At 56.3% G+C, this 52,271-nt stretch carries 50 protein-coding genes, 2 tRNA genes and 1 pseudogene; 24 read left to right on the forward strand and 29 right to left on the reverse strand.

The features are described from left to right. The coding region (locus EYQ49_09955) for a VOC family protein (GenBank protein ID HIG26188.1) at positions 1 to 375 on the reverse strand (375 nt) is incomplete at its 3' end. A gap of 273 nt (positions 376 to 648) precedes the next feature. On the opposite strand from EYQ49_09955, the gene EYQ49_09960 reads away from it, so the two are divergent. Continuing rightward, complete coding sequence (locus EYQ49_09960; GenBank protein HIG26189.1) at positions 649 to 1,026, forward strand: DUF2237 domain-containing protein; 378 nt, start codon at positions 649 to 651, stop codon at positions 1,024 to 1,026. A 7-nt stretch (positions 1,027 to 1,033) separates the two neighbouring features. Beyond that, positions 1,034 to 1,492: a hotdog fold thioesterase gene (locus tag EYQ49_09965; GenBank protein ID HIG26190.1), complete on the forward strand. Its 459-nt coding sequence runs from the start codon at positions 1,034 to 1,036 to the stop codon at positions 1,490 to 1,492. A gap of 13 nt (positions 1,493 to 1,505) precedes the next feature. On the opposite strand, the gene EYQ49_09970 is transcribed toward EYQ49_09965, so the two are convergent. Then, positions 1,506 to 3,566: an FAD-binding protein gene (locus EYQ49_09970; GenBank protein ID HIG26191.1), complete on the reverse strand. Its 2,061-nt coding sequence runs from the start codon at positions 3,564 to 3,566 to the stop codon at positions 1,506 to 1,508. A gap of 81 nt (positions 3,567 to 3,647) precedes the next feature. Here EYQ49_09970 and EYQ49_09975 point away from each other — a divergent pair, with 81 nt between their 5' ends. Together EYQ49_09975 and EYQ49_09980 are read left to right on the forward strand one after the other, a co-directional pair. Then, a complete protein-coding gene (locus tag EYQ49_09975; protein ID HIG26192.1) occupies positions 3,648 to 5,858 on the forward strand; it encodes a hypothetical protein in 2,211 nt (736 codons plus the stop codon). Positions 5,859 to 5,901: 43 nt separating this feature from the next. Continuing rightward, entirely contained in the window at positions 5,902 to 6,816 is a 915-nt protein-coding gene (locus EYQ49_09980) for a hypothetical protein (protein HIG26193.1), read from the forward strand. On the opposite strand, the gene EYQ49_09985 is transcribed toward EYQ49_09980, so the two are convergent. Further along, complete coding sequence (locus EYQ49_09985; GenBank protein ID HIG26194.1) at positions 6,805 to 7,266, reverse strand: Lrp/AsnC family transcriptional regulator; 462 nt, start codon at positions 7,264 to 7,266, stop codon at positions 6,805 to 6,807. The two genes, EYQ49_09980 and EYQ49_09985, sit on opposite strands and share 12 nt — an antisense overlap. A gap of 81 nt (positions 7,267 to 7,347) precedes the next feature. On the opposite strand from EYQ49_09985, the gene EYQ49_09990 reads away from it, so the two are divergent. Then, on the forward strand, positions 7,348 to 7,929 hold the full coding sequence (locus EYQ49_09990) for a hypothetical protein (protein ID HIG26195.1): 582 nt from the start codon (positions 7,348 to 7,350) through the stop codon (positions 7,927 to 7,929). Positions 7,930 to 7,966: 37 nt separating this feature from the next. On the opposite strand, the gene EYQ49_09995 is transcribed toward EYQ49_09990, so the two are convergent. From EYQ49_09995 to EYQ49_10030, 8 genes are all read right to left on the reverse strand, one after another. Further along, positions 7,967 to 8,039 (reverse strand) — tRNA-Glu (locus tag EYQ49_09995). A 61-nt stretch (positions 8,040 to 8,100) separates the two neighbouring features. Next, positions 8,101 to 8,175 (reverse strand) — tRNA-Gln (locus EYQ49_10000). A 63-nt stretch (positions 8,176 to 8,238) separates the two neighbouring features. Then, a complete protein-coding gene (locus tag EYQ49_10005; protein ID HIG26196.1) occupies positions 8,239 to 8,862 on the reverse strand; it encodes a YdcF family protein in 624 nt (207 codons plus the stop codon). 8 nt (positions 8,863 to 8,870) lie between these two features. Then, positions 8,871 to 10,244, reverse strand: a complete 1,374-nt coding sequence (locus tag EYQ49_10010; GenBank protein ID HIG26197.1) for a glutamate--tRNA ligase — start codon at positions 10,242 to 10,244, stop codon at positions 8,871 to 8,873. A 43-nt stretch (positions 10,245 to 10,287) separates the two neighbouring features. Beyond that, positions 10,288 to 10,827: a hypothetical protein gene (locus tag EYQ49_10015; protein ID HIG26198.1), complete on the reverse strand. Its 540-nt coding sequence runs from the start codon at positions 10,825 to 10,827 to the stop codon at positions 10,288 to 10,290. A 6-nt stretch (positions 10,828 to 10,833) separates the two neighbouring features. After that, entirely contained in the window at positions 10,834 to 11,760 is a 927-nt protein-coding gene (locus EYQ49_10020) for an alpha/beta hydrolase (protein HIG26199.1), read from the reverse strand. A gap of 13 nt (positions 11,761 to 11,773) precedes the next feature. Next, complete coding sequence (locus EYQ49_10025; GenBank protein ID HIG26200.1) at positions 11,774 to 12,154, reverse strand: hypothetical protein; 381 nt, start codon at positions 12,152 to 12,154, stop codon at positions 11,774 to 11,776. Positions 12,155 to 12,172: 18 nt separating this feature from the next. Further along, entirely contained in the window at positions 12,173 to 12,673 is a 501-nt protein-coding gene (locus EYQ49_10030) for a hypothetical protein (protein ID HIG26201.1), read from the reverse strand. A 93-nt stretch (positions 12,674 to 12,766) separates the two neighbouring features. Between EYQ49_10030 and EYQ49_10035 the strand changes: the two genes are divergently transcribed. From EYQ49_10035 to menC, 5 genes are read left to right on the forward strand one after another with little or no spacing between them, the layout of a single operon-like run. Continuing rightward, entirely contained in the window at positions 12,767 to 13,498 is a 732-nt protein-coding gene (locus EYQ49_10035) for a MerR family transcriptional regulator (GenBank protein HIG26202.1), read from the forward strand. Further along, positions 13,489 to 14,802, forward strand: coding sequence for an isochorismate synthase (locus EYQ49_10040; protein HIG26203.1), 1,314 nt, complete (start codon positions 13,489 to 13,491; stop codon positions 14,800 to 14,802). Before EYQ49_10035 ends, EYQ49_10040 begins: the two co-directional genes overlap by 10 nt. Beyond that, a complete protein-coding gene (gene menD, locus EYQ49_10045; GenBank protein ID HIG26204.1) occupies positions 14,799 to 16,490 on the forward strand; it encodes a 2-succinyl-5-enolpyruvyl-6-hydroxy-3-cyclohexene-1-carboxylic-acid synthase in 1,692 nt (563 codons plus the stop codon). Before EYQ49_10040 ends, menD begins: the two co-directional genes overlap by 4 nt. Beyond that, on the forward strand, positions 16,487 to 17,287 hold the full coding sequence (gene menH / locus EYQ49_10050; protein HIG26205.1) for a 2-succinyl-6-hydroxy-2,4-cyclohexadiene-1-carboxylate synthase: 801 nt from the start codon (positions 16,487 to 16,489) through the stop codon (positions 17,285 to 17,287). Before menD ends, menH begins: the two co-directional genes overlap by 4 nt. After that, entirely contained in the window at positions 17,280 to 18,272 is a 993-nt protein-coding gene (gene menC, locus EYQ49_10055) for an o-succinylbenzoate synthase (GenBank protein ID HIG26206.1), read from the forward strand. Before menH ends, menC begins: the two co-directional genes overlap by 8 nt. Here the strand turns inward: menC and EYQ49_10060 are convergent. Both EYQ49_10060 and EYQ49_10065 read right to left on the reverse strand, forming a co-directional pair. Continuing rightward, entirely contained in the window at positions 18,269 to 19,615 is a 1,347-nt protein-coding gene (locus tag EYQ49_10060; GenBank protein ID HIG26207.1) for an MBL fold metallo-hydrolase, read from the reverse strand. The two genes, menC and EYQ49_10060, sit on opposite strands and share 4 nt — an antisense overlap. A 9-nt stretch (positions 19,616 to 19,624) precedes the next feature. Continuing rightward, entirely contained in the window at positions 19,625 to 20,491 is an 867-nt protein-coding gene (locus EYQ49_10065) for an alpha/beta hydrolase (protein HIG26208.1), read from the reverse strand. Positions 20,492 to 20,509: 18 nt separating this feature from the next. Here EYQ49_10065 and EYQ49_10070 point away from each other — a divergent pair, with 18 nt between their 5' ends. Further along, positions 20,510 to 21,355, forward strand: coding sequence for a glutaminyl-peptide cyclotransferase (locus EYQ49_10070; GenBank protein ID HIG26209.1), 846 nt, complete (start codon positions 20,510 to 20,512; stop codon positions 21,353 to 21,355). On the opposite strand, the gene EYQ49_10075 is transcribed toward EYQ49_10070, so the two are convergent. Beyond that, on the reverse strand, positions 21,352 to 22,887 hold the full coding sequence (locus EYQ49_10075; protein HIG26210.1) for a hypothetical protein: 1,536 nt from the start codon (positions 22,885 to 22,887) through the stop codon (positions 21,352 to 21,354). The genes EYQ49_10070 and EYQ49_10075 overlap by 4 nt on opposite strands. 130 nt (positions 22,888 to 23,017) lie before the next feature. Between EYQ49_10075 and EYQ49_10080 the strand changes: the two genes are divergently transcribed. Then, complete coding sequence (locus EYQ49_10080) at positions 23,018 to 23,368, forward strand: hypothetical protein (protein ID HIG26211.1); 351 nt, start codon at positions 23,018 to 23,020, stop codon at positions 23,366 to 23,368. On the opposite strand, the gene EYQ49_10085 is transcribed toward EYQ49_10080, so the two are convergent. Then, entirely contained in the window at positions 23,357 to 24,388 is a 1,032-nt protein-coding gene (locus EYQ49_10085; protein ID HIG26212.1) for a hypothetical protein, read from the reverse strand. The genes EYQ49_10080 and EYQ49_10085 overlap by 12 nt on opposite strands. Before the next feature lie 81 nt (positions 24,389 to 24,469). Here EYQ49_10085 and EYQ49_10090 point away from each other — a divergent pair, with 81 nt between their 5' ends. The 3 genes from EYQ49_10090 (at position 24,470) to serC (ending at position 28,471) form a co-directional block, all read left to right on the forward strand. Then, positions 24,470 to 26,095, forward strand: a complete 1,626-nt coding sequence (locus EYQ49_10090) for an aminoacylase (protein ID HIG26213.1) — start codon at positions 24,470 to 24,472, stop codon at positions 26,093 to 26,095. Next, positions 26,092 to 27,294 (forward strand): CapA family protein, encoded by a 1,203-nt coding sequence (locus EYQ49_10095; GenBank protein ID HIG26214.1) that lies wholly within the window; start codon positions 26,092 to 26,094, stop codon positions 27,292 to 27,294. Before EYQ49_10090 ends, EYQ49_10095 begins: the two co-directional genes overlap by 4 nt. 85 nt (positions 27,295 to 27,379) lie before the next feature. Then, on the forward strand, positions 27,380 to 28,471 hold the full coding sequence (gene serC, locus EYQ49_10100) for a 3-phosphoserine/phosphohydroxythreonine transaminase (GenBank protein ID HIG26215.1): 1,092 nt from the start codon (positions 27,380 to 27,382) through the stop codon (positions 28,469 to 28,471). Here the strand turns inward: serC and EYQ49_10105 are convergent. Then, positions 28,468 to 28,887 carry a nuclear transport factor 2 family protein gene (locus EYQ49_10105; GenBank protein HIG26216.1) on the reverse strand — a complete coding sequence of 140 codons (420 nt, stop codon included), beginning with the start codon at positions 28,885 to 28,887 and terminating at the stop codon, positions 28,468 to 28,470. The two genes, serC and EYQ49_10105, sit on opposite strands and share 4 nt — an antisense overlap. A gap of 126 nt (positions 28,888 to 29,013) precedes the next feature. Here EYQ49_10105 and EYQ49_10110 point away from each other — a divergent pair, with 126 nt between their 5' ends. After that, the gene (locus EYQ49_10110) at positions 29,014 to 29,430 is read left to right on the forward strand and encodes a hypothetical protein (GenBank protein HIG26217.1); all 417 of its coding nucleotides are present in this window, start codon (positions 29,014 to 29,016) and stop codon (positions 29,428 to 29,430) included. Positions 29,431 to 29,475: 45 nt separating this feature from the next. Beyond that, a complete protein-coding gene (locus EYQ49_10115; protein HIG26218.1) occupies positions 29,476 to 30,054 on the forward strand; it encodes a thioredoxin family protein in 579 nt (192 codons plus the stop codon). Here the strand turns inward: EYQ49_10115 and EYQ49_10120 are convergent. Both EYQ49_10120 and EYQ49_10125 read right to left on the reverse strand, forming a co-directional pair. Continuing rightward, positions 30,051 to 30,385 (reverse strand): annotated as a pseudogene (locus tag EYQ49_10120) (hypothetical protein). The gene EYQ49_10115 and the pseudogene EYQ49_10120 overlap by 4 nt on opposite strands. Positions 30,386 to 30,693: 308 nt before the next feature. Then, entirely contained in the window at positions 30,694 to 31,572 is an 879-nt protein-coding gene (locus EYQ49_10125; protein ID HIG26219.1) for a LysM peptidoglycan-binding domain-containing protein, read from the reverse strand. A gap of 396 nt (positions 31,573 to 31,968) precedes the next feature. Between EYQ49_10125 and EYQ49_10130 the strand changes: the two genes are divergently transcribed. The 3 genes from EYQ49_10130 to EYQ49_10140 are packed head-to-tail and all read left to right on the forward strand — an operon-like array spanning position 31,969 to position 34,586. Continuing rightward, the gene (locus EYQ49_10130) at positions 31,969 to 32,844 is read left to right on the forward strand and encodes an aldo/keto reductase (GenBank protein HIG26220.1); all 876 of its coding nucleotides are present in this window, start codon (positions 31,969 to 31,971) and stop codon (positions 32,842 to 32,844) included. Between the two features lie 47 nt (positions 32,845 to 32,891). Next, positions 32,892 to 33,296 carry a cytidine deaminase gene (locus EYQ49_10135; GenBank protein ID HIG26221.1) on the forward strand — a complete coding sequence of 135 codons (405 nt, stop codon included), beginning with the start codon at positions 32,892 to 32,894 and terminating at the stop codon, positions 33,294 to 33,296. A 9-nt stretch (positions 33,297 to 33,305) separates the two neighbouring features. Continuing rightward, a complete protein-coding gene (locus tag EYQ49_10140) occupies positions 33,306 to 34,586 on the forward strand; it encodes a thymidine phosphorylase (protein HIG26222.1) in 1,281 nt (426 codons plus the stop codon). Here the strand turns inward: EYQ49_10140 and EYQ49_10145 are convergent, their stop codons facing one another. The 9 genes from EYQ49_10145 to EYQ49_10185 all read right to left on the reverse strand — a co-directional run bounded on the left by EYQ49_10145 (position 34,587) and on the right by EYQ49_10185 (position 44,878). Continuing rightward, positions 34,587 to 35,432 (reverse strand): aldehyde dehydrogenase family protein, encoded by an 846-nt coding sequence (locus EYQ49_10145; GenBank protein ID HIG26223.1) that lies wholly within the window; start codon positions 35,430 to 35,432, stop codon positions 34,587 to 34,589. It abuts the gene before it with no gap. Further along, positions 35,429 to 36,895 (reverse strand): aldehyde dehydrogenase family protein, encoded by a 1,467-nt coding sequence (locus EYQ49_10150; protein HIG26224.1) that lies wholly within the window; start codon positions 36,893 to 36,895, stop codon positions 35,429 to 35,431. The genes EYQ49_10145 and EYQ49_10150 overlap by 4 nt, the downstream gene beginning before the upstream one ends. Before the next feature lie 2 nt (positions 36,896 to 36,897). Next, positions 36,898 to 37,806 (reverse strand): deoxyribose-phosphate aldolase, encoded by a 909-nt coding sequence (gene deoC, locus EYQ49_10155; GenBank protein HIG26225.1) that lies wholly within the window; start codon positions 37,804 to 37,806, stop codon positions 36,898 to 36,900. Positions 37,807 to 37,808: 2 nt separating this feature from the next. Next, on the reverse strand, positions 37,809 to 39,491 hold the full coding sequence (locus EYQ49_10160; GenBank protein ID HIG26226.1) for a phospho-sugar mutase: 1,683 nt from the start codon (positions 39,489 to 39,491) through the stop codon (positions 37,809 to 37,811). Further along, entirely contained in the window at positions 39,488 to 40,318 is an 831-nt protein-coding gene (locus EYQ49_10165; protein HIG26227.1) for a purine-nucleoside phosphorylase, read from the reverse strand. The genes EYQ49_10160 and EYQ49_10165 overlap by 4 nt, the downstream gene beginning before the upstream one ends. 63 nt (positions 40,319 to 40,381) lie before the next feature. Beyond that, complete coding sequence (locus EYQ49_10170) at positions 40,382 to 42,022, reverse strand: acetolactate synthase (protein HIG26228.1); 1,641 nt, start codon at positions 42,020 to 42,022, stop codon at positions 40,382 to 40,384. A 65-nt stretch (positions 42,023 to 42,087) separates the two neighbouring features. Continuing rightward, complete coding sequence (locus EYQ49_10175; protein ID HIG26229.1) at positions 42,088 to 43,464, reverse strand: NAD(P)(+) transhydrogenase (Re/Si-specific) subunit beta; 1,377 nt, start codon at positions 43,462 to 43,464, stop codon at positions 42,088 to 42,090. Next, positions 43,461 to 43,751: an NAD(P) transhydrogenase subunit alpha gene (locus EYQ49_10180; protein ID HIG26230.1), complete on the reverse strand. Its 291-nt coding sequence runs from the start codon at positions 43,749 to 43,751 to the stop codon at positions 43,461 to 43,463. Before EYQ49_10180 ends, EYQ49_10175 begins: the two co-directional genes overlap by 4 nt. Continuing rightward, on the reverse strand, positions 43,748 to 44,878 hold the full coding sequence (locus tag EYQ49_10185) for an NAD(P) transhydrogenase subunit alpha (protein HIG26231.1): 1,131 nt from the start codon (positions 44,876 to 44,878) through the stop codon (positions 43,748 to 43,750). Before EYQ49_10185 ends, EYQ49_10180 begins: the two co-directional genes overlap by 4 nt. A 102-nt stretch (positions 44,879 to 44,980) precedes the next feature. On the opposite strand from EYQ49_10185, the gene EYQ49_10190 reads away from it, so the two are divergent. From EYQ49_10190 to EYQ49_10205, 4 genes are all read left to right on the forward strand, one after another. Continuing rightward, complete coding sequence (locus EYQ49_10190; GenBank protein HIG26232.1) at positions 44,981 to 46,975, forward strand: spermidine synthase; 1,995 nt, start codon at positions 44,981 to 44,983, stop codon at positions 46,973 to 46,975. Positions 46,976 to 47,071: 96 nt separating this feature from the next. Next, complete coding sequence (locus EYQ49_10195) at positions 47,072 to 48,775, forward strand: DEAD/DEAH box helicase (protein HIG26233.1); 1,704 nt, start codon at positions 47,072 to 47,074, stop codon at positions 48,773 to 48,775. A gap of 115 nt (positions 48,776 to 48,890) precedes the next feature. After that, complete coding sequence (locus tag EYQ49_10200) at positions 48,891 to 49,841, forward strand: hypothetical protein (GenBank protein ID HIG26234.1); 951 nt, start codon at positions 48,891 to 48,893, stop codon at positions 49,839 to 49,841. Continuing rightward, positions 49,754 to 50,473 carry a TetR/AcrR family transcriptional regulator gene (locus tag EYQ49_10205; protein ID HIG26235.1) on the forward strand — a complete coding sequence of 240 codons (720 nt, stop codon included), beginning with the start codon at positions 49,754 to 49,756 and terminating at the stop codon, positions 50,471 to 50,473. The genes EYQ49_10200 and EYQ49_10205 overlap by 88 nt, the downstream gene beginning before the upstream one ends. 123 nt (positions 50,474 to 50,596) lie before the next feature. On the opposite strand, the gene EYQ49_10210 is transcribed toward EYQ49_10205, so the two are convergent. Together EYQ49_10210 and EYQ49_10215 are read right to left on the reverse strand one after the other, a co-directional pair. Next, positions 50,597 to 51,481: an NAD(P)-dependent oxidoreductase gene (locus EYQ49_10210; protein ID HIG26236.1), complete on the reverse strand. Its 885-nt coding sequence runs from the start codon at positions 51,479 to 51,481 to the stop codon at positions 50,597 to 50,599. Continuing rightward, on the reverse strand, positions 51,478 to 52,065 hold the full coding sequence (locus tag EYQ49_10215; GenBank protein HIG26237.1) for an amino acid synthesis family protein: 588 nt from the start codon (positions 52,063 to 52,065) through the stop codon (positions 51,478 to 51,480). Before EYQ49_10215 ends, EYQ49_10210 begins: the two co-directional genes overlap by 4 nt. Positions 52,066 to 52,271: the final 206 nt, after the last annotated feature.

A 52,271-nucleotide genomic window follows, 5' to 3' on the forward strand; every position in this document is an offset into this window, starting at 1 on the left:
AGAATACGAAACTACTTCGATTTCAATACCGTCGTGGTCGTTGAAGTAAAACCGGCGGCCCGGCTCGTAATCGGCGTGTGAGTGGGTAATGAACCCTGCTTCTTTTACCCGGGCCTCCACCATGTCGAGATCATCAACCACCACTCCGAGGTGGTTGAGCCCCCCGGGGCTTGAATAACTGTTCCCAATGGTGTCATCGCCGCCTTGGGAGTAAACCGCCACATAATTATCTTTTTCCCCTATATGAAAAGATACCCCGCCGTCTATCGCCGGGCCCGACCAACGCACCGGCCAGTCGAATAACTGGCAAAGCAACTGGGCCGTCGCCTCGGGGTCGCTCACCGTCATATTTACATGTTCAAGTTTTGCTGCCATGACGCGATCTTAGAGGTTTGGTCGGTTCTTATCTATCTAAACATTTAAAAGAGCCAACCCATCTGGAGTACAGGTATCGGGTTCACCCTCGGCGACGGTGAACTCCACTACGAGAACCTTGGTTTCGCCATTCGTCTTACTCCCGACGAAACTCAATCACCCGTAACAACTGCCACCATTTACGAAGACGAGATCTGGCTTGATCGAAACCCTCCGGCCCCAATCGGATAGATAGTGGCCACTCTGGTAGCCAATTAAGAGTAGTTTGACTTTATGGCCAAAAACGTTTTAGGCACCGACCTTTTTGATTGCAGCCTTGACCCGCTCACCGGTTACTACCGCAACGGTTGTTGCGACACCGGGCCCGGCGACATGGGAGTACACACCGTTTGTGCCGTCATGACCAAAGAGTTCCTTACTTTTTCTAAAGAAGCCGGAAACGACCTCTCTACACCCCACCCAGAACACGGGTTTGCCGGATTGCAACCAGGAGACCAGTGGTGCCTTTGCGCCCCCCGCTGGCAAGAAGCATTCGAAGCCGGAAAAGCCCCCCACGTGCGTCTTGAAGCCACCCACATCTTGACCCTCGAATGGGCCAGCCTCAACGACCTCAAAGAACACGCAGCAACCGATAATCAAGAGAATCTCTGACCTAAAGATGGACACTCTTTCTTCCGAGTTGAAGCAGCAACTCCACGAGATTTTCGTAAACGATCCGGTAGCAAAAAAGCTTGAGGCAAACCTCCGAGAGTGGGGCTCAGGTCAAGCAACCGTCGAATTGATCATCAATAAGGACCACACCAACTTTCTTGGTAGCGGGCACGGTGGTGTCCTTTTTACCTTAGGCGACATAGCTTTTTCGTATGCCTGCAACAGTTACGGAAGAAAATCTCTCGCTATTCACGTCTCATTGGATTACCACCGTGGCGTCCACCAAGGGGACACCATCGTGGCCACAGTTACCGAAATCAACCGCAGTCGCCGGTTGGCTAATCACCGGATAGAGATCCACCACGGAACCCATCTTGTCGCTTCTGGCTCGGCCCTAGCTTTTCGCACCGATGACTGGCATTTAGAAAAAGAGTCTTGGCCACAAGCCTGGCAAGAAAACCACTAACCGTCCAAAAAAATTATAGGTTTTGACAAAGCCGGCGGGCCTCAAAAATTGCCGCCGCAATATCTCGGCTCGCTACAGCATCTCCAATACGGAACAAAGCAAACCCTTCCTTACCCAGAGGCTGCGCTTTCCCCTTGGCCAAAGCCGCTAAGTCGGTCACGCCATCGTTGTTTGACTCCCCCGTCAATGATCGCCACAAACCATCGTTAGGTAGCGAACCGTGTTCCACAATCACCGTGTCAACTTCTCGCTGCTCACTTTGGCCAGTGAACTCGTTACGCAAACTGGCCTTTAGCCCCTGGCCCTCCTTGCGCACTCCAACCAAACGCAAATCGGTGGCCATTTTTACCCCCCGACCATAAAGCATGGTCAAATACGCCGGGCCCAAAGTAGCCGACAAATCATGAGCCACCAAGCGGTCTGGAGTCACCAACTCAACGTCATCTACCCCCCGATCAACAAGAAACTCCGCAATTGACGGGCCCCGCTCCGAACCATGATCATCAAAAATCAGCACCCGGCCTATCGGTACAACCTGACCCGACAACACGTCAACTGAAGTACACAGCAAATCCTCACCATATTCAATGCTCCCCACGCCCGGCCAACCCCCAGTTGCCGCAATCACCACCTCCGGGTTTTCGGCTTGCACCTCGGCAATCTCTGCTGGGGTGTTCAAGCGCACCTCAACCCCCAATAAGTCAACCTCAGCAGCCAACCAACCAATGACCCCCATCAACTCCGCCTGACGCTCGCTAGCCCGAGCCGCCACCACCACCTGACCGCCCACCCGATCTTGGGCCTCAAACAAAACCACCTGGTGGCCACGCTCCGCACACACTCGTGCCGCTTCCAAACCACCCGGGCCTGCCCCCACCACCACTATTTTTTTTCTCGGCCCTGCACTAGGCGTCACCAACTGCGACACAAAAGTCTCTCGCCCAGTAGCCGGGTTCTGAATACACACCGCATCCATTCCTAAATGAAGTCGATTGATACACAGTGACGCCCCCACACAAGCCCGAACCCGGTCTTCTTGGCCGGCCGCCAACTTGTTCACCAGATGCGGGTCTGCCATATGCCCGCGGGTCATCCCCACCAAATCTACAAAACCTTCGGCGACCGCGTGGCGAGCCGTCGCAACATCGGTAATACGCGTGGCATGCAACACCGGTACGTCAACCGTATCTTTTATCGACGCCACCAAACCCAGGTAGGGCGCAGTCGGGGTACCCGACGGAGGGATGGCCTTTGCTAGCCCGGCCTCGGTAGCCAACGAAGAGCTCGCCAAATTAAGAAAATTCACTAAACCGCTGGCCGCTATCCGCTGGGCAATCTCTTTGCTCTCTTGGGGTAACAATCCGCCGGGAAGGCCTTCGTCGGCAATCATGCGAATACCCATAAGTAACCCGCCGCCCGTAGCCTCACGCATGGCCGTTAAAACCTCAAAAGTAAAACGTAAACGATTTTCTAAAGAACCTCCGTATTCGTCGGTGCGCTGGTTTACCAAAGGCGTCCAAAACTGGTCAACCAGGTGGCTGGTCGCGCAAAGTTCTACTCCGTCAAGCCCCGCCATCTGCGCTCGAAGAGCCGCCGCCGCAAAATCTTTGGCCACCCGGCGAAAATCAGCTTTCTCCATTTCTTTGGGCCAGCCACGATGCATCGGCTCGCGAACCGACGACGGCCCTATGGTCGGCAGCCAATCCCCGTCGTGAGAAACATTGCGGCGCCCCATGTGGGTGAGTTGACACATGATAGCTGCCCCATGGGCATGCACCCGTTCAACCATGCGGCCAAGAGGTTCCACGATGGCCGCGTTACTGAAATCCAGTTGCCCCCACAAGGAGGCCGAATCAATGGCCACATTTGATGACCCGCCAATCATGGTTAAGCCAATACCTCCTCGTGCTTTTTCTTCGTGGTAAGCCACGTAACGCTCGCTTGGCGTGCCATCAGTGTTATACCCCGGTGCATGACTACTTGAAAAAACCCGATTTTTCAAAACCAAATAGCCCATTTGTAGGGGCTGTAACAAAGGGTCAGAAGACGCGGCCGCTACCGAAAGATTAGTCATTGTAGGGTTCTAGCCCATCTTGAGGCGACAAGCAATAAAGGTCGACTATTAACACAGCCTTCTATCGCCTACTATTCAGGAATGAACTTGCGGAGGCTCAGTGTTGTTTTGGCGTGGACACTGCTGGCTGCCAGTTGCGGCGGCGGCACCGACCAGGGCCCCCTTGAGGCCGCCACTTCGGTAGTTGCCCCAGAAACAGCCAGCGACTCTTTAGGTTTCTCTGTTGACGACAACGGATGGACTTTTCAAAACTATGCCGCCGACGGTGACGCCCAGTTCACGGTGATTGATGCCATTGCCCTTTTCGGTGACGCTGCCGTCTGTGTAGAAACCACCGGCGACTGTACCCCCACCCCCGCCGCCGCCGAATGGATCGCCATGGTGGCTGCCTCAACCGCCGGCGGGGTATGCGAAGGCATGACCGTCACCAGCGCCGACCGTTTCCTAGTGGGTGCCGACCCAATTACCGGCGACTTGGCCTTAACTAGCGACGTACAGCGGCGACTGGCTCGGCTTTTCGCCACCCAATTCTTAGACGACGTTATTGAAGCCACCGAAGCGTGGCGCAACCAATCGATCGCCGCCATCGTGGCCGAACTACAAACTGCACTAGCCGACCCCGACCACGAGCAATACACCCTAGGTATTTACTCCGAGGTCGGCGGACACAGCGTGTTGCCCTACGCCGTAGACCTCAACGAACAAGGCAAAGGGGTCATCCATATTTACGACCCCAACTGGCCGGGACGCCCGCGCTACATAGAGATAGATACCGCCACCAACCAGTGGCGTTTTTCTTACTTCTCCTCCGACCAAGCCGATGACGCCGATGCATGGACGGGCGGCAACGGTTCCATGGACCTCACCCCGCTTTCGGTACGTGAAGCACCATTCCCAGAACCCTTTAGTGGCGCCGGCACCGGAACCGACGGCCATCTCCTCGCTATTTCCAGCGACGACCGTAACTGGACCCTCACCACCGGCGATGGCCAAACGATCACCGGAGCCACCGCCATGCCAGGCCAAAGCGGTGTAGTAGCGGTAACCCGAGGCGCAGCAAGCCTCAACGAAGTCGCCGGCCAAGACCTTGTGCTCACCCGGTGGGATGCTCAAGCAGAATTGCACGTAGAGGCCGGCGAAGTAAGCGTCTTGGTCATCACCCCCACCGGGGCCAGCACGGTAACCCTTGAAACCGGAAGCGCCGTTACTTTCGGATTCTCATCCGTTGAAGACTTTGACGAATTAGCAGTTGACCTCCAAGTAGCGCAAGGAACAAAAGCCACCGTACGCATGGCTTCGACCACCGAACGAGTCACTTTTGAAGCACCAGAGCAATCCAACACAAAAATCGTGCTTAAAGAAACCAGCACCGCAGTAAAAGTAGTAGATCAAAACGGTCAAACAACCACCGAGGTCGAGGTAGAACGCTCCGACCAACGCACCGACCTCGTAATAGACGCCACCGGACAGGTCACATACTTCGCTCCCGAAAAAACCCCCGAACAAGAACGCTCAGTTGCCGTAGAAGAAATAGGCAACCTCATACAACGAGCACCGCTCCCGCTTGTTGATCAATCTTTAGCGCCGACCTCCAGCCTTGCGGAAGATACAGAAGGGCCCTCAACGCTAAGCCCCGACGGGACATGGCGAGAGTTGCTGCTGGTTCCTCCAGAAGGCCCCTTCGGCACTGAAGACCCAGAAGAAACCTGGTTCGACGACCAAGGGTGCGAATGGGCCCGTTGGCAAGACGGCTCACAAGGAATACATTGCGAAGACGGGCCAACTCGCTTTTGGGATCCCAACGGAGAAGAACTTGAACCCGTTGATTTTGACCAAAAATTCATCGAAGAGCCCCCACCTTTCGATGACGGCCGACCCGCTTCAATAAATGACCTACCGCCCCCAGACCGAATGGAACTCAGTACCAACCCGGGCTGCATGGCCGCTTTTTGGGACACCGGCGCTTCTGGCGAAGCATGCATGGATGGCTCCGGCTCGTACACCGACGTAAACGGGCAAACCTTTCATTACGAACCTGGGTCAATAGACATGCCGGACTCCGGCGGTTTCCCCGACACCATGCCTGACCTACCCGAAATACCCGGTCGTGAAGGCACCGGTTACGACGACTTCCCCGCCTGCCCTACTGGCGCTATTTGCATTGAAGAGCCGCTGGGACCCGACGACTTCCCCGACATGCCCAACCCCGGTGACCGGATCTACGATGAAGCCCCGCCTTGCCCAACCGGTGCCATTTGCACCGACGAACCACCAATATTTACCCGACCATAGAACCATTCACTAGTCTGTTCACAAGAAAACCCCAAAGGAAAACATGAACTGGATTAACCCCGGACCACTTTCTGGCCTCGCCCTTTACCTACTCACTGCAGTATCCATCGCCGCCCTTATTTATGGCATGCGGTGCCAAGGGGAGAAACGACGCATCGTGCTTACCGGCGTCATGTTTGGCGCGGTGGCTTTTCAGATCTTTCACGTATTCGAACACGCCCTCCAACTTGGCTATTGGACGCTGAACCCCCACACCAAGCCTTGGTTGACTCCCTGGGCCGAAACCGGGGTAAACGGTTTGGCTTACTGGTGTCAAATACTCCCCGGAAAAGGGGCAACAACGAACCGAGGCGTAGAGGTGCTTCACCTCGTGGGCAACACCTTGTTTATGTCTGGGGTCATCGCCATGGTTGTTTTAGCCGCGGCAGCCAAAGTACGTAGCCGAGCGACCACCGGAACATTGATTTTTCAAGGTTTCCACTTAGCTGAACACGTACTTTTAACAGCCACTCTGTTCATTGGGGGCACCGGGTGGGGTGCTTCAACGCTTTTTGGTCAACTGGGCGGCAGCCAACTATCTACCCATCGGGTGTGGTGGCATTTCACCGTTAATGCCGTGGCTACCGTGGCCGGGCTACTGGCCGTACGGTCGCTTTATCGAGCTGGCGCGCTCGCCATAAAACCCTCTCTGGCAAGAGACACCCGCACCTCTTCTACTCCTCAGTTCATTGGCGCCATGGCCGGGGCAATGGCTCTTTTAATCGCTCTACCTTTGGCCTTAGGTTTCTCTATTGGAAAGCCTGCCCTGCCCATGGCCCGCAACTTCGCCATGAGCGACCTCATCGACCCCGGGCTTTGGTGGCATCTGGCCAACCCCTATATTTTGTTGCCCTTGGCCTCGCTGCTTTACCTAATCAGTTGGATGCGTCGCACAAACTCGCTTGCGTCAACTGCCTAAATTGCTTGGTGCAGGCTGGCGGGGGTAACCCGCAGCAGTACTTAAGACCAAACGAGTAGCTGTTTCGCTTACCCCAAGTTGTTCTTTGAAGTTGCGGAGTAATTGATCTAAAGCATCAATAGAGGCACAACGGAGTCGTACCTGGTAGTCAAAACGCCCCGTGAGGTGCATGGCATCAACTACTTCGGGGAGCGCCAACAACTCATTATCAATTTCAGAAAATGCGTGGTCGGCTGGCAAGCGCAAATCGACCAGCGCATCAATCGGACACCCAACCAGATCAGGGTTTAGCACCGCAGTAAAGCGTTGAATAACCCCGCTTTCTACTAACTGTCGCATGCGTTGCGAAGTAGCCGACAAACTCAGATTAATGCGGTCAGACAGCTCCGTCACCGAAAGCCTGCCGTCATTTACTAGTTCACCGATTATTTTGCGGTCAATCTCATCCATAGCAAATAATCTACGGCAAAACGTAGCAAAGTAATCATATTTACGCAGTCATTGTTCCCTTTTACCCTTCAGACTGCGTTCATGAACATAATTATTGGATTCTTCAGCGGCATTGCCATGGCGGCCCCCATCGGGCCAGTGACCATCACCCTCTTAGGTTTAGGGAGCGAACGCGGGCGTCGGGTAGCACTCACTGGGGCTGGTGGCGTGGTGGCCGCCGATCTGGTCATTGTTCCCCTAGCCATACTAAGTGCAGGGCTAGTCAGCAAACTCTCGGTAGACACCCTCCGACACGTTGAAATTTTTCTTGGCCTCCTCTTGCTGGCCCTTGCTCTTTTCGGATTTTTCCGTACCGAAAACACCCGTCAAGCGGTCGGCAACATGCGTCGTCCGGGAGCCACCATGATGGCCATCGGAATAGCGAACCCCATGGCCCTCGCCACTTGGGCCGGGGTGATTTTGGCTCTTCCGGACTCCATCAAAGACAACGGGGTGCTTTTATTTGCACTTGGCGCGCTTCTGGCCTCAGCGATATGGCATGTTGGCCTCGCTATTTTAGCCGGAAGCATCGGCCAGCGGATTAGTAACCGAGGGCGCCAACTGCTCATCAAAATATCTAGCGCCATGCTTGGCTTTGTAGCCATAGTTCTCCTTGCCCACTAACCAGCAGAGCCGACCCACTTGGGTCGGCTCTGTCGTGTACCCCGTACGGGATTTGAACCCGTGCTACCAGAATGAGAATCTGGCGTCCTAGGCCTCTAGACGAACGGGGCGCAGTGTGCATTAGTTTCCCAATGCCAACCACATTCTATGGGCAACACCTGGTGTTGCCGTTGGCTCGGAGGAGAGGACTTGAACCCCTAATAACTGGACCAGAACCAGTTGTGTTGCCAATTACACCACCTCCGAAGGCGCCGGTGAAGGCACGGTAAGCGTAACGGTTCTCTTCCTGCCCCACACCTAAAGCCGCCATCAACCCCAAGCGTCTAAGCGGCGATAACCAAAGATGCGTCCTAACCCGGCAGCCAAAGTTTCTCGCCCCATACGGGTAAGGCGAACCGAACCAGCAGTGGGGGCCAGTGCTGCATCAAGGCCAACCTCTTCAGCAATTTGTCGCAATCGAAACGAATGGTACTGATCGGAAACCAACAAGACGGTAGTAATGCCATAACGACTCGCTTGAGCCGCAGTAGCGGCCAACTCTTCGTAAGTGCTCGCCCCATCAGTAATGACCACCAAATTTTCGTCGGGCACTCCTTTTTCACGCAAATAGTCGTAGCCGGCGTAACCCTGGGTAAAACGATCACCAGGCTGATTTGCTCCGGTGGTCACGATCAACGCAACCAACTCAGCTTCGTACAAAGCGAACGCCCGATCAAGCCGGGCCGCTAACACTGGGGAAGGTTCACCGTCGTATTGAGCAGCGCCCAGCACTACCGCCGCGTCAGCACCCTCTTGGGAATCATCGGCCCCGGAAGCCAACCAAACTTGCACATAAGTTGCCCCAAAATAGAGGATCCCTAGGGCTAGCCCCCAAATCAAAAGCCCGGGGAGCCACCTCAAGGCACGGCGCAAGATAACCCAAAAGAGCGCCATCTGAACCGCTACAGACGTAACCGGGCTTGAGCAATTCGATCAAGCACCACTTGTCGATCAAAACACAGTGCCATGGTTTCAAAAATGGGCGGGCCCACTGTGCGCCCAGTTAATGCCACCCGAATAGGTGCTTGCGCTTTGCCAAGTTTGATACCAAGCCCTTCGCCCACCGCAGCCACTGCATCTTTTATGGCTTCGGTTTCCCAAGGGCAATCCGCCAAAACGGCAGCCGCCCCATCAAGCATTTCGGCCGCTTGCGGACCTTTAACCATGGCTTTGTGCCAAGAGTCTGGGTCTTCGACCGGTTCATCCAAAAAGAGGAAATCTACAAAGCGAGGCAGGTCAGCCAAGGTGCGAAGTTTTTCTTGTACTAAATCCACCATGGTTGAATATTTTCCTGCATCAAATCTCTCAGCCGGCCAAGGTGCTGCTTCGGCACTCACCCAGGGGGCGGCTCGTTCCATAAAGTCTTCTTTGCTGAGGGCCCTCAAATAACTGGCGTTTATGAACTCCAATTTTTTTAAGTCAAAAAAAGCCGGCGCCTTGTTTACATCTTCTAAGGCAAAAAGTTTAGCGATCTCAGCAATGGGGCGTTCCTCTACATCGTCTGGAGGACCCCAGCCAAGCAAAGCCAAATAGTTGACCATGGCTTCAGGCAGATAGCCCTTTTCGCGGTAATCAGCAATGGAAACATCGTCACGACGTTTCGACAATTTTTTGCGCTGCGCATTAACTAGGAGGGGCAAGTGGGCGTAAATCGGGTGAGGCGCACCAATAGCGTCCAACAACAACAGCACCTTAGGCACACCAGACAGAAGGTCTTCGCCACGAATGGCATGGGTGATCCCCATGTCAGCATCATCCACGGCGTTAGCCAGCAAAAACATGGGGGTGCCGTTAGAGCGCCAAATAACAAAATCTTCAAGATCGTCGGTGGCAAACGACACCGGCCCACGCACTAAGTCGTCAAAGGCCACGGTTTGCCCAACCGGCATACGAAAACGTACCGCAAGGCCCTCGGTTATTTCTTGGCCTACCACTTCTTGGTTGTCGGCATCGCACAGGTAAGCCAACTCACGGTTCAAGAGGTCTTGCACCACTGCCCGGTGGCGGTCTCGGCGCTCAGATTGGTAGAGCGGCCCTTCGTCCCAGTCCAACCCCAGCCATTCCAGTTCCGCTAAGAGATTTTCTGTCAACTCAGGCCGGTTGCGTTCGGCATCGGTGTCTTCGACACGCAACACATAGGTACCGCCGGTGGAGCGGGCATAGAGCCAGTTAAAAAGAGCCGTTCGGGCACTCCCTACATGGAGGTAGCCGGTTGGCGATGGGGCAAATCGTACACGTGGGTTCACCGCTAAGAGGTTAGCGACCTGCCTTCCAATTGACCCCACCTGCTTACCTCGGGTCTGACCCCAGGTAAGCAGGTCAGGAGGCGAGGAGGCGGGCAAGGGCGCTGGTCAGCCCATCTAAACGGTCGGCGGTTTGGCGATAAACGTCTATCGGCTCACCCCATGGGTCGGGAATTTCATCAGCTAAGCGACCGGTGGTCATGTATCCACCTCGCGCTTCATGCAAAGAAGCCACCCAGAGTTTTGCCGAATTCTCCCCTACTGGCCCTCGTGCCCCAGCCAAGCGGATTAACTCACCAGCCAAAAACGTACGGGGTCGAGCGTCTTGGTCGAGGGCCACAATAGTTGCCTCATGGCGGCGGGTCATGGCCACAATCAAGTCAGCAGACCCCACCATTTCTATGGTCAGCGAGCAAGACAAGTGGCCTTGCAAGTCGACACCTCGTTGTTCCAAAACGTTGACCGCCAAATCAGTCGCTGGGTCGCCTGTTGCGGCTTCGGTGCCGGCCGAAACTACCGAAAGGTCGAGCCCCGCATCGTTTGCTTTGTGCGCCAGTAAGGCCTGGCCCATAGCCGAGCGACAGACGTTACCGGTGCAAACAAAAAGAACTTCCATAAATGTTTAAGCCAAGCCCGCTTTAAGTGCAGCAAAGATTTTTTGTTGTGCTGCTGCAGCGGTTGGCACCAAAGCAACAAAACTCATAAACCCATGAATAAGCCCGTCGAAGCATTCCACTTCGCATGCTGTACCCGCACCAGATAACGCCTCTGCGTAGGCCAAGCCTTCGTCACACAACGGGTCATATTGCGCAACTGTTACGTGAGCGGGCGGCAACCCAGCCAAACTGTCGGCTCGCAGTGGTGCGGCGTAAGGGTCGTCAACAAATTTTTGCTGCCCCACATAATGTTCATAGAACCAATGCATGGCCTCGCGGGTAAGCAGGGGGCCTTCTGCGTTGGCGATCATCGAGGGCCAACGGTCGCTGTCCATATCTACCGCTGGGTAGATCAGTGATTGAAAAGCAAGCGCCGGGCCGTCTTTATCTCGAGCCATCAAAGCCACCACAGCAGCCAGATTGCCGCCTGCGCTATCACCGGCCACCGCCAAACGTTGCGCATCTACTCTCAAAGTGTCGGCGTGGTCTGCCACCCAGCAAGTAGCGGCATAGCAGTCGTCGGCCGCCGCCGGGTAAGGGTACTCAGGGGCCAATCGGTAGTCCACAGCGACCACTACCGCACCGGTTTCGTTAGCCATGGCTCGCACCAGCGCATCGTGGGTTTCAAGATTGCCAATCACCCAGCCACCGCCGTGGAAAAACATGATGACCGGAGACAAGTCGTTCGTTTCCTCTGGGCGGTAAATACGCACGGAGATTTCACCCCGTGGGCCGGGAATGTTGAGGTTTTCTGTCAAAGCAACCGCCGGGCCGTTGGGGTCGGCCATCAGTTCATAATTGGCGCGCATCATTTCTGGGGTGACCAGGCTGAGGTCTTCGCCCGAAGAGGGCAGCAAAGCCAGCAGGGGTTCAAGGGCCGGGTCCAAAGGCATCAGGTTCTCGTTTCTACGCTTCGGCTGCGAGGCGATCGTTTTCGCTTTGATATTGCGGGGTATCAACTCGTTCTCGTCGGGTGTCGCCCTCGGCCGAAACCACGCCGTTGTTTAACCCGCTTGAGGCCGCCGATTTCCACGACCGGTCTTCGCTCCAACGCACGCCGGTGTCAACAATGGTGCCGGGGGTTTCGATGGCTGCTCCGAGGGTCAAGGCTTTACGCAACAAGTCCAACTGAAACTCGCGATCGCCGGGCCGGCCTGCGGTATGACCCAAAGGCATTTCTACATAGGCGGCCCGTGGCGGGTTGGCCGAAGCGGTAATGCTGTAAGCGGCAGTCAAGGTGAGGGTGGGGACTCCCACCGCTTCAAGTGCTCGTGCGACCAGACTCACGGTCTGGTGACACACCGGTCAAACGGGTACGAATAGTGCCAAGTCAATATCTTCCGCTAGAGCTTCAACGGCGTCAAGAATGGCCGGGGTGAGTTCCTCTTCGGCTCGTCGTACCGAATAAATACCGCCCATAAAAGCTATGGATTGCGAGGCCAGCGCTCCAATAAACCCTTCATCAACAAGGTCGTTGAGGCGGTCCAGGGGGAACACAATGTTGGGGTCGGCTCGGGCCGGTTCGAGGTCGTAAGCAAAATGCGTTACCCGCACATCAGAAGCTGGCTGATTGCTGGGCAATAGGCGAATCCCGGTGTCGTCTTTCCAATGGAATGCCACCTGACCGCGGTTGTAGCCGCCCCCTGAACCCAAAAGAGCCACCGTTGACTCTGCCAAAGGGCGGGTTATGGGTGTCCACGGCGGCATGTCGGGCCGTTCGGCCCACAAGTAAGGCGAGTAACCCAGCGAGTCGTATTGTTCGCGAGTTCGGGCGATGTAATCAACTGGTGCATCGGGAGCGTTCATTGGCCCATTGTTTCACGTTCGAAGCCCGAAGGCGAACCAGCCGACAAAACAGAGAGTATTTACTTTGAGAGTAACTACTCCTATACTTAAACGATGTCCTCCCAACCCGCCACCTACCGCGTCGACGCCTTGGCTTCCGCCGCCGGACTCAGCGTCGACACCGTGCGCTATTACCAACGCCGCGGCCTCCTTGACCCACCGCAACGCATCGCCCGCCACAGCGAATACACCCCTCAGCATCTCGAACGACTCCAAGAAATTCGCCAACTGGCCGCCGCCGGCCTGACCCTCAACCAAATTGCCGACCTAGCCGCCGGTCAAGCAAACGAAGTGCGACCCCTCACCCAAAGCGCCGCCTTGAGCCGCACCGAAGTAGCCGACCAAGCCGGTGTTCCCGAAAGCCTGGTCGCCCTGCTCTGCGACAACGGTTTACTCCAACCCACCGTGGTAGCGAGCCAACCTCGCTTTTCCCAAAGTGCAGTAGCCATGGTCAAAGCTGGGTTAGCCATCAGCAACGCCGGGGTCCCCCTCGACCAGCTCGTCGCCCTCGCTGCCGACCACGCCGCCAACATTGACGACATCGTGGACCAAGCCATCACCCTCTTTGACCACCACATCAAAACCCCCGCCGACTCCGACGAAGACCTGGTAGCCATCATCCACACCCTGCTCCCGGCAGTCACCCGACTCATTGCTCAACACTTCCACCGCACGCTAGTAAGCCACGCCCTAGCCCGAGCCGACGATGGCCAACGCCACGCCCTAGCCGAAGCCTTGCAATCCGTAAACCCAGAACAGTTAGTAGTGACCAGCCAATGGCACTAGCCGCTCAACCCCTCCCCCACTCGAATCACATTGCCACCACGGTGGCCCTCGACTCAGGCCCCGCCACCGATCCCTTGGCCTGGCTCAGCAGCGCCCCAGCCGACGCAGCCCACTGGTACTGGGAAATACCCGACGACGATATTTCTTGGGTGGGCCTCGGCCAAGCCCAGGTTCAACAAGTAAGTGGTCAGTCCCGTTTTGACCAGGCCGCCCAATTTGCCCACCAAACATTTGCCAACCTCACCGTAAACGCCCCAACCGGTGCACCCGCTCCCCGGTTAGCCGCCGGTTTTTCGTTTGACGACCACGGAAACCAAGGCCCCTGGGCACCTTTGGGAGCCGGACTCATTGTTTTGCCCGCCGTGCAAGTGCTTCGCCACAAAGGAAAAACCTGGCTCACCACCATTGACAAAACAGCCGAACTGCTCCCCACCCAACCCGCTCCGGCCCCCGACCCACTCCCCGACGTTGACCCCGCCCACTGGTCAAACGAAGCCAGCCGCCGGCATTACCGCAACTTGGTCAGCACCGCATTAAACATCATCGAAGGCGGAAGCATCTCTAAAGCCGTGCCCTGCCGATCACTCGCCGTGCCCCACCGCCCCGACCTCGGACGATTGTTGTCCACGCTGCGCCACACCTACCCCGCTTGCGCCACCTTTTGCGTAGGTCAAGGCGCCACCAACTTCGTCGGCGCCACCCCCGAACGTTTGGCTGCTGTCAAAGACCAGCGCCTCTTTACCGCAGCCCTCGCAGGGTCTGCGCCGCGTCACCCCGCTCCCGCCACCGACGCCGCTCTCGGCCAAGGCCTCATGACCAGCCCAAAAGAGCGGGCCGAACACTCCGTGGTGGTCGATGCCGTAGATGCCTCGCTTCGCCAACTTGAAATAAACCCCCAACACCCCGAGCACCCCGAGTTACTTCGCCTGCACGGCATTCAACACCTGTACACCCCCATTGAAGCCGACCTCGACGCAGGCACCGGCTTGCTTGACATCGTTGGCGCCTTGCACCCCACCCCTGCAGTTTCCGGCCACCCCGTAGCCCCTTCAGCGTCACTACGAGCCCAACACGAAGAGATGGATCGCGGCTGGTTCGCTAGCCCCTTGGGCTGGTTTGACCAAGCAGGCCAAGGAGAATTTCGCGTTGCTTTACGTTCCGCCTTGCTGACCGAAAACGGCACCACGCTGTACGCCGGAGCAGGCGTTGTCAAAGGCTCAGACCCCGACCGAGAACTTTTAGAAACCGACATGAAACTCCAAGCCATGCTGGCCCCCATCGTCGCTACTGCGAGCAACAAATGACTGCCTCAAATCCCTTAGCCGTCCACGCCAGCCTGCGAGCATTTTTTGCCCAACTGGTGGCCAGCGGGGTACAACACGTCGCCTTGTCTCCTGGGTCACGCTCCACCCCGCTTACCGTGGCTGCCGACCAAACCCCCGGGCTAGACGTCTCGATCCACCTAGATGAGCGGGCGGGCAGTTTTTTTGCATTGGGTTTAGCACGAGCCACCAAACAGCCGGTTGCCTTGGTTTGCACTTCTGGCACGGCGGCCGCCAACTACCTTCCGGCAGTTATTGAGGCCTTTCATAGCGGTGTGCCGTTGTTGGTTCTTACCGCTGACCGGCCGCCAGAACTTCAAAGCCGAGGCGCTCCTCAAACCATTGACCAAGTTGAACTCTTTGGCACCCATGTGCGCTGGTTTCACCAGCCAGCCGTGGCCGGCACCGAACACCCCAGCGAAGCCGTTGCTTTGGCGGCGGCCGCGGTGCAACTGGCCACTCAGGAAACTCCCGGCCCGGTGCATCTGAACTGGCCGCTACGCGAACCCCTAGAGCCCCCACCCGAAGAACCCGAGCCAGTGGCCTTGTTAACCACCCCGCCGGCCCAGGTCCACCCTTGCCCGCCTTTGCCAAACTGCCCTCACGGGCTTTTGGTCGTTGGTCCCCTTGACCTTGATACCCAAGAAAAAGAAGCAATTGCCGCCTTGGCTCAGGCAACCGGGTGGCCAATAATTGCCGACCCGGCATCGAGCCTGCGCCACGGCCCGCACACCAATAAGGCTTTAGTGTTATCGGCCAGCGAACACATTTTTCGTTCGGCCTGGGCCGACCAACACGCCCCAGAGGTAGTGGTGCAACTCGGTGCTTTGCCGACCTCTAAGGCTTACCGTCTTTGGTTAGACCGCACCCGGCCCGCTCAGATCATCACCGTAGACCACGCGGGTCGCCACCCCGACCCGCTGCTTCTGGTGACCGAACGCATTGATTTAGCACCCGCAGATTGGGCCGCCCGAGTGACTGTGGCTCACACCAAAGACCTCTCTTGGTCTCAGGCTTGGCAAGAGGCTGAACGCACTGCGGTCGCTGCGGTTGCCGATCTCTCCGCTCACGCCCCCTTCAGTAACCCCGCGGTGGTTGAAGTTCTCGGAGCACAATTGTCAGCGCAGACCGCTTTGGTGGTGGGAAACTCCATGCCTATTCGTGACCTTGATGCTTTTCTGCCCACTGGCCCAAAGCCCTTGCAGGTTTACGCTAATCGAGGCACCAACGGTATTGATGGGCAAGTTTCTACCGCTCTCGGGGTGGCGGCCGGTCATGAAGAATCAACGGTTTTTTTCACCGGGGACCTCACCTTGTTGCACGACCTCAGTGGCTGGTCAGCGGCCCGGCGCTTAGGCGTTGACCTCACCGTGGTGGTGGTTGACAACAACGGGGGTGGCATTTTTTCTTTCTTACCTATTGCTGGCCAAAACCATGTCGATCATCGCCGTTTGTTCCACACCCCACACGACCTTGACCTCGCTCATTTGGCACCCTTAGTGGGGGCCAACTATCACCGGATTTCTCACCGTCAAGGACTCGAAGAAGCCCTCGCTATGTCTCTAGGTCACCCCGGGTTGCACCTCATTCATGTGCTCGTTGATGCTGTCGACAATATTGACCTTCACCGAAAAGCCTCCGCGGCGGCCGTGGAGGCTCTAGACCGATGAGCAATCCTCTGTGTTTTACGGCCACCGGTGAAGGCCCCCCGTTGGTTCTGCTCCATGGGTTTACCGGTGATGCCTCCACGCTTCGTTCGTTAAGTCATGCGCTGGCTGATCGGTTTACTGTTTATTCTGTTGATCTGCCTGGCCATGGTCGTACTGGCCATTTAAGCGATATTGGCCTCTACGATTTTTTGGCCACGGTTGATCTTTTGGCCGATTTTTTTGAGGAAAGAAACCTCAATGCGGCGGCCGTGTTGGGGTACTCCATGGGGGGCCGTTTGGCGTTGGCACTTAGCCTCAACTATCCGCATTTGGTAAGCCAGTTGATGCTCATTGGAGCCTCGGCGGGGCTGGCTTCGCAGAGCGAACGTTTGGCCCGACGACAGGCTGATAGTTCCTTGGCCGACGAACTTCTCGAAGACGGTTTACCGGCCTTTGTGGATCGTTGGATGGCCCAACCACTTTTTGCGTCGCAACAGGGGTTAGCGGCCGATGTTTTGGCGGCCGCTCGGCAGCAACGATTGGCCAATGACCCCGTTGGTTTGGCGGCCAGTTTGTGTGGAGCGGGCACCGGGGCGCAGCCTTCTTTGTGGGGGCGCCTGTCGGAGATATCGGCATCTACCTTGCTGCTAGTAGGTGAGCAAGACACTAAGTTTCGGCGCCTGGCCATGCGGTTGAGTACCGGGTTAAGCCAAAGCGAGACCGTGGTTATTGCCCAAGCAGGTCACGCAGTCCACGTAGAAAACTCGCAGGCCACCGTTGCTGCTTTACAAGAGTTTTTGAGCACCAACCATGACTGAGGTCACCCGGGTTGAGATAACTCGACATGTTTTGTCGTACTGCTCTCCCATCGTCACCGCACACGGTCAACTACTTCAACGACCGGTCGTTGTGGTAGCGCTAAGCGATGATCAGGGAAATACGGGGTTCGGCGAGGCCGCCCCTTTAAATGGTTTCACTACAGAAAACATTGACCAATCGGAAGCAGCTATTCGGCAGTGGTTTTCTGCGGATCAACCAGAAGGCCCACCAGATTTGCCCACTGCTCGGGCTGCCATCGATGGCGCTTTTTTTGATCTTCACGCTCAGCAGCGTGGCCTTTCTTTACACCAGCACCTCAACTCAGAAAGCCCAAGTCGCCTGCCGGTGGCTGCCCTCATTACCGGCTCCTCAACAGACGCCCTTGTTGAACAGGCTTTACAGAGGCAGGCGGAGGGTTTCGCTACGTTAAAAATAAAAGTAGGTGCTGGTTCGTTTGCGGTGGACCTTGAGCGGGTGGCTGCCGTGCGCTCGGCGGTTGGGGGGCGCATGGCTTTGCGCCTTGACGCCAACGGCGCTTGGTGCCCCGATGAAGCCCTTCGCAACATAGAGAAATTGTTTCCCTTTTCCCTTGAGTTTATTGAAGAGCCCACCGCTGGGTTAGCGGGGCTAGCCAAGGTACGCAAAGGGGCTGTCTTTCCGATAGCGGTGGATGAAAGCGCCGGCGACTTAGCTGGCCTCCGTCGAGCCATCGACCTGGGCTCTGGCGATTTTTTCATTCTTAAACCTTCGGCCATTGGTGGCCTTGTGGTTGCCGAGCAAGCGGCCACCATGGCTGCTCAAGCGGGCCTCGGCGTGGTGGTCACCTCGCTGCTTGAAAGCTCGCACGGCATTAAGTTGGCGGCTCATTTTGCTTCGGCCCGGGGCCTTAGCGACCCGGCTCCTGGCCTGGCCACCGCCGAACTCCTTACTCAGGACCTCGGCTGCCCGTCACCAATTAGTAACGGGCATCTATCGCTGACTTAAGGCATGGAGTCTTTTAACGCTGATTTCATGGATTGGCGACCGGTTTCTTCGCCAAACACCACTTCAGATTCTCGAGCGGCCGAAGCAAAAATGCCTTTCGACATGAGCGAACGTTCAGCGGCTCGGCGCTGCCAGTAAATAGCGGCCCGCACCCGGTGCGCTCCTTCGTGCAGAGGCTCAGCGGTAACGGCCATTTCAACCAAGTGGCAAGCCAACTTGAGTTCGCCGGCTTCGGCTAATTCTTGTGCTCGATCGGTAAGCGCTTCGATTGATCCAGACAACTTGACCATTTCAGCGGCCAGTTTGGCTTCTGACGCAGGTTTCAGGTTGGCGGCGTTGCCATCCCACCATCCACCGAATTGGCGGTAGACGTTACGCACCACAAACTCTGGTTCGTCGTATTGGGGCGCTATCCAAGGGCGGTCTTGTAAGTGTTCGGGCAGGGTGACTTGGTGGATAATCGCATCGATGGTGGCTCCCTGGTTCATTAAGTCCAGGGTGGCCCCTGAGAGGTACTCCAACGATTCGGCGATATCTCCCAGCACGGTTTCTACTCGGGCTCGCCCCACAATGGGTAGTCCGTGGGCGGGGTAAACCTTTTCGGCTCCCATGGACAACATTTTTCGCATAGCTTCGGCCCATTCAATGGGGTAGCGCTGTACTTTTTGTGGGTTTCCGGCGTTGGGGAAAATCCAGGTCACAAAGTCCCCGGCGTAGACTGCTTTGTCGGCGGGGTCCCATACCCAGGTGTGATCATCGGTTTCGCCTCTTGCGTGGTGTAATTCCAGTTGGCGGCCACCAATTGACAGGTCTAATTTGTCTCGGTAGGTGAGTTCTGGTTCGGCGACGTCGTCGGGGACAAATTTTCTTTCTTTCACCCCGCCCACTCCGAAGTTCACTAGGGTCCGTACGCCGCCGAATTGTCGCCGGTTGATGATTTGGTTCCACCCGCTGGTTTGGCGGTAACGCTCGAGCCGTGGGGCGACTGCTTCGTGAGCGACCACGGTGGGTTTTTGGTCGCTGCGTTGGGCGGCATCGGCCATAAAAGCGCCGCTGCCTCCCACGTGGTCCATGTGCCCGTGGGTGTAGATGAGGCTATGCAGGGGTTCGTTTGTCCAACCACGCAAGGCGGCTACTACGGCGGTGCCCGACTGCACGCCGCTGGCGTCGATACAAATCAGGCCTTCATCGGTTTTGCGTACCCAGCAGTGAGAGAAAGATTCCACTACTGCCAAACCGTCGTCTATTTCGACGAGTTCTTCGGTGACCCGGTTGTGGGGCGGTTCAGCGCTTCCTGAATCAATTATTCGATTGGAGAGTTCGACGGGGTCTACGGCGGTCATGTGGTTCCTTTAGGTCAGGTGTTGGCGAACCAGTTCTTCGGCTCGTTCTAGGTTTTCGAAGAAAAAGAAATGCGAACCTTCAATGGCCTGGGCGGTGGTGCCAAGTTGCTGGGCTTGTTCTTCAAACCATGCTGGGCTGAGGTCACTGTGCGTTCCGTGCAACACGGTGGTTGAGGTGGTGATGCTGGCCAGTTGGTCAAAGGTTTCTTTGGGCCCGTGGTTGCGGTGTGAGTCAAAAATTAAGGCTTCGGTTTCGGGGTCGCAAGCCAACTCAATTTGGCCGTCGGGGCGGTCAACGAAGCCCCATCGGGCGTAGGCCTCAAGAACCTTTGGGTCTAAAACGTTGAGGGGGCGACGTGCCCCGTAAGAGGCCACCACGGTGGCTCGGTCTTCCCACACGGCACGACGTTTACGGGCCCCAATAGCCAGAGGGTGGGTACCGGTGCCGTAGTCAAAGTGTTGGGCTTCTCGGTCGGGCCCTGAAATCGCTATGGCTTCGATGAGTAACATTTTTTCTACTCGTTGCGGTGCGGCGGCCGCTATTTCGATCGCTACTCCCCCGCCGAGCGAAACACCCAGTAACGAAAAGCTGTCAAGACCTAATTGGTCGGCAATTGCTAAAACGTCTTGGGCCATAGCGTCGTTGCCCAACAATGCTTCTTCGGTTACTTTTTCGCTTGCTCCTTGACCTCGCAGGTCTACACCGATTATCCGAAACTGGTCGCGTATGCGTTGGGCTATGGGGTGGTAGACGCCGGCACAAAAACCATTGGGATGCAGCATGATGAGCGGTTGGCCAGAGCCACCCCAGTCCAGCCAAGCGTGTGTCAAACCCTCATGAGCAATTTGACTCTCTGCCGGTTCATGCTCCGTCATGGTTTATCCTTTTTCATCATGATGCAGTTTGGTCTCCCCGTTCTTCGATTGACCACCCGGGGCATTTTCGTTTTGGGTCTTTTGTCTGGTTTGGTTTCGTGCGGGTCTTTGGCAGACCCACCTGCTTCGGTTCTACCGGTTCAACAAATGGTCGTTGAAGTGGTCGCTGAGTTTCCTCATGATGATGAAGCATTTACTCAAGGGTTGCAGTTTGTCAACGGGCAGCTTTTTGAAAGCACTGGTTTGGTGGGGCATTCTCAGATTCGTGAAATGGATTTCTCCGTGGGGCAAGCGCTCCGGTGGGGAGACCTTGACCTCACCTGGTTTGGTGAAGGGTTTACTGCCCTACCCGATGGCCGCTTAGTCCAGTTGACGTGGAAAGCCGGGCGGGCTGCAGTGTGGGACATTGAGCCTTTTTCTTTGGCCACTACTTGGGCTTATGGCGGGCAGGGGTGGGGCATTTGTCTGTTGAACCCCACCACTTTGATCATGTCCGATGGGTCATCGGCTTTGACCTTGCGATCACCTGAAGATTTTCGGCGCCTGGGCCAAGTTGAGGTAACCCTTGACGGCCAACCGGTGGACCGGCTCAATGAGTTGGAATGTGTTGATGGGACGGTGTGGGCAAATGTTTGGCAAACCGATCTTTTGTTGGGCATAGACCCTGCTACCGGAGCGGTCACCCACGAAGTAGATGCATCGATGTTGCCGGTGGATCGTTCTTCGCTGGGATCTGATGATGTGCTCAACGGCATTGCTTTTCATGCCGAATCTGGGCATTTTTTTCTTACCGGAAAACGTTGGCCGACTCTTTTTGAGGTGATCTTTGTGCCAGCCGATGGGGTTCCGGTTATTCAGTCTTAAGCGAACTTGGTGGCGATTTCTTTTTCTGACCAAAAGCCGGGGTCTGGCAACTCGGGAGCCACTTTGGCGTAGTGGGTGAGTCGAGCCACGGCGTCGTTGTTGAACATTTCTATGGCATCAAAGAAACCGGTGCCGCCGACCGCCCGGAGGGCACGATCGCCTTCACTTTTTGCTCGAGGGAGGTGCGAGGTGAGGATCAGTAGTCGGGGGGTTTCTTCGCCTGCGGTGGCCAGTACGTGGGCTCGGCCCAGAGTTTTCCAGAGCACATCGGCGCGGCGCATGCCGGGCCGGGCGCTGGTGAAGGTGCCGGATACTTCGACGTACCAAGGAAGGCCATCGGCTTGATCGGTAACCAGGAAGGGAAAAGTTACGCCGAGTTTTCGCAAGGTGGCGTTTTCTTTGACTATTTCGAATCCGGCAGATTCCAATACATGGGCTGCGATGTCGGCGGCTTTTTTTCCGCTTTGGTGGGCTTGGCCTAAAACGTGTTCTGCGGTTTCTAAAGCAGTTTCGTTGGTAAATAGGTCAGCTTGGCTTCCCGATTGGGCGAGGTCTCGTCGACGCCAGGCGGTAAGTTTTCCGTCTCGGAGGCGTTGTTGTTCTTCGGCCACTCGCTGGTTGGCCAACGCTACGTATTCTTGTTCGAGGTCGTAACCCACTGGCCGGCGCCCAGAACGTATGGCCGCTACCAGGGTGGTTCCTGAGCCCATGAAGGGGTCGAGCACCACGTCGTCTTTGTAGGTGTAGAGGTCAATAAGCCGGCGAGGGAGTTCTACGGGAAACGGGGCCGGGTGCCCTACTCGGCTGGCCGACTCGGCATCTATGCGCCACAGGTCGAGGGTGGCTTCCATAAATTCGTCGGTGGTGATGGTGCTTTCGCTGGGTAGTTCTTCTTTTTGGCGTCGGGGGCCGGGGCGGGCTCGGTCAAAGCGTCCTTTGCTGGCGATGATGACTCGTTCGGTCATGTCGCGCAGCACGGGATTGGCGGCTTTTCGAAATGACCCCCAGGCGACGGACCCGGTAGCTCCGTCGGCTTTTTGCCATACCACTTCGCCGCGGAGCAGCAAGCCCAGGTCGTCTTGGAGAATACCGATGATGTCGGCGGAGAGACTGCGGTAGGGCTTGCGCCCCAGGTTGGCCACGTTTACGGCGATGCGTCCGCCGGGTTCGAGCACTCGTGTGCACTCGGCAAAGACTTCGCGCAACATGTTGAGGTAGTCCAAGTAGGAGGTGGGGATGCGGCCTTCGTTTTCTTGGCCGGTCACCGCGAGTTCGTATTCTTTGCCGACGAAGTAGGGCGGCGAGGTAACCACCAAGGCCACCGAGTTATCGGGCAGGTGGTGCATGTTGCGGGCGTCGCCTTGGAGGCATCCGTTGCCGAGGTCGGGTACGGGGTTGACGGTTTCGTCGTCCGTGAGCACCGGCGGGGTGAAGCGCTCGTAGAACGCAGATGCGTCGTGGCTTTCTCGGCGTCCTACACCAAATGCTTTGGTTGCGGTGCCTTTGCTGGGCTTTTTTTGATGATCACTCACCGTGACACTATACGCGCTTAGAGCGCGCAACGCAATCTCTGGTTCAGCATTGTCACACCCCTCAGGCAAAATGGGTTCATGCTTTGCGGCCTGCTCCGGACGCCTTTAATACTCTTACCTAAAGGCACCCATGGTCAACCCGCCGCCGTTCATTTCAACCCTTGCCCACCTAGACGGGCTCTACCTCATCGGCGGCACCCTCCCCGCACCAACGCTTTCTCCCCTTTTCGATTTAGCTTGCCTCGATTCCTGGCAGGCACCCCCCGACTGGAGGATTGTCGGAATCGTCACCCCAGTGCTTTGCCACGGCACCACCAAAGGCTTACTCCATCTGGTGGACCGCCAAGGAAAAACCTTCACCCTGTGCTCAACAAAAGACCACCAAAAACAGCTCTACCAAGCAGTTGGCCCACTAAATGATCTCTGCCGAAAATGCTTGGGTCTTGCGCCGCAACTCCTCGAGCCGGGGTCAGTTAAATGAGGCAGCAAAAAGTTCCTGCAAACGCCCTCGAGCTTGATGCCCTATGGTGGCCCAATCATAGATTGACCCACCCACCGCATCATTTTCGGTCAAGGAAAGCACAAAATCCTCAAGATCGTCCACGCTGGCCAACGGCTCACCCGGGTCAGGCAAATCGGTGCCGTCTGCTGCCCCGATGCCCCCAATGCCGTGCACCGCCGCCGCTGGGTCACCAAGATGACTACGCAATAACCGAATGCTCTCCCCACTGTAATAAAGCGGGTCTGCGTGCTCTTCAGTGCGAAACGACCAATAACTCATAGGCATCCACACGTCATAAAACGGAGCAATTTCTTCCCAAGGGAACCCCGGCCAAAACTTTTGATTAATTTCATCGGTCAATACCGGAGGCATAACGATGCCCCCCAACGGATCTGACCCCACATGAGCCCGCAGGTCGGCACTTAATTTAATTAAACGCAGCGACCGCACCTCAGAAGAAATCTCATCGCTATTCCATTCAATATCTACCGCAAGACCATCAAAACGCTGGCCCAAGACGGAAAAATCCGACAACGCCGTTAGTCGCTTGAGGTCTTCATCGTCGGCTGACCATTTCGGCAGATACCAAGCCACTACCTCTAGATCGACTTGGTGGCTTGCCAACAAAAACTCCGCCAGCAACCAAGGGTCGGTGGTCGGCCAAGCAGCCCGAGCATCAGAACGAGCAGCCTGCAAAAAAACCGTATTCACCCCAAAAGCCTTCATCTCTTTAGGGTCTTCCGAGGTAACCGTAGGGCTCTGCACATAAACCGGGTCCAAATCATACGAGTCAACCCATGCCCCCAGCCCGTTGTACACCGATACCGAACGAGGCACCGAAGCATCCATTACCAGTACCGGCGAGACCGCAGAAATTGGCACCACCGAAACCTGCGGAATAATCATTTCTTGTTTACCCGAAGTAAACACAGCCACCAAAGAAAACCCCGCGACAAGAAGGCCGAACACCCCAAACGAAGAGAGCACCCGCAAGTTCATACGCCCACCGTACTTTCTTCAAACGAATCAAAGACCGCAGCGCCACCACCGGCCGGCTTTTGCCCGGTAACGTCGCCCCTTGTGAGCGAAGAAAAAAACCCTTCCCCGGAAACCCCGCAAGGAGAAAAAGCCTTAGGACGTCGGCGCCTTCTAGTCGGACTTGGCTTTGGGGCAGCCAACTTAGCCCTCCTCCGGCGACTCTCTCCTAACCAAGCCTCCCCCGACACTCCCCCAGGCACGCCTTCATCCGCTCAGCCAGTTTCCTCAACCGTCCCTCCTACCCCCACATCGCCATTAACCATTTCTGCACCGCCGGTCTTTGACCCCGCAGCAGTCGTTGACCCGGTTGGCCATATTTTTGACACCGTCATAACCGCCGGAAGAGTCATTGACCCTGCCAGTGGCTTTGATGCCCCGGCCGAAGTGGGCATTGATGGTGGGGTCATTACCTACCTTGGGCCAAAGCCCCTCACCGGGCAGCAAACATTGAATGCCAGCAACATGGTCGTTTCGCCAGGGTTTATTGACCTGCTCTCTTACCCACCAAATGGCTACGGGGAATGGTTTAAAATTTCTGACGGGGTTACCAGCAACCTTTGTTTGCACGGCATCGATAACCCCATGCTTGATTTTCTCGACAAAGTAAGCGACGTTAACCCTCCAGTGAACTACGGCGGGGCCACCGATCAGGCTCGCCACCGGACCCTGACCGGCGCCGGCATTGAATACCTCAGCAAGGTTGACGATGTTTCCATTCAAGACATTGTGGCGTTGGCCGAAAAGGATCTCCAAAATGGTGCACTGGGCATTCACGAACAACCCGAATACGTACTGGGAGTCACCTACGACGAAATGCTAGCCCACGGCGAGTTAGCCGCTCGTTTCAACATCCCACTCTGCCCTCACCTGCGAACTGGCGAAACCAGCGACCCAAAGCTGCAAGAAGTAGCCGTTGAAGAGGTGATCAACATTGCTCGACAAACCGGTTGCGCAGTTCATATTGATCACCTCAACTCAACCGGCGGGGCGGGGCGCATGGCCGAAGCAATCGCCCAAATTGAAGCCGGTCGCCAAGAAGGCCTGGCCATTACCGCCTGCATCTACCCGTATACCTCTTGGGCCACCGGGGCCGGCACCGAACGCTTTACCAACTTTCAAGAAAAATTCGGCATCACCTACAACGACCTACAGGTAGCGGGCACCAACCAACGGGTAACCGCAGGGCAATGGCCAGAGATTCGAGAAAAAAGCCTCCTCACCATTGCCTTCGCCATGGACGAAGAAGACATCACCACTGCGCTAAAAGCCCCTTGGGTAATGATCGGCTCCGATGCCATCTTGGGCCCCAACCACAACAACCATCCCCGTTCTGCTGGTTGCTTCAGCCGCGTTTTAGGAGTCTATGTGCGCCAACAAGAGGTCATAACTTTGATTGATGCCCTGTCTCGCATGACCATCCAACCAGCCCAACTGTTAGAAAAATCCAGCACCGACCTCGGTCGGCGAGGGCGTCTTCAAGCCGGAGCAGTTGCCGATATTACTATTTTTTCTCCAGAAACAATAACTGATAACGCCACGGTGGCCGACCCTGGTAAAGAATCCACCGGCATTCACCATGTCTTAGTAAATGGTCAAATCGTTCGACGCAACGGGGTTAATGACCAAAGTGTTCGCCCCGGGGTGCCGCTGCTTCGAGATCAAACATGACACCGGCGACCCCGCCCCTTGAACGCCAAATCGCTTGGCGGCTGACCCAACTGCTTGCCCTTGGGGCCTTTGCCCTGTTGGCCTTTTCTTTTTTTGATGCCGCACCTACCACCAGAGAAGGCGCAGAAAATCAGGGAGCAACGACCACCAGCACCACCTCGCTGGTTGAAGAAACACCTGAGACTCGGTCTTTTACTTTGGTGGCCAGTGGCGAACTTTTAGTACACGAATACGTGGCCGATGCCGCCCGATCAACCGACGGCACCCAATGGGATTTTACTCCCATGTTTTCTCGAGTGGCCCCGGTGCTCCAGTCAGCCGACCTGGCACTCTGCCACCTCGAGACCCCACTTTCGGCCGACAATTCAGACCTGTCTTATTACCCCGGGTTTAGCGTGCCTTTTGAACTCGCCCAAGCCATAAGCCAAGCCGGCTATGACGGGTGTTCGGTCGCATCAAACCATAGTCTGGATGCCGGTACCTCCGGAGCAGCCAGCACCTTGAACCACCTAGAAAATGCCGTCATCGGAGCGGCGGGAATGGCTACCTCGCCTGAACAAGCCGGGCCAGCCTTTTACCAAGCCAACGGGGTAACGGTGGCCCACCTTTCCGTTACCGACCTGCTTAACGGGGCTACTTTGCCCACCGACCCCGCTTGGTTAGTGGCTTCGCTTGACCCTGATTTGGTCATGGCCTCGGCAGAAAATGCTCGAGCCGATGGGGCGGAGTTTGTGGTGGTCAGCATCCACTGGGGAGACGAATACGTCAGCGCTCTTACCGACCGTCAAAACCAGGTAACGGCCACTCTTTTGGCCTCAGACAGTATTGATCTGATCATCGGCCATGGGGCGCACGTCCCCCAACCGGTCATTATCCAAAACGGCAAATACGCCGTGGTGGGTATGGGAAATTTTCTTTCTAACCAGCCCGGCGACCAACGACGACGCTGCAACGAATGCCCGCCAGCCACCCAAGACGGGGTCATGGTGTGGCTTGATATTGCAGAAAACAACGACGGCCACCTGGTAGTTGCTGAGGCCAGCTACTACCCCACATGGGTTGACCGCTCTACCTACGAGATCGCTTTGCTGGGCATTGACGAGCCGTCGAGCGCCGACAACACCGTCTTGCTTGAGGCGGCACAACGCACGGCCGCGGTGTTCGAACCAGCCATTGAGCGGCGAACCGCCCTCCCCTAAGTGCTTTGCGATACCCTGACTGTGTTACAACCGTGACCTTTGGCCCGCAAAACCGCCGGCTAGAGCGCACTTAAGGGAGCATCCCATGACCACCGCTAACCGTGTCCACAACTTCTGCGCCGGACCCTGCACTTTGCCGGTTTCTGTGTTGGAAGAAGTCCGTGACGAAATGTTGAACTTTGGCGGCACTGGCATGTCGATCATCGAAAGCAGCCACCGGGCCCCTGCTTATGACGCTGTACACATGGAAGCACTGGCTGATTTTCGCTCTCTGGCTCAGGTGCCAGAAGATTTCAGTATTTTGTTTCTGCAAGGCGGCGCTTCGCTGCAATTTGCTCAAGTGCCGTTGAACCTTTTAGCACCTCAAGAAAGTGCCGCCTACTTGACCACCGGCACCTGGGGTAAAAAAGCTTTCGCCGACGCTCAATTAGTAAGCGAGGCCTACCAAGCATGGACGGGGGCCGACGAAGGATTCGCCCGCATGCCCTCTATCGCCGACTTTGACCTGCGCCCCGACACTCGCTACCTGCACATCACCACCAACGAAACAATCGGCGGCATTCGTTTTCCCGAATACCCCACCGTGGATCTGCCTTTAGTGGCCGACATGAGTTCCGACTTCTTGAGCCGCCCTATTGACTGGGACCGTTTTGACCTGGTTTACGGCGGCGCCCAGAAAAACCTTGGCCCGGCCGGTTTGGCCATAGTGGTAGTACGTAAAGAACTTTTGGGGCGCAGCGAACGCACTCTTAACTCTTACATGGATTACCGCACCCACGACAAAGCCGATTCCATGGCCAACACGCCGCCCATGTTTGCTATCTACGTGATGGGCAAAGTGTTGAAATGGATGCAAGCAGCAGGCGGACTCGAAGAGTTCGAGCGGCGATCGGCCGCTCGAGCCGATTTGCTTTACGGCACCATTGAACAAAGCGAAGGCTGGTACCGGTCACCGGTTGATGCCGCCAGTCGGTCTCATATGAACATTGTCTTTCGTTTGCCTAGCGAAGACTTAGAAAAACAGTTTGTGGCCGAAGCAGCAGCTTCTGGCATGGTGAACCTGAAAGGCCACCGCGACGTAGGCGGCATTCGGGCCAGCGTCTACAACGCTTTGGACCAACAAAGCGTTGTTGCCTTAACCGATTTTATGACTGAGTTTCAAGCCACCAACGCTTAGCCCAAAGCGGCCATCATGCGGTCGCGCACTACCTCAATGGCTTTAAATGGTCGAATCATCACCTTGAATTCGGTAATGAGACTTTGGTCATCGCAGGTGATCATGTCGATTCCGTTGACTTGCAGTTCACCCATTTGAGTTTCAAATTCCAAAACGGCATGATGCCCGTCAAGTATTTTTTTGGTGTAATGAAAACTCGTTTTGGCGACTGAGCTTTCTTCAGATGCCTCAGGCTGCGCACCGCCCGGAAAAACCATGGCCGCCGCCTCGAGGTACATCATGGTTAGTACTCGGCCTTCTTGGGGCTTAAATAAGACTGGCGACCAAAATACTACATCAGGGTGCAAGAGGTCTTCTAGCGACGTTGCCCCTTTTTCTGAAAGGTACTGATGCCAATCGGTCACCGTTTTGTGGATGGGGTCAGTGTCTGCCATGAGGTAAGTCTGGCCTATTGCTCCTTTTGATTTCTTATCGGGTCAGTCAGATTTTTTATTTCTTGCCCCATGCGTTACCTTGGCTTTTAGCCGTAGCAAAGGATCACCATGCACGAATCTCAAGAAACCACCATTTTGGCCGACTGGACAAGCGCTGTTGAAGTCCGTTGGCAAGACCAAAAGCCCTGGGTTAAGCCCAGCGTTCTTGATGAAATATTAGGTTGGAAACTCAAACCCGAAGGCCTCTGCCAAGGTTCTTCTTGTATCCCCGTGCCAGATGCAGCATCTTTGATGACCGACGATGGCCTCGATCTGCTCGCCGTTGCAGAAAAACTAAACCGACCTGCCTTGGTCGACGCCGAGAACCAGTGGGTCGTTATTGGCTCCCCCGCTGAAGAACGAGAAAATGCTTTAGTGGGTAGGCAGGTTCCTAACGTGACCTTGCGAGACCTTGACGGCGCTTCCCGAGAGTTAACCGAATGGTCGGGCACCCGGCGTCTTTTGGTGGCTTTTTCCAGTTGGTGAGGATGCGCATTTGACCTGCCCGGGTGGCAGGAACTTCACCAAACCTTGGCGGGGAACAATTTTACGGTCATCGCCGTTGCCCTCGATGAGAACATCGAAGCGGTCATTCCTTTAGCAGAAGGGATCACTTATCCGGTGTTAGTTGACACGGAACATCAGTTAGCTGAGCTCTATGCCATTACTAATGTGCCCACTGTTTTGTGGATAGATGAACACGATCAGATCGTTCGACCCAACGCCACCGAATTTGGTTGCGACATGTTTATTGATTTCACTGGCATTTCCTGCGCTGATCACATGGAACAAGTAAGTGACTGGATTCTCAACGGGAACTTGCCTGCTGACGCCAGCCACCAAGTAACCGAGCTAAGCGAAAACGAAGTACTGGCCCATCTTCATTTTCGCCTCGCCGTCCACGCCCAAAGAAACCAGCAAGACGAAACGGCGCAAAAATACTTTGCCCAAGCCGCCGAGCTCGCTCCATTTGATTTCACCATTGTCCGCGCTGCTATGCCCCTTACCGGGGTTGACCCTTTCGGGCCTGCTTTTTTTGAGCTTTACCAGCGCTTTGCCGACGCCGGGCTCCCCACCCACGGCATTGAACGCCTCAAACAAGAAAACTAAATTTCAAGCACGGTGATCGTGCCGGCGGCCCCATCAACTTCGATAAGCGCTCCCTCGGGGATGCGTTTGGTGGCATCGGTGGCGCTCACCACACAGGGCAAACCGAGTTCTCGAGAAACAATAATGGCGTGACTCATTTGCCCGCCTACATCTACCACCACCGCTTCTACGGGTACAAAAAGCGGGGTCCGCGGGGGTCGGTAAGCGGGGCAAGCCCTTCGGAGCCCAAAAAAGTAGCATCGGTTTCTTCCACCGTTACCCCTGGCGTGCGCACCGCCAGAACACGCGACACCGACAAGTTCATGTAGTTGTAGCCGCCGAATACCCCCATATGCACGTCAGCGTTTTCTCGGTTCTCTCGTTTACTCAGAACCCCGGTTTCTTCTAACGCCTCTACTGCCGGGTCGTTGCTTATGAGTGTTGATATTGAAGCGCTAAAGGGGAACACCACTTCGGGATAAACCTCCCCCACATTGCCTCGGGTATACACCGGAAACCGTTTACTGGGGCCCCATGCACATAAAGCCCCAAACCGTAGTCCACCAAGGTCAGCGACGTTCCTTTACTATTTTTCAAGTTTAAGAACTTTCACTAATTGACTGAGGCTTTTTTGTTGACCCTTGACGGGAGAAACCATGCCTACTCAATAGCGGCCAGCAGGTCGGCCACTAAACCGTTGGGCACCCAGTAGTCCTCGAGTGACCTGTAGGGGATGGTGATAGATACCGTGTTTGACCCCGACCCGCCGACTGAGTAGGGGGCGAAGGAAAGCACCAAGCCGCCTTGGGTGAGGTTGTAGAGGGTGAAGTTGATGGTGTCTGGCGAGGCACCGGTGAAGCGACGTTCGTCAACCCAAGGCTCGGACTCAAGCCGGGTGATGGCTTCGGCCGATACTGCTTCCACCCAGTCGGTTTCGGGGTCAAACAGGTCAACGATGCTTAGCGGTTCGCCGGTGAACAGGTCGAAGGTTTCGGTACGGATGGTTGCTGATTCTCCTGCTGCTCCGGACACCAACTGACTGACCGTGTTGCGCATGCTGAGCAATTCGTCGTTGGAAAGCAGAATTTCGTATTCGTGTTCAAGCCAGACGCATCGGCCGGTTACTCCTTCTCGGCAGGCGTAACCGTTGTCTTCGACGGAACTAATGGCGTCGTCAAGAAACTCGTTCACTGCCCCTTGGGTGAGGCCCAGCAGTCGCCCATTTACCTGGGGGGCTTCTCGGGGGCCTTCTATGCGGGGCCAGGTGATAGCGATTTCGATTTTTCCTGTGGTGCCAGTGGGCTCTCCGGTGGGCCCATAAGCGTCCACCCCAGCGCTGATAACGCAGTTGACTTCTTCCATGGTGATAGCGGGGCCCACTTGGCCTTCTACTTCGTCTTCTCTTTCTCGGGGAATAAGCAGCATTTGTCCAACCCGGAGTTTGTTGGGGTCGTTTAATGCGTTGGCCCGCATGAACGCATCAACGGTGCTGTCGAAACGTTCAGCGATTTTCCCAAGCGAATCGCCGGCTTCTACCATGACTGTTTCAGGGCCTTCGTCGGGGAGCACTATTTCGGGCGGACGAGCACTCGCTACACAAGCTTCTGCTGCTTCTCGGGCTTCGGGGAGTTCTATTTTTTCCCACCCGGGGACTTCCAGCGGCGGCACAGTAGGCGATGCTTGGGAGTCGGCGAAGAGGTCCCCCACCGTGGTGGTCGGCGGAGCAGTGGTTTCTTCACCGCCACAGGCAGAAGCCAGCAGGACAAAAGTCAAAGCAATTATCAGCGTACGTTTCACGGCCTAGATACTGCCACAAGCCGCCCCACTCTTGGGGGCACTAACCCTTACTCATCCCCTCCATTAAAAAAGAGCGCCCCCAAGGTGAAACATGGGGCCAGACCCCATGTTTCACCTTGGGGAGACTAGGTTTCAGTTATGGAGACACGACGGTTGGGACGTACCGGGCACCACAGCAGTTTGGCGGTGTTGGGTGGGGCGGCTTTCGCTCTTGACACGCCAGAAACTGCGGAGCCATTATTTCAAGAAGCTTTAGCGTGCGGCCTCAACCATTTAGATATTGCTCCGGGCTACCGCAATGCCGAACGGGCCATTGGGCCGCATTTACCGGCGGTACGGGATCAACTTTTTGTGGCTGCTAAAACAGCCGAAACCGAACGAGATTGGGCTCTTTCTCGATTGGAAAAAACGCTGACTCGTTTACAGGTTGACCACCTTGACCTTTACCAAGCCCATGGGGTGACCTCGCTGGAAGAACTCGACCGCCGGGACGAAGCCTTTCAAGTGATTCTTGAAGCCCGCGACCAAGGGCTTATTCGTTTTGTGGGCATCACCGGCCATGACCTAGGCACCCCCAAAGCCCAGCAAGCAGCGGTAGAACGCTACGACCTTGACACGGTGATGTTTCCGCTTAACGCTCACCTATGGGCCAACCACACTTACCGGGCCGATGCCGAAGCGCTTCTTGAGACCTGCGCCCAGCGAGACGTGGGGGTCATGATTATCAAAGCCACCGCTTGGCGCCCTTGGGGCGACCGTAAACCTGATGCCTTGAGTTGGTACGAACCTCATCGCACGCCAGAAGGCATTCAAAATAGTGTGAACTTTGCTTTGTCGGTACCGGGGGTGCATGCTTTTTGTACCCCAAGCGACCCCACGGCCGCCCAACAGTCTTTTGCCGCCGCCCAAGCATTTACTCCGCTAAGTCAAGACCGTCTTAATCAAACAACCCCCGCCGACACCAGCGGCGATATTTTTCCTCTCGCCGATTTAGCGGTGTCAGCATGGAGTTAATGCCACTAGGATGACTCTCCCTCTTGACCGAAGAATGGATTCGACCCATGACCACTATTGACTGGCCTGCCTTACGTGCTGCCGCAGCCCAAGCCGCCCAACAGGCTTACGCCCCTTATTCGGAGTTTGCGGTCGGGGCCGCTGGCCTGGTCGACGATGGGCGTCTGGTAACCGGCTGCAATGTAGAAAACGCTTCCTACGGACTGACCTTGTGTGCCGAATGCGGACTGGTCTCTGATTTGCATCGCACGGGTGGCGGGCAGTTGGTAGCCGCGGTAGCCACCAACCCCGCTGGCCAACCCTTGGCTCCTTGCGGACGTTGCCGCCAGTTGCTGCTCGAAGCGGGAGGCGAAGAACTCATGGTGGATGGCCCGGGCGGACCCAAAAATATTTTGGAACTCCTTGCCGACCCTTTCATCCCTCAAGATTTAAACACTTCAAACAATTCGTAGGCGGAAACCATGGACGTAGTTGACATCATCATTGCTAAACGGGACGGGCATCGTTTAAGCGACCAGCAAATTGAGTGGTTTATTAGCAACTATGCCCAAGGCGAAACCATTGCCGACGAACAAGCGGCGGCTCTCGCTATGGCTATTTATTTTCAAGGCATGGAACCCGATGAACTCAGCGTGTGGACTCGGGCCATGATCAACTCTGGGGCGTCTTTACAACTCGGCGACTTAGGCCGACCTACGGTAGACAAACACTCCACTGGCGGGGTGGGCGACAAAGTTTCGTTAATCCTGGTGCCACTGGTCGCCGCTTGCGGGGCCGCCGTACCTCAGTTATCTGGCCGCGGTTTGGGACACACTGGGGGCACGCTCGACAAAATGGAAGCCATTAGCGGTTGGCGGGCTTCGCTTTCTCTTGAAGAAATGGTCACCCAACTGCGTGAAGTCGGCGGCATCATTGCCGGAGCCACCAGCGACCTCAACCCCGTTGATCGGCGTCTTTACGCTTTGCGTGACGTCACCGGCACGGTGAGTTCTATTCCGCTCATCGCCAGTTCTATCATGTCGAAAAAAATTGCTGAAGGTACCGGCGCTCTGGTACTGGACGTCAAGGTGGGTGCCGGGGCTTTTCTGCCCGAGGTTGAACGAGGCCGCCAAGTGGCTGAAGCCATGGTGGCCCTCGGCGAAGATCACGGGGTGCGTACCGTGGCTTTGCTCACCGATATGGAAACCGTATTGGGGCGAGCGGCCGGCAATGCACTAGAAGTCACCGAATCCTTGGAGATACTGGCCGGTGGCGGCCCATCCGACGTTATCGAAATCACCGTTGCTTTAGCCCGAGAAATGCTGGCCTTAGTAGACATTGACATTGACCCAGCCGAGGTGTTGGCCTCCGGTGCGGCATTAGAAGTGTTTGAGCAAATGGTTTCTGCCCAAGGAGGCGACTTGAGCGCTGGTTTGCCGGTCGCTGAGCATCAGCAGCAAGTAGTCGCCCAAGAATCGGGTTATTTGAGCCGTTTAGATTGCCGCAGCGTTGGGGTAGCGGCGTGGCGTCTGGGGGCCGGCCGGGCCCGCAAAGAAGACCCCGTTAGCCCCACCGCTGGCGTCATGTGTTTAGCTAAGCCTGGCGACAAAGTAGAAGCCGGCCAACCCTTGTTAGAACTTCACAGCGACGATGCTGACCGTTTTGACCCGGCACTCGCTGCTTTGGAGGGAGCCCTCAGTATCAGCGAAAATGCTCCAGCGGTTCGTCCCCTCATTGTGGACCGCATCGCCAAAGAAGGCTAACTACTTGCCTATAGGGTGCCAGACCGTTTTCATCTCTAAGAAATCGGCAATGGCGTAAGGGCTTTCCGCTACCGGGTCGCCCCACACGGTGCGTTTCACGTTGACTGCTGCTGCTTCCAAAACCTCAGGGTCGAGGTCTTCGGGGGCCCCGGTGAGATCCACGGCGTTGATGTCGAGGTGGCCCATCATCCACGGCAACAGTTCATTTTTTTGACCGGTCAACAAGTTGACCACTCCCCCCGGCAAGTCAGAAGTGGCCAGCACTTCAGCCAAGGTGATAGCCACCAAAGAGGCCGGGCCTTCAATAACTGCGACGGCGGTGTTGCCGCTCACAATGATGGGAGCCAAACGAGAAACCAAACCCAGCAAAGCAGGCTGATCGGGAGCCATAACCCCCACTACCCCGGTGGGTTCTGGGAAAGTGAAGTTGAAATACGGGCCAGAAACCGGGTTCACGGTGCCCAACACGTGGTGGGTTTTGTCGGCCCACCCGGCATACCAAACCCAGCGGTCAATGGCTTGGTCTACTTGTTTGCTGGCCGCTTTTGGGGTCACCCCTATTTGGCGCAACACCGACACAAACTCGGGGCGCCGGGCTTCCATCATTTCGGCGGCCCGGTAAAGAATCTGCCCACGGTTGTAGGCGGTGCGACCTGCCCACGATTCTTGAGCTCCTCGGGCGGCCCGTACTGCTTCACGCAGATCTTTACGCGAAGCCTGCGAAGCGTTGGCCAACAGGGCGCCCTTGGCGTCACGCACGGCAAAGGTGCGGCCGGACTCCGAGCGAGGAAATGCCCCACCAATAAAGAGTTTGAATGTTTTGTCTACCGGAAGATGCTCGTTCATGACCGACCTCCGGTATCGGTGCGTACATAGGCTGAAAGCCCCTGCATGCCACCTTCTCGACCGAAGCCGCTTTCTTTGTAACCGCCAAAGGGGCTGGCGGGATCAAACTGGTTGTAGGTGTTGGCCCACACCACCCCGGCATTGAGGCGGTCGGCCATCCAAAGAATTTTGGAACCTTTTTCGGTCCAAACGCCGGCCGACAAACCAAACGGGGTGTTGTTGGCTTTTTGTAGCGCTTCGTCAGCGGTGCGGAAGGTTTGCACCGACAGCACCGGGCCAAAAATCTCTTCTTGAGCAATACGGTGACTTTGTTGCACCCCAGTGAAAATTGTTGGGGCGAACCAGAAGCCTTTTTTGTTCAAAGTACATTCAGGTTGGTACATTTCTGCACCTTCGCTCACCCCAACCTTTACGAGGTCGGCGATGCGCCCCAGTTGGGCCGCCGAGTTAATGGCCCCCACATCAGTATTTTTGTCCAGCGGATTACCGACCCGCAGCAAGTCAACGCGACGTTTAAGTTTTTCAATAAACATGTCGGCGATGGACTCTTGGACCAGCAACCGTGACCCGGCACAGCACACGTGACCTTGGTTAAAGAAGATGCCTTTTACGACACCTTCTACCGCTTGGTCGATGGCGGCATCGTCGAAGACAATGTGGGCTGCTTTCCCACCCAGTTCCAAAGTAAGCGGCAAGCGGCGAGCGGCGGCGGCTCGTTGAATCATTTTGCCTACCCCGGTGGACCCCGTAAAAGCCAGTTTGTCTACATCTGGGTGGTCTACCAAGGCTTGGCCGGTGGCGCCGGCGCCGGTCACGATGTTTACTACCCCGGGAGGCAAGTCAACGTCTTGGAGCACCTCAGCCAACAGCAAAGCGGTGAGTGGGGTAGTTTCGGCGGGTTTGAATACCACGGTGTTACCGGTGGCTAAAGCGGGAGCCAACTTCCAGGCGGCCATCATCATGGGGAAGTTCCAGGGGGTTATTTGACCCACCACCCCGTGCGAGGTGACCTTTCGCCCGGGAAAAGCGTAGTCCAATTTGTCGGCCCAACCGGCATGATAAAAGAAATGCGCCGCCGCTTGGGGCAAGTCGAAATCACGGCTTTCGGTGATGGGTTTCCCGCCGTCAAGGGTTTCGAGCACCGCAAATTCTCGGGCTCGTTCTTGTAGTTGGCGGGCGATGCGGTACAGGTAGCGGGCTCGTTGGCGGCCCGGCATGTCTCGCCAAGTGGTTTCGTAAGCGTGGCGTGCTGCTTTGACCGCTTTGTTTACATCTGCTTTTGAGGCCTCGGCAACGTCAGCCAAGTGGGCTTCGGTCGCTGGGTTGATGGTGGCGAAGGTTTTGCCGCCCCGAGCTTTAACGAACTCACCGTTAACGAACAAACCGTATTGTTTGGCAATGTTGACTACCGCCGTTGATTCAAGAGCCGGAGCGTAATCTAAGTCAAATTTTTCTGTGGTCATGATTAATCCACCGTCACGTAGTCGGGGCCGGAGTATCGGCCGGTATCAAGTTTGCCCAGTTGCTGCAGCACATCATTAAGCAGGCTGGAAGCTCCTAAACGAAAAAGGTCAGGGGTGAGCCAATCGGTTCCTAAAGTTTCACCAATAACCACCAGATAATGCCAAGCCTGTTTGGCCGTACGAATACCACCCGCTGCTTTGAGCCCAATGATTTCGCCGGTTGCTTCGGCGTGGTCACGAATCGCTTCGGCCATGCACAGCACCACCGGCAAGGTAGAAGCTTTGGGGATTTTACCGGTGGAGGTTTTAATAAAGTCGGCACCGGCGGCCATTGACAACATAGAAGCGCGGCGAATCTGGTCGTAACCGCCGAGTTCTCCGGTTTCTAAAATCACCTTTAGGTGAGCGTCACCGCAGGCTTCTTTAGCGGCCGCTACTTCGTCCATAACTAAGTTGTAGTCACCAGTAAGGAACGCTGACCGGTTTAATACGATGTCGATTTCGTGGGCACCGCGAGCCACGGCATCAGAAATATCATCAAGGCGAACGCTTAGCCGAGAGAGCCCGCTGGGGAACGCCCCAGCCACGCTGGCTACCTTGACTCCGGTACCTGCGGTAGCCGCTACGGCGTAATCCACCATTTCGGGGTACACACAAACCGCCGCTACCGGCGGCACAGCCAAGTTTGTTGGGTCGGGTCGAATGGCTTTTTGACACAAGGAAGCCACCTTGCCCGGGGTATCGGCCCCTTCTAAGGTGGTTAAGTCCATACAGCGAATACTCAGGTGCAGGGCCGCTCGTTTGCTGGTCGTTTTAATTGACCGGGTGGTGAGAGACTTTGCTCGGGCTTCTAGAGCCACCTGGTCAACCGAGGTCGCCAAAGACAGAGGTTTATCGGTTGTACACGCCATGGTTAACAGTCTGGCCTTTCATCCGGAGATTCACCACTTAATAAGCCACTGGCCGCCGACAAAAGAGCCGACAAGGCTTGGTCGGCGCTTGCTTCGGCTGATTTAGCCTTACCAGCGGCGACGGGTTCAATCACCTCGCCATAGATTTTCAACAACGGTTCGGTACCACTGGGGCGTATAACCAAACGGGCCCCCTCCATGGTCAAAGCCAAAGCGTTGGTGGGGGCCAAACCATTGACCCCGGTGGCATAATCTACAAGCTCGGTTATCGGTCGGTTAGCTAAAGTTTTTGGTGGCCCACTCCGTACCGTTTGCAGTAAACCAGCCATTATTTCCTCACCTTCGTGGCCAGAAAAGCGTCGGGTTACTTGGCCGGTGCGGTGCACCCCGTGGCGTTCCCACAAAGCATGCAGCAAGTCGACCACGGTGCGGCCATGGTCAGCTGCCTGGCTGGCCATTTCGGCAAATATCAAAGCGGCAGTAATCCCGTCTTTGTCTCGCACTTGGTCACCGATGGCGAAACCTAAGGCTTCTTCGTAGCCAAAAACAAAACGCAGGTCGGGGTTGGCTAACCCGGGGCGCACGATCCATTTGAACCCGGTCAAAGTTTCGGCGTAATGCACTCCATGGTGGGCAGCGATAGCGGCCAGCAGACGAGACGACACCACGGTGGTCGCCACCAAACGGTCTGCTCCTTGGCCTTTGCTTAACACGTGTTCGGCCAGCAATGCCCCTATTTCGTTGCCGGTAAATACTCGCCATCCAGAATCTTGCGGCACTCCAGCAATAAGCCGATCAGCATCGGGGTCGTTGGCCAACAACAAGTCGGCCTGTTCATCTTGGGCTAAAGCTAAGGCCAGGTCTAAGGTGCCGGGCACTTCGGGGTTGGGGAACTCCACGGTAGAAAAGTCGGGGTCGGGGTCGGCTTGTTGGGCCACCACCATCGGGGCTGCAAAACCGGCCGACGCAAAAGCAGCTTCTAGGGTTACTCGGCCTACCCCATGGACTGGGGTATAAACCACCGAAAGGTTGGCGGCACTATTTTGCGCTACTCCCCCAGCGGCGTAAGCCACGTAGGCCGCACTAAGCGCACCAGCATCTCGGAAAATCAACGCATGGTCTTCGTTGGCTAAGGCGACGTCTGGTGTCAGAGCATCGAGGTGGGCTGAGATTTCAGCATCAATCGGGGTGTTTATTTGCGCCCCATCGGCCCAATACACCTTGTAGCCGTTGTCTTGGCGAGGGTTGTGGCTGGCCGTGACCATGATGCCGGCGTCGGCCTTGAGGTGCCGCACCGAAAAAGCCAGCACCGGGGTGGGGAGCGCTTCGGGCAGCAAACAACTACGGATACCTAAGGCGGCCAACACTCGGGCGGAATCCTCAGCAAACACTTCGCTTTTGTGTCGAGCGTCGTAGCCGATAACTACCAGTGGGTCGGCGTGTTCTTCTAACAAACGCTGGCCGATAGCCGCTGCGGTCATGCGCACCAGGACCAGGTTCATGCCTTGCGGGCCGGCCGCTAAAGGGCCGCGTAAACCAGCAGTGCCAAAAGCCAGACGCCCGTTAAAGCGCTGTTCTAGGTCCGCTGCTGGGCCCGCAAAGAGCACCTTAATTTCTTCTTGGGTTTGCGGGTCGGGGTCGGCCGCCAGCCACTGTTGGGCTAAAGCCCGCACCGCATCGGTCACAGGCGTTCCAAAACCCCGCGGAGCAAAGCCACAATGCGGGGCCCGGCTTCTGCGGCGGCGTGCAGCACGTCTTCGTGGTCTACCAGTTCGTCGCTGGTGCCAGCGGCGGCGTTGGTGACCAACGAAATGCCCAGAACCTCGGCACCTAAGTGGCGAGCGGCGATGGTTTCAAGCACCGTCGACATTCCCACCAGGTCAGCGCCCCAATTGCCAATCATGCGTACTTCGGCCGGGGTTTCAAAAGCGCCGCCCAGTAAACCGGCATAAATGCCTTCGGGCAGCGAGTCGTCTACTTGGCGAGCCAAGTCACGCAGGCGTTGCGAGTAAGCCTCGGTGAGGTCAACAAAACGAATCGGTAGATCGCCAGAAGGCGCTGGCCCGGCCATGGGCGAATCGCCGGTCAGGTTTAGTTGGTCAGATAACAACACCGGTTGCCCTACTGGCCATGCCGGGTTTAGCCCGCCGGCGGCGTTGGTCAAAATAATGGTTTGGCAGCCGGCAGCGATGGCCGTGCGTACCCCGTGAACCACCGTGGTGACCGGGTGGCCTTCGTATAAATGGGCTCGACCGCCGAGCACCAGTACTGCGTTGTTTCCTACCGCCACCGAGCGAGCCAAGTTGCGGTGACCCAACACTGTGGGGGCAGGGAAACCTGGTAAGTCCGCCAAAGCAACATCGGCCACAATGTCGCCGAGGCCATCGGCCGCTTCGGCCCATCCAGAGCCCAACACGATGGCTACGTCGTGGCGTTCTACCCCGGTTCGTAGTGCGAGTTCGACTGCTGCTTCAGCGGCCAGTTGATAGGGGTCGGTGGTTGATGTGTTCATGGGTGTTCCTTATAAAAAACGTCGCCGTTAGAGAACACTGAGGGTACCGCAAAGACTGCCGGCTTAAACGTAAGTGCTTCCTTTGGGGGAACCTTCGTCTTTTCGGATTTTTACGTTGACTAAGGCAGGTTTGCCCGAGGCGAAGGCTCGTTCAAGGGCGGGGCGTATTTCTTCGGGGCGTTCACAGTATTCGCCGTGCCCACCTAAGGCTTCCACCACCTTGTCGTAGCGGGTGTCGGCCAGGTCGACCGCTACCTTGCGGTCAGCCCCATACAGGCCTACTTGAGGGCGCAACATCTGGCCCCAGGCGGCATCGTTGCCCATAATGCCCACAATGGGTAAGCCAAACCGCACCGCCGTGTCGTATTCGAAGCCGTTCAACCCAAAAGCCCCGTCGCCGTACACAATGAGCACCCGACGATCAGGAAAAGTGTGTTGAGCGGCCAAAGCAAACGGCATACCCACCCCCAAGGTGCCTAAGGGGCCGGGGTCCATCCAACAGTTTTCTCGCAGCACCGGCACCACTTTGGCTACTTGCGCCACAATGTCGCCACCGTCGCCAATAAGAATGGTGTCTTCGTCGATGAAGTCACGTATCTCGGCGGCAAAACGCAGGGGGTCGACCGGGCTTTCATTCGACGTCAGTTGTGCTTCGAAGGTGGCGGCGATTTCGTTTTCTCGGCTACGCAAGGTGGCCGACCAGTCGCTGAAATCGGGGGCGGCACCTTGGGCCTCAAGTTCGGCCAGCAAGAGGTCGAACGAAGCCCCGATATTCCCGACGACCGCTACCTGGGCCGACCGGTTTTGGCCAATCAGTCCGGCTTCCATTTCGAGTTGAATAATGGTGGCGTCGGCAGGTACTGAAGCGCCATAACGCAAACGAAAGTCCAGAGGTGACCCGGCCAGCAAAAACACGTCGCATTGGCTCATGGCTTCTTTGCGCACCCGGTTAAAAAACTGCCGATGGTCAGAGCGCATTTGCCCCCGCCCCATGCCGTTAAGAAACACCGGAATATTGGTGGCTTCGGCAAAACGGGTAAGTGCAGCGCTACCTTGGCTCCACTTGACCCCGGTGCCACCCAGCACCATGGGCCGTTGAGCTTGAGCCAGAACTTGGGCGGCGGCGGCAACATCAACCGGGTCAGGTACGACTTGCGGCGGAGTGGTGCGCATTTGCGGAAAATACGTTGTTTCGATGTCGGCCGGCCCCATGAGCACATCCATGGGGATCTCTAAAAAGGCTGGCCCCGGCACTCCGGTAACGGCGGCCCGTACTGCCATCTCGATGTATTCGGGGATACGCCCGGTTTCGTAGCAGGCATCGGCCCATTTGCTAATAGGGCGAATCATGGACACGTGGTCCATTTCTTGCAATGACCCGCGCCGCATATTGTTAAATGGTCCTTGCCCGCCGATAACCAAAATGGGGCTGTTGGCCCGCCAAGCATTGGCGATGCCGGTTACCCCATCGGTAATACCCGGCCCGGCGGTGAGCACAGCACAGCCGATGCGGCCCGGGTTGAGCCGACTGTAAGCGTCGGCGGCGTGTACGGCGGCTTGTTCATGGCGTACATCTATGACCTCAATGCCTTCATCGAGGGCGCCGTCGTAGATGGGCATGATGTGCCCGCCGCTGAGGGTAAAGATCGCTCCTACCCCAGCATCGGCTAAAGCCTTCGCTGCCAACTTGCCGCCGTGGGTCATTGCCTGCACCTTTCGTCGTGTTGCTAACGAGGGTACGCAGTAGTTGGCCGCTTAAGCCAATTGGGTCAGCCTTCGTTGAGGGCGGTGACGATTTCTAATACGGCTTCCCGAGCGTCAGCGAAGTAAAGCAACGCATTGTCAGCCACAAACAGCGGGTTTGAGATGCCGGCAAAACCCGGGCTAAGCGAGCGTTTGATTACCACCACGGTGCGTGAGTCGTCGACGTCCAAAATGGGCATGCCGGCAATGGGCGAGTCGGGGTCGGTGCGTGCTGCCGGGTTAACCACATCGTTGGCGCCGATGACGATGGTTACGTCGGTGCGAGCAAAGGTGGGGTTGATTTGGTCCATGTCGAAGAGCAGTTCGTAGTCGATTTCTGCTTCGGCGAGGAGCACGTTCATGTGGCCGGGCATGCGTCCCGCTACCGGGTGAATACCGAACACCACTTCAACGCCTGAGGCTTCAAGCCTGACCATGAGGTCCCGCACGGCGTGTTGGGCTTGAGCCACTGCCATACCGTAGCCGGGCACAATAACTACCCGTTCGGCGATTTCGAGCAGCATGGCTACTTCTTCACCGGAGGTTGCCGTTACTCCGTCGCCGTAGTCGTCGTCGCCCGAAGACGACCCGGTGGGCGCAGCGGTAAAGAGCACTTCGAGCAGCGAGCGGTTCATGGCTTTACACATGACTTGGGTGAGCACCAGGCCGCTGGCTCCCACCAGAGAACCGGCGATGATGAGCAGCGGATTGTCCAAAACAAACCCGGTAGTGGAGGCGGCTACCCCCGACAAAGCGTTGAGTAGGGCAATGACCACTGGCATGTCGGCCCCGCCAATGGGCACAGTGCCCAGTACGCCCAAAATGAAACCGGCGGCTACCAACGCCCATAGCCATCCTTGGTTTTCGGGTTGCATCACCAGCAACACGGCGAGCGGTACGGCTACCAGCAGCGAAGCGGCTCGTACCAGCGAAAGGCCAGGAAACCCCGACCATCCTAGCGAACCTTTTAACTTGCCAAAAGCAATCATGGACCCAGTCAAGGTTACGGCACCTATGAACGCAGTAACGGCGGCCGCTACCGATATTTGGGTGGTGTGGGCGTTGAGGTCTACGGCTTCGATAAACGAGGCGGCCGCTACCATCACCGAGGCTCCACCGCCGAACCCGTTGAACAGGGCCACCAATTCGGGCATGGAGGTCATCTTGACTTTGAGGGCCAGCACTGCGCCGATGGCTGTTCCGATAGCCAGCGCCAGAGCCAACATGGTGTAAGTCAAAATGTCTTGGTTGAGTAAGGTGACCAAAACGGCCAGAAACATACCAGCGGCCCCTAAAAGGTTGCCTCGGGGGGCGGTGCGGGGCCGTCCTAAGCCTTTGAGGCCCACGATGAACAGCACTGCGGACAGCAAGTAGCCCAAGTCAATGATGTCAAGGCGACTCATGATCGGTTCTTCTTTCGCCCGGCAAACATAGCGAGCATGCGGTTGGTGACTAAAAAGCCGCCCACCACGTTGATGGTGGCCAAGGTGACCGCCACGAAACCCAAGGTGGTGGTGAGCACCGAGTGGTCGGTGCCGGCAGAAACAAGGGCCCCGATAAGGGTGATGCCAGAAATAGCGTTTGACCCCGACATGAGCGGGGTATGCAAGGTGGCGGGCACCTTAGAAATAAGTTCCATGCCTAAGAACACGGCCAGAACAAACAGGGTGAGAGCAATAAGCAAGGTCATGAGGCCACCTCGGGGTTAGTTGCTGAGGCAAGGTTTTGTTGTACTCGTTGGTGCACTATTTCTCCACCGATGGCTACCAGCATGGGTTCGATCACATCGTCTTTTCGGTCGATGGTCAACGACCCTTCGTTGTTGAGCATGCGCACCAGGTTGACCATGTTGTTGGCAAACATGCGAGAGGCTGAGAGTGCCATACCGGAGGCCAAGTTGGTGGGGCCTAAAATGGTGACCCCTTGGTGTTCGACTTCTTGGTCGGCTTGGGTGTAACTGCAGTTGCCGCCGCGTTGGGCGGAGAGGTCTACTAGCAAAGACCCGGGTTTCATTGCGTCGACCATGGTTTCGGTTACCAGAATGGGACTGCGGGCTCCGGGGATGGCGGCCGCCGTGAAGACAATGTCGGCTTCGGCAAGGTGCGGGGTGAGGCCGGCTTGGTTGCGGGCGTTTTGTTGGTCTCGGGTTTCTTCGCCTTCCGGGCTTTCGATTTTGATGGAGCGTGCCCCTAAGGATCTAATTTGTTCTCGGGCTTCGGGGCGAATATCGAAGCCCTCTACGGTGGCGCCCAGTCGGCGGGCAATGGCTATGGCTTGCAAACCAGCTACGCCAGCGCCCAGCACCACAATTTTTGCTGGCGGGATGGTTCCGGCGGCGGTAATGAGCAGCGGAAAAAGTTTGGGGTGGCGTTCGGCTGCCATAAGCACCGCTTGAAAACCCACCACGGTGGCCATAGAAGACAAAACGTCTACGGCTTGGGCACGGGTGCTGCGCGGTACCAAGTCGAGAGAGATTACGGCAGCGCCGGTGGCGGCTACTGCTTGGGCTTGGGTGGCGTCCCATACCGGGTCAAAAAGACCAATGACTAAGTGGTCGCTGGTGAGGGCAGTGAGTTCTTGGCCAGAGAGATCGCCTACGGTAAGCACCACGCCTTGGTCGCCGAGGGTGCTCGTCAAATCTGGAGTGACGGTGGCGCCGGCTTCTTGGTACTGATCGTCGTAAAACCCTGCGTTTTGTCCGGCTCCGGTTTGAACAAACACTTGATGACCGTCGGCCAGCAAGTTCTGTACTGCTTCTGGGGTGGAGGCCACGCGTCGTTCTTCGGCCCCCGCTTCGTTTATAACGGCTATCCTCACAGTGAACCTTTCGCCAACAGACTGGTTTTACCTCTCCCGAGGTTAACGGTGTTAGGCGAGGCAGCAACGGGCGTGTGACACTTCTGACTACGCTCTTTATTTATGAACGAACCTCTGTCTTCGCAAAGTGTGCGAACCCGTTTGGCTTTGTCGGCGTTTTTGCTACTTTTTGTGGAGTTGGCTTTGATTCGTTGGTTGGGGGCCAACGTTGTTTATTTGGCTTATTTTTCTAATTTTGTTTTGGTGGGGAGTTTTTTAGGTATTGGTTTAGGTTTTCTTTGGGCGGGACGATTTGATTTTCGATTGTTTCCGTGGTCGCCGTTGGTTTTAGCGGCTTTTGTTGTCTTTGTTCGTTTGGCTGATGTCAGCATCGAAGTTGGAGGGTCAAACCTTATTTTCTTTGCTGATCAACGACCGGTGGGTCCGCCTCGTTGGTTGATTCTTACCGTTATTTTTATGGCCGTGGCGGTCATTGTGGCTTGCCTAGCTGATGGTTTAGCTCGGTATTTTTCGTTGCTGACGCCGTTGGATGCTTACCGGTGGGATCTCATCGGCTCTATTGCTGGCGTGGTGGGGTTTTCGGTGCTCTCATTTTTGGGAGCCCCGCCGGTGGTATGGGGGTTAGTTGCCGGTGGTTTGCTCTTAGCGCTCTTGCATGGTTCCGATTGGCGCACTACGGCGCTTCGGGTCGCTGCGGTGTTGCTGTTGGTGGGGATTCTGGGTGCCGAGTCAACGGGGGAAGACAAGGCGTGGTCCCCGTATTACGCCTTATCTTGGACAGCCAGCCCGTTTGGCGGAATCATCATGCACATCAACGATGTGGCCACCTGGGCACAAGCCCCGGCTGGCGACATGACCGGCTACGCCTTTGCTCACGACATGCGGGCGGCCGATACCCCGGGCGAGGTCCTGATTATTGGTGCGGGGTCTGGCAACGATGTGGCAGAAGCGTTGGCTCGCGGCGCTACCCGGGTTGATGCCGTAGAGATTGACCCAGAGATTTACCAAATTGCCCGAGACACCCACCCGGATAACCCATATGCCGACCCTCGGGTGTTTGTCCATATCGATGATGGTCGAGCTTTTTTAGAGGGCACCGACCGAAAGTGGGACATGATTTTACTAGCGCTGCCTGATTCATTGACGGTGGTTTTGGGTCAAGGGTCAGTGCGTTTGGAGAGCTACTTGTTTACCGAAGAAGCGGTGGCTGCTTATCACGATCATTTACGTGCTGACGGCACTTTTACTATGTACAACTTCATGCGTGAGGGGTGGCTGGTTGATCGTTACGCCGGCACTTTGGCCGCCGAGTTTGCGCAACCTCCTTGCGTGATTGACCCACAAGCGGATTTTCTTTCCGTGTTGCTCGTGGCGGACGACCCATCTGCTTTGACCTGCCCGGCGGAGACTGCTTGGGTGCCGGCGGCGGATCAACCGGCTCCAGTTTCTGATGATCGGCCGTTTCCTTATTTACGTACGGCACACATTCCTGGGTTTTATTTGTTGACCATTGGTTTAATGCTGGGCCTTTCGGCGTTGGCGGTGCGAGCGGTCGCTGGCCCGCTAAGTGGTATGCGACGCCAAGCGGACGTGTTCTTTATGGGTTTGGCTTTTTTGTTGTTGGAAACCAAAAATGTGGTGCAGTTCGCTTTGTTGTTTGGCACTACTTGGTTTGTTAATGCTTTAGTGTTTGTCAGTTTGTTGGGCTCGGTGTTGGCTGCCGTTGAGGTGACGCGCCGGGTGAAATTTAAAAACCCTCGACTTCTTTATGTCTTGCTGGCGGGGACGCTGGTTTTGAATTGGGTGGTCCCTGCTGGCTGGTTGCTGTCTTTAGGCCCAATGCTGCGTTTACTGGCGGGCGGCGGGGTGGCTTTTCTACCAGTGTTTGTAGCCAACCTTATTTTCGCTGACCGGTTCCGTGACGAAAAAGAACCAACCCTGGCCTTTGGCGCCAACTTGTTAGGGGCAGTGGTTGGTGGCTTATTGGAATACGTCGCTTTGCTCACCGGTTACCGAGCCTTGTTGCTTATCGTCGCCGCAGCGTATGTTCTGGCTTTATTGACCGCCCAAAAGCCTCTCCTCTCGCATTCAGAGTGACATTTCCTTTAGTATTTTTTATTCATCCACGTCTTTGGGCATTGTCTCCGGTAGCGTCGCTGGAGGTCTTTATTCCCTTTAGAACCGACGGCGGCAATGAACCACACCGACTATTATTTGTATCGCTGGCAACTTGAGGCTTTGGTGAGTTGGCTGCGTTGTGGACGCAGTGGCATTGTCGAGGCGGTCACCGGGTCTGGTAAAACTAATGTGGCTTTAGCGGCCGCTGCCGATGCCCACCGTCGCGGTTTGTTTGTTTTGGTGGTGGTGCCGAGTCGAGTGCTGATGAACCAGTGGACTGCTCGTTTGCACGAGTTTTTGCCCCAATGCCGCATCGGTCGTTTGGGCGACACTTTTACTGACCAGGTCAAAGACTGCGACATTTTGGTCACCACCCGGCATTCGGCGAGCGCCAAAAAACCTTTGCCTCCTACTGATGCAGGGGGCTTGATTATTGCCGATGAATGCCACGGTTTCGGTGGCGCAACCTTGCGTAAGTCACTTATTCATGAATACCAGGAACGCCTGGGGCTCACCGCTACTTTGGAGCGTTCCGACGAAGCGGTGGAAAAAACTTTGATCCCATTTTTTGGTGGGGTGTGTTACCGCTACGGGTTTGGCCAAGCCATAAGCGACGGTGTGTGTGCGCAACCTCGGGTGGCTTTTGCGGCGGTGCCGTTGGCCGACGATGAACGCTCCGAGTACGACGCTATTGAAGCTTCGCTGGTCCATGCCCGCCAAACCTTGCGGGACGTACCCAACATGCCGCAAGATTCTTTTGGCGATTTTTTGGCGGCCGTAAGTTACTTGGCAGAAAACGATGGCGGCCCGCATGGCAAGGCAGCCACTATTTACCTAGAGGCGTTTAGCAAGCGCCGAGAAATCGTGGCGACCAGCCGCACCAAATACGAGGTGCTCAGCAACTTCGCTCCCATTATTCAAGATTCAGCCGGCACGCTGCTCTTTACTCAAACTGTTAAAGCCGCCAACCACGCCATCAACCGGTTGGACCCGCTTTTGGGCATCGACATCATTACCGGAGCTACCAGTAGAGGTGACCGGGAACGTATTTTGGGGGCGCTTCGAGAGGGCACCTTGGATGCGGTGGCTGCACCTCGGGTGCTTGATGAAGGCATTGACGTGCCGGACGCCAACTTGGGCATTGTTATTAGCGCGAGCCGTACCCGGCGGCAGATGATTCAACGCATGGGCCGCATTTTGCGTCGCAAGCCGTTGGGTAGTGGCGCTCGTTTTGTCATTTTGTACGCCAGCGACACGTTGGAAGACCCTTCGGCCAACGAGCGTGACGGCTTCATGGAAGAGATGGAAGACATCAGCGAATCGTCGCATGTGTTTGGTGCGGGCCAACACGACAAGTTGGGCAAGTTTTTAGATTACACCGGGCCGAAAAAACTTATTGAGCCCAAAACGGTGGGTCCGATGTCTTCGTTGGATGATTTGCCGGCTCGTTTGGATGACATTGCTCGCTACGCATGGTTGAGCTTTTTGTCTTGGCCGGAGGTCACCGAGTCTCATGAAGAGATTTGGGCCACTAATTCTATTGGCGCTTACGAAGCCCCGTACCTTGATTTTAAGGTACAAGAATTGCCCGAGATCACTAAAGAGCGGGCTAAACGAACCAAAGACACTCGACTTTCCACCGGCGAAAACCCGGTCAGGCTGTTGAAACACCCCGATGGTTTTGTGCTGCAATGCACCGGGTGCGAAGCTTTGTCGGACGTCACCCCTTTCCGTTGGAAGGCTTTAGAAGCCACCGTGGAATGCAGTTGCTTGTGGTGATAATTTAGAAAGCACAAACAACTGCACTCCACCGGTGCCTCTAAGGCCTTCATACGGTACTCTCGCGGAGCGTTGACCATGTTGAAGACTCGCTATAAAATAATAAGGAAGTTCAATGAACACACCAAGAGATCTAACCAGCGAACCTCTCGTCGGGGTTGAGCGCCTGCACTACGAACGGTCGGTTGTCACGCCATACACCACAGCGTTTGGTTGGCGAAGCCTGTTCAACGCTGTCTGGCCGATGGTCGGATGGGTCAGCGTAGTAGCGGCCTACCGAGCGGACAAGATTCCGCTGTTGGCGGGCATAGTGCTGGCGGCCGTGTTCTTGCAAGCGTTCTACATGCCAGTACACGAGGCCGTCCACCGGACCATCTCAGCGGGACGACAGAACCTTGTGTGGATCGACCGGGCCGTGGGCTCGGTCTGTGCTTTCATGATCTCCGCCAGTTTCGTCGAGCATCGCCACACACACCTCCTTCATCACACACATGCGAACGAGGACGCTGATCCCGATTTTCTCAACGCAAAGGGGTCGCCCCTCATAGTTGCAGCACGCACTGCGACGGCGGCACTCCTCTACCTTGTGTTGCCGGTCCTGACGGTAGTTCCTGGAGGCAGACACCTTCTCTTCGGGCTCCAGGATCGCCTCAAAGCGATGGACACGTTTCGGTCACGTGATGCGAAGCGTGGCGCAACCTTGGTCGCCTGGGGCCACATCGTTCTGTTGGCGACGACAACGCTGGCCGGGTTTGCGGTTGAGGCCTGGTTACTGTTCTACGTTCCGATCTGGATCGGGCGAGTCTGGCTTTCGCTAGTCTTCGCTTGGTTGCCACATCATCCCCACAGCGAGGTCGGCCGTTATCGCGACACCCGGGTGTTCACGTTCTTCGCCAGCAACTTTTTGATTCGTGGCCACGACTACCATCTGATTCATCATCTGTTTCCCCGCGTGCCGCATTACAAGCTCCGCTCGGTGTGGCGGGACATAGCCCCGCACCTGGTCGTTCAGGGGGCGAGAATCGAAGGCACCGCGGCACGCAAACTGGGGATCGCTCCGCAGTGACGACACCACTAGGAGATGATAAACAGAAAAACGTCGACGGGCGTGCAACACGTGGCGCCCGCGACTTTGATCGGAACCACAGAGACATCCTCAACGCTGCGATTGAACTAATCGGTGAGGATGTACCCCGCTCGTTGACGGTCGCCGCGGTGGCAGAACGGTCTGGCTTTTCGCCCATGACAGTGTACAAACATTTCCCAGGTGGTCGGGCGGAAATGGTGGGGATTATCCGCAATCAGGTACTAGCCAGCGGTGCACAGAAGTACATGCAACAGGCGCCGACGTTGTCCGGTGAGGAACACCCGCGAGCCTTTCTGTTTGCGATGGTTGACGAATTTCTCTCAAACAAAAACCTGGTCATTCATTCGCTCTCAATGAGCATCGAACTCGCCGACAAGAACGCGTGGATTTCAGACCCTATAGGACTCGCCTGGCACTCAATTGAGATGGCGGAAAAGACCATCGAACTGCCGGCTACGGTGGCCGAGTTGGCGACGCTGATGGCAACGTTTTTCCGGGGAGCGTTATACGCGTGGTGCAACCGGTTCTTATCCGACGAAGAGTTTAAACGCCTCGCCGTTCAGTCTTTCGATGTGGCGATCGCCGCAGCTGAGGCGGGACATCATGCGTAGACCACTGCCTGCCATTTGCTGTGCTACATAAGTTCCCCTTTAAGGTCTCAACGGGACGAACCGCTGTGCCCCCCAACGACGGTAGTACGCATTCCCTAAGCCCGTAATAAAGCCAGCGACTAGTTAGCCACTGCGATGTGATCGTTGGCGCTCCATTAAACTGCTCCAATCCCATCCTTGGCCGCCCATACGCTCAACATCGGCCAAGAACTGCCCCACCATTGAAGTGATCGGGAGCGGAACAGCCATTTCTCGGGCTGCTTCCATGCACAAGGCAATGTCTTTTTGCATTAACGGGGTAGCGAAGCCAAAGTCGTACTCTCCGGCCAGCATGGTTTCCGCCCGGTTTTCCATTTGCCATGACGTTGAAGAACCCTTCAACATAACCGAAATTACCTGGGCCACATCAAGGCCAGCAGACTCTGCAAAATCTAAACCCTCGGCTAAGGCTTGGCAGAGGCCAACCACGCAAATTTGGTTAGCCATTTTGGTCAGTTGCCCCGCCCCGGAAGGGCCTAAATGGGTGGCCAAACTGGCATAAAGTTCAATGAAGGGCAGGGCCCGGGTTACCGATTCGTCAGCCCCGCCCACCATGATGGTTAAGCCACCGTTTACCGCACCTTGTACACCTCCAGAAACCGGGGCATCCAAAAAGCCAGCTCCCTGATTGGTCGCCGCTTCGGCCAGTTCACGAGATACAGCTACCGAAGCCGTGGTGTGATCTACCCACACTGCACCGGTTTCTAAGCCAGCGAAAATCCCGTCGTCGCCGTAAGCAGCAGTGCGCAGATGGGCGTCGGCGGGAAGCGAGGTGAACACTATTGACGCCCCAGCGGCAGCTTCTCGAGGAGAAGAGGCAGCCTGCCCGCCGTGTTCAGCCACCCAGCGGTCGACGGTTTCTTCAAAAATGTCAAAAACAGTGACCTGATGGCCGGCGGCTCTTAAATGGCCAGCCATCGGATAACCCATGCGCCCTAAACCAATAAAAGCAAATTTTTCAACGCTCATGCGGGTACTCCTTCGGTTCCGCGGTCAGCCAAAGTAAAGCCATTGACCAAACGCTCGTGGACCCTGCCGCCTATAGCCATAGCCAAGACAAACACGATCTCGTTTTCTCGTGGAGCATCGGGTACCCCGACTTCCATGGCGTCGTAATGGCTACCCACATAAGACCAAGCGAGATGGGTAAGTGGAATATCAATTCTGGCACCCATGCCGGCCACTTTTTTTGTTGAGGGGACAATGGCAGTGCCAGCCCCTAAAGACGCACGCATACCGGTCCCTCCGGGTATGTGCCATACTGCCCCGTGTTCGATTTCACCCGCACCGCCCACAATTGCGCCTTTGCCATAACCGTCAATAATGGCGGGGTCCCCTCCCAAAAGGTCAATGAGATTTGTTCCCATTTCGTGGCCGAGGGCTTTTAGTTCCTCGGTGGCTGTTTGGAAATCTTCAACAAAAGTGCCAGCGTACGGGTTGCTTACCACCGCCATCATGGCAGCTTTCTTTACCGGACGTTCGGGCGGCGGTCCAAACTCATGGCGTATTTCCTCTACGGCACTAACAAACTTTCTCACCACAAAAAGACTCATTCGGTCCCCCCTAGGGCGCTTTTCGCGCCGGTAAAACTCAATGTCAAAGATACTCGCCGCGAAGGTACTACATCAAGGCCTTAGAAACCACCGTTGAGTGCAGTTGTTTGTGGTAATCCACTAGACAGCACAAAACCCCTGCTCAAGCAAGGGTTTTATTTGGTCGGGCTGAGAGGATTTGAACCTCCGACCTTCGGTCCCCCAGA

Source organism: Acidimicrobiia bacterium, assembly GCA_012959995.1.
In the GTDB taxonomy this organism is placed as follows: Bacteria; Actinomycetota; Acidimicrobiia; order Acidimicrobiales; family MedAcidi-G1; genus MedAcidi-G2B.

Coding starts and splice junctions, on each gene's coding strand:
- EYQ49_09960 (HIG26189.1), top strand. CDS start 649: ATGGCCAAAAACGTTTTAGGCACCGACCTTTTTGATTGCAGCCTTGAC.
- EYQ49_09965 (HIG26190.1), top strand. CDS start 1,034: ATGGACACTCTTTCTTCCGAGTTGAAGCAGCAACTCCACGAGATTTTC.
- EYQ49_09970 (HIG26191.1), bottom strand. CDS start 3,566: ATGACTAATCTTTCGGTAGCGGCCGCGTCTTCTGACCCTTTGTTACAG.
- EYQ49_09975 (HIG26192.1), top strand. CDS start 3,648: ATGAACTTGCGGAGGCTCAGTGTTGTTTTGGCGTGGACACTGCTGGCT.
- EYQ49_09980 (HIG26193.1), top strand. CDS start 5,902: ATGAACTGGATTAACCCCGGACCACTTTCTGGCCTCGCCCTTTACCTA.
- EYQ49_09985 (HIG26194.1), bottom strand. CDS start 7,266: ATGGATGAGATTGACCGCAAAATAATCGGTGAACTAGTAAATGACGGC.
- EYQ49_09990 (HIG26195.1), top strand. CDS start 7,348: ATGAACATAATTATTGGATTCTTCAGCGGCATTGCCATGGCGGCCCCC.
- EYQ49_10005 (HIG26196.1), bottom strand. CDS start 8,862: ATGGCGCTCTTTTGGGTTATCTTGCGCCGTGCCTTGAGGTGGCTCCCC.
- EYQ49_10015 (HIG26198.1), bottom strand. CDS start 10,827: ATGGAAGTTCTTTTTGTTTGCACCGGTAACGTCTGTCGCTCGGCTATG.
- EYQ49_10020 (HIG26199.1), bottom strand. CDS start 11,760: ATGCCTTTGGACCCGGCCCTTGAACCCCTGCTGGCTTTGCTGCCCTCT.
- EYQ49_10030 (HIG26201.1), bottom strand. CDS start 12,673: ATGAACGCTCCCGATGCACCAGTTGATTACATCGCCCGAACTCGCGAA.
- EYQ49_10035 (HIG26202.1), top strand. CDS start 12,767: ATGTCCTCCCAACCCGCCACCTACCGCGTCGACGCCTTGGCTTCCGCC.
- EYQ49_10040 (HIG26203.1), top strand. CDS start 13,489: ATGGCACTAGCCGCTCAACCCCTCCCCCACTCGAATCACATTGCCACC.
- menD (HIG26204.1), top strand. CDS start 14,799: ATGACTGCCTCAAATCCCTTAGCCGTCCACGCCAGCCTGCGAGCATTT.
- menH (HIG26205.1), top strand. CDS start 16,487: ATGAGCAATCCTCTGTGTTTTACGGCCACCGGTGAAGGCCCCCCGTTG.
- menC (HIG26206.1), top strand. CDS start 17,280: ATGACTGAGGTCACCCGGGTTGAGATAACTCGACATGTTTTGTCGTAC.
- EYQ49_10060 (HIG26207.1), bottom strand. CDS start 19,615: ATGACCGCCGTAGACCCCGTCGAACTCTCCAATCGAATAATTGATTCA.
- EYQ49_10065 (HIG26208.1), bottom strand. CDS start 20,491: ATGACGGAGCATGAACCGGCAGAGAGTCAAATTGCTCATGAGGGTTTG.
- EYQ49_10070 (HIG26209.1), top strand. CDS start 20,510: ATGATGCAGTTTGGTCTCCCCGTTCTTCGATTGACCACCCGGGGCATT.
- EYQ49_10080 (HIG26211.1), top strand. CDS start 23,018: ATGGTCAACCCGCCGCCGTTCATTTCAACCCTTGCCCACCTAGACGGG.
- EYQ49_10085 (HIG26212.1), bottom strand. CDS start 24,388: ATGAACTTGCGGGTGCTCTCTTCGTTTGGGGTGTTCGGCCTTCTTGTC.
- EYQ49_10095 (HIG26214.1), top strand. CDS start 26,092: ATGACACCGGCGACCCCGCCCCTTGAACGCCAAATCGCTTGGCGGCTG.
- serC (HIG26215.1), top strand. CDS start 27,380: ATGACCACCGCTAACCGTGTCCACAACTTCTGCGCCGGACCCTGCACT.
- EYQ49_10110 (HIG26217.1), top strand. CDS start 29,014: ATGCACGAATCTCAAGAAACCACCATTTTGGCCGACTGGACAAGCGCT.
- EYQ49_10125 (HIG26219.1), bottom strand. CDS start 31,572: ATGGTAGAAGCCGGCGATTCGCTTGGGAAAATCGCTGAACGTTTCGAC.
- EYQ49_10130 (HIG26220.1), top strand. CDS start 31,969: ATGGAGACACGACGGTTGGGACGTACCGGGCACCACAGCAGTTTGGCG.
- EYQ49_10135 (HIG26221.1), top strand. CDS start 32,892: ATGACCACTATTGACTGGCCTGCCTTACGTGCTGCCGCAGCCCAAGCC.
- EYQ49_10140 (HIG26222.1), top strand. CDS start 33,306: ATGGACGTAGTTGACATCATCATTGCTAAACGGGACGGGCATCGTTTA.
- EYQ49_10145 (HIG26223.1), bottom strand. CDS start 35,432: ATGAACGAGCATCTTCCGGTAGACAAAACATTCAAACTCTTTATTGGT.
- EYQ49_10150 (HIG26224.1), bottom strand. CDS start 36,895: ATGACCACAGAAAAATTTGACTTAGATTACGCTCCGGCTCTTGAATCA.
- deoC (HIG26225.1), bottom strand. CDS start 37,806: ATGGCGTGTACAACCGATAAACCTCTGTCTTTGGCGACCTCGGTTGAC.
- EYQ49_10165 (HIG26227.1), bottom strand. CDS start 40,318: ATGAACACATCAACCACCGACCCCTATCAACTGGCCGCTGAAGCAGCA.
- EYQ49_10170 (HIG26228.1), bottom strand. CDS start 42,022: ATGACCCACGGCGGCAAGTTGGCAGCGAAGGCTTTAGCCGATGCTGGG.
- EYQ49_10175 (HIG26229.1), bottom strand. CDS start 43,464: ATGAGTCGCCTTGACATCATTGACTTGGGCTACTTGCTGTCCGCAGTG.
- EYQ49_10180 (HIG26230.1), bottom strand. CDS start 43,751: ATGACCTTGCTTATTGCTCTCACCCTGTTTGTTCTGGCCGTGTTCTTA.
- EYQ49_10190 (HIG26232.1), top strand. CDS start 44,981: ATGAACGAACCTCTGTCTTCGCAAAGTGTGCGAACCCGTTTGGCTTTG.
- EYQ49_10195 (HIG26233.1), top strand. CDS start 47,072: ATGAACCACACCGACTATTATTTGTATCGCTGGCAACTTGAGGCTTTG.
- EYQ49_10200 (HIG26234.1), top strand. CDS start 48,891: ATGAACACACCAAGAGATCTAACCAGCGAACCTCTCGTCGGGGTTGAG.
- EYQ49_10210 (HIG26236.1), bottom strand. CDS start 51,481: ATGAGCGTTGAAAAATTTGCTTTTATTGGTTTAGGGCGCATGGGTTAT.
- EYQ49_10215 (HIG26237.1), bottom strand. CDS start 52,065: ATGAGTCTTTTTGTGGTGAGAAAGTTTGTTAGTGCCGTAGAGGAAATA.